We start from the raw sequence: 55556 nt of genomic DNA, 5'->3' as shown, positions 1-55556 counted from the left end.
GCCGTATGGCCGTCGACGGCGCCGTCCTGCTGAAGGCCCTCACCACCTCCCTGCCCGGAGACGCGAGCGTGGCGCTGTTCTGCCACAGCTACGGATCGGTGGTCTGCGGGGTCGCCGCGCACGAGCTGCCGCGCCGGGTGACCGACGTGGTGGTGGCGGGCAGCCCGGGCATGCGCGCGCAGAACGTCGCAGGGCTGCACACCACGGCGCGGGTCTGGGCGACGCGCGACGAGGGCGACTGGATCGCGGACGTACCGCACCTGGAGGTCGGCGGGCTGGGCCACGGCGCCGATCCGGTGTCCCCAGCGTTCGGCGCGCGGCTGCTGTCCTCGGCCCGGGCGAAGAGCCACACCGGCTATTTCGCGCCAGGAACGGACTCGATGGACAACTTCGCGCGGATCGGAACCGGCGCATTCGCTTCCGTTGTCTGCGCGACCGGGGACGATGCCTGTCGGCGTGGAATTTCCGGGACAGAGCAGGACTGACGCGCGTAGAGGCACGGAAAACGGGCCCGGCAACCGGGGGGACGCACGGGGGCGCCGCCCTTTACGATGTGCCGCATGGGTGACGTACTGGCCGGAAACCATGCCGTCTGGGAGTTCGACTCGGACTCGGTGCTCATCCGCTTCGCACGGGGGATCAGAACGCCGCGGCTGCCAAGGCTCTTCCACGCCCTCGGCTCGCGCCGAATCCCTCTCGAAGCGGTGTCCGCCGTGACTGTGACCGTGACCGGCGGCAAACGGGACACGGTGGTTCTGCGTGCCGTCCCGCGGCCGGGCGCCGATCCGCTGATGGAGGCTGCCGCCGGGCAGCTGAAGGAGGCCTGCGACCCGTACCGCCTGGTGCTGCCGGGCGACCGGGCCCCGCTCGCCGCCGCCTTCGCCGACGCGCTGCGCTCCCGCCTCGGGCCGGACGCCGACGAGCCGTCCGAGCGCTTCCTCGTCGACGTGCCGCAGCCGCCGCTGCGCCTGAAGGCGTACGACGCCCGCGTGGGGTTCGACGGCTCGGCGGTCACCTTCCACTGGTCGCGCACGGGCGCCACCACCACCAAGTGGAAGGCGGGCGACCAGCGCTTCCCGCTGGCCGCCCTCACCGGCGTCGAGTGGTGTTCCCCCCAGGGCCCCGGCGGCCACCTGCGGCTGCAGCTTCGGGACAACCCCGGCGACCCGCGCCCGGACCACGACCTCGCGGCGGCCGTCTTCGGCCTGGGCTACGGGGCGGTGCACGAGTCGCTGCCGTTCGCCGCGGCCGTACTGGCCGCCCTGCGCGGCCGTACCCCGGTCGCCGCCGTGCCGCGGGCCCGCTCCGGCGACGACCGCCTGCGGCACCTGAGCGAGCTGCACGCGGCCGGGCTGCTCACGGACGCGGAGTACGCGGCGCTGCGCGACCGCTTCGCCGCCGAGTCCCTCTAGGCGTAGGCCGGCTCAGGCTTCCCGTGCCGCCGAGGTGGCGCTCATGTCCGGGTAGCGGTCGCCGGCGACCTGGTCGGCGATCGGCTCCAGCAGGTCCAGCTCGGCCTGTGTGAGGGTGATCCGGGTGGCCCCGGTGTTCTCGCGCAGCCGGGCCGCCTTGCGGGTGCCCGGGATCGGGACCACGGTCAGCCCGTGGACCTTCGCCCGCTGCTGGACCCAGGCCAGGGCGATCTGCGCCGGGCTCGCCCCGCGCTCGGCCGCGATCTCCCGGACCGGGGCCAGCAGCGCGGCGTTGGCCTTCGCGTTGTCGCCGTTGAACCGCGGCTGGTGGCGCCGGAAGTCGTCCTGCGACAGCTCCGCGGACGCGTCCGCGAAGGACCCGGTCAGGAAGCCCCGGCCGAGCGGGGAGTACGCCGCGACGGCCACCCCGAGCTCCGCCGCCGCGCCCACCGCGCTGCGCTCCACGTCCCGGCTGAACAGCGACCACTCCGACTGGAGCGCCGCGATCGGGTGCACGGCGTGCGCCTCGCGCAGCTCCGCGCCGGTGACCTCGCTGAGGCCGAGGTGGCGGACCTTGCCCTCCTGCACCAGCTCCGCCATGGCCCCGACCGACTCGCCGAACGGCACGGCCGGGTCGCGCCGGTGCATGTAGTACAGGTCGATGACGTCCACGCCGAGCCGGCGCAGGCTGGCCTCCACGGACGCGCGGACGTAGGCGCGGTCGTTGCGGATGCCGCGGTACTGCGGGTCGTCGGTGCGCTCTATCGCGAACTTGGTCGCCAGGGTGATCTCGTCCCGGTGCGCGGCCACGAAGGGCGCCAGGAACTCCTCGTTGCGGCCGCGGCCGTAGACGTCGGCGGTGTCGAAGAGGGTGACCCCGGCGGCCAGCGCCGCGTCCAGGGTCTCCCGGGCCGCCGCCTCGTCGGTGTCCCCGTAGAACTCGCTCATGCCCATGCAGCCGAGGCCCTGGACGCCGACCAGCGGGCCGCCCTTGCCGAGCTCGACCTGTTCGAGGGTGGTGCCGTGCTCCGTCATTGGTGTGCCTTCCCCGGTACCGATTTCATGGCGTACATATCGATCTTGTAGTCCAGTACGGCGAGTGCGTCCGTGAGCTCCGTGATCCGCGAACGCACCTCGCGGCGCGTGCGTTCCAGCAGCTCCCGGCGCTCCTCGACCGTGTGCCCGCCCTCGCGGACCAGTTCGGCGTACCGGACCATGTCCGCCACCGACATCCCCGTGGCCCGCAGCTTGCCCACGAAGGCCAGCCAGTCGAGGTCCTTGTCGGTGAAGCGCCGCTGTCCCGAGTGGGAGCGGTCCACGTGCGGCATCAGGCCGATCCGCTCGTACCAGCGCAGGGTGTGCTGGGTCAGACCGGTCCGGGCCTCGACCTCGCTGATCGTGTACCGCGTCTGCATCAGGCTCTGGCTCATGGCTCCACGCTAAAACCTTGGAGTGCACTCCAAGCAAGTAGGCTCGGCGGCATGGAGAGCGTGGAGGCCCTGAGCGGCATGGAAAGCCTGCGGATCATCGAGACCTGGCCGGTGCCGACCGCCGCGGCGGGCGTCGTACGGGCCGACGGGAGCCTGGCGGGCTCCCACGGGCCCGTCGACCACCGGTTCGCCCTCGCGTCGGTCACCAAGCCGCTCGCCGCGTACGCCGCCCTCGTCGCGTACGAGGAGGGGGCGATCGAGCTGGACGAGCCGGCCGGGCCCGAGGGGTCGACGGTCCGTCACCTGCTCGCGCACACCAGCGGCCTGGCCTTCGACGAGCACCGGGTGTCGGCGCCGCCCGGACAGCGCCGGCTGTACTCGAACGCCGGGTTCGAGGAGCTCGGCGACCACATCGCCAAGGCCACCGGCATCCCCTTCGCGGAGTACCTGCACCAGGCGGTCTTCGAGCCGCTGGGCATGACGCGGACCACTCTGGAGGGCTCGCCCGCCAAGGACGGCGTCTCCACCGTCTGCGACCTGCTGCGCTTCGCCGCCGAACTGCAGGCACCCCGGCTGCTGGACGTCCGTACGGTCGCCGAGGCCACCTCGGTCGTCCACCCCGGGCTCAAGGGCGTCCTGCCGGGCTACGGGCACCAGTCCCCCAACGACTGGGGCCTCGGCCTGGAGATCCGCGACCACAAGTCCCCGCACTGGACGGGCGCCTCCTCCTCACCGCGCGCCTTCGGCCACTTCGGCCAGGCCGGCACCTTCCTGTGGGTGGATCCGGACGCGCGCGCGGCGTGCGTGGCGCTGACGGACCGCGCCTTCGGACCGTGGGCGGTGGAGGCCTGGACCCCGTTCACCGACGCGGTGCTGGCCGAACTCCGCTCCCGCTAGGCGGCCCCTCCCCGGTCAGGCCGGGGAGGGGAACTCCCAGATCAGCAGCTCCCCCGGGGACCCGGCGACGACCTCGAGGTCCCGCTCCGCGGCGATCCGCACCGAGTCCCCGGGGCCCAGCTCCGCCCCGTCCAGGCGCAGGTCCCCGTGCACCACGTGCAGGTACACACGGTCCGCCGCCGGTACGGCGACGCGCTGACCCGCGCCGGGGCGCCGGACGTGCAGTACGGCGCCGGCCGCGGGCACCTCGTAGGACTCGGCGTCGGCGATCTGCCGGACGACCTCGTACGAGGGCTCGCCGCCCGCCGCGAGGGGCGCGAGCCACATCTGCACGAACCGCAGCCGTCCGACGCCGTCGTTGCGCTCCACGTGCCGCGCCCCGGATCCGGCGCTGAGCCGCTGCACGTCGCCGGGCCGTACGACGCTCTTCTCGCCGGTGCTGTCCTGGTGGGTGAGCTCGCCCTCGATCACCCAGGTCACGATCTCGGTGTGGCTGTGCGGGTGCTCGTCGAAGCCGGCGCCCGGCGCGAGGGTCTCCTCGTTGCAGGCCAGGACGGGCCCGAAGCGCAGGTTGTCCGGGTCGTAGGAGGCACCGAAGGAGAAGGCGTGCCGGCTGGTGATCCCGGCGGCCGGGTCCCCGCCCTCGTACCGGTCGGTGCCGGGGCGAACATCAATCATGAAGGCCACCGTAGACCCAGCCGGGGGCCGGGGCGCGGGCCGGACACGGGACCGGATCCCGCGCACCCGTCCCGATAAGGCAGTCTTGTCACGTGCCTCAACCCGAACGTGAGCATTCGCCCGCCACACACGCCGCGCATCCCGCTCCCGCCCATCCGCACACCGCGACGCTGCGCCGACTGGAGAAGTCCTCCGGGCGGCTGGCCGCCAACGCGATCGCGCGCATGGACGAGACCCTGCCGTGGTACCGGGCCATGCCGCCCGAGAACCGGTCCTGGATCGGCCTGGTCGCCCAGGCCGGTATCGCCGCGTTCACGGAGTGGTTCAGGCACCCGGAGACGCCGCAGGCGATCTCCACCGACGTCTTCGGGACGGCTCCGCGCGAGCTGACCCGCGCGATCACCCTGCGGCAGACCGTCGAGATGGTCCGCACCACGATCGAGGTCATGGAGGCCGCGATCGAGGAGGTGGCGGCCCCGGGCGACGAGTCGATCCTGCGCGAGGCGCTGCTGGTGTACGCCCGGGAGATCGCCTTCGCGACCGCCCAGGTGTACGCACAGGCCGCCGAGGCGCGCGGGGCCTGGGACGCCCGGCTGGAGTCCCTGGTCGTCAACGCGGTGCTGTCGGGTGAGGCGGACGAGGGTGCGCTGTCGCGGGCGGCGGCGCTGGGCTGGAACTCCCCGGAGCACGTGTGCGTGGTGCTCGGCACGGCGCCGGAGGGGGACAGCGAGCTGACGGTCGAGGCGATCCGGCGCGCGGCCCGCCATCACAAGCTCCAGGTCCTCACGGGTGTGCTCGGGGACCGTCTGGTGGTCATCGCGGGCGGCAGCGACAACCCGATCCAGGTGGCCAAGTCCCTGATCGGTCCGTTCGCGGCGGGTCCGGTGGTGGCCGGACCGGTGGTGTCCGACCTGCTGAACGCAACGAAGTCGGCGCAGGCCGCGGCGGCCGGGCTGAAAGCCGGCACGGCCTGGCAGGATGCCCCTCGACCCGTACTGGCGGACGATCTCCTGCCGGAGCGGGCCATTGCCTCCGATCCCGCTGCCAGGGATCAGCTGGTGGAGGAGATCTACAGACCACTGGAGGAGGCAGGGTCGGCACTACTGGAGACCCTGAGCGTCTACCTGGAGCAGGCGAGCAGCCTCGAAGGGGCGGCGCGGATGCTGTTCGTGCACCCCAACACGGTGCGCTACCGGCTGCGACGTGTGACCGACGTCACCGGATGGTCTCCTTCTGATGTCCGCTCGGCGTTCACGCTGCGGATCGCCCTGATTCTGGGGCGTCTGGCCGACGGCGATGCCCAGTCCTAGACTTTTGTCGGACATCAACAATTACCCCGACGGTTCTTCGTCCCTGTCCCCACGGGCGGCAGGGACCATCCACAAGAGAGAGTGTGAGGGTGCTCGTACTCGTCGCTCCCGGCCAAGGCGCTCAGACGCCCGGCTTCTTGACTCCCTGGCTCGAACTTCCCGGTGCCGCAGACCGCGTCGCCGCGTGGTCGGACGCCATCGGGCTGGACCTTGCCCACTACGGCACGAAGGCTGACGCCGAGGAGATCCGCGACACGGCCGTGGCCCAGCCCCTGCTGGTCGCCGCGGGTCTGCTGTCCGCCTCCGCGCTCGGTTCGCCGGCCGCGTTCGGCGCCGTAGCGGGCCACAGCGTCGGTGAGATCACCGCCGCCGCCTACGCCGGCGTCCTGTCCGAGGCGGACGCGCTGTCGTTCGTCCGGACCCGCGGTCTGGCCATGGCCGAGGCCGCCGCCGTCACCGAGACCGGCATGGCCGCGGTCCTCGGCGGTGACCGCGACGTGGTCGTCGCACACCTGGAGAAGCTGGGTCTGACGCCCGCCAACATCAACGGCGCGGGTCAGATCGTGGCCGCCGGCACGATGGAGCAGATCGCCGCTCTGGAGGCCGAGAAGCCCGAAGGCTCCATGAAGGTCGTCGCCCTCAAGGTCGCGGGCGCCTTCCACACGCACCACATGGCCCCCGCGGTCGCCACGCTGGCGAAGGCCGCCGAGGCCCTCACCCCGGCGGACCCGTCGCTGAAGTACGTCTCGAACAGGGACGGCCTCGTCGTCACCACGGGCGCCGACGTCGTCGCCCGCCTGGTCGGCCAGGTCGCCAACCCGGTCCGCTGGGACCTGTGCATGGAGACGTTCGGCGAGCTGGGCGTCACGGGGATCATCGAGCTCTGCCCCGGTGGCACCCTGACGGGTCTGGCCAAGCGCGCGCTGAAGGGCGTACCGAGCGTGGGTCTGAAGACCCCGGACGATCTCGACAAGGCCGCGGCGCTCATCGCCGAACAGACGGCCTGAGAGAAGGAGCCCACACAGCATGTCCAAGATCAAGCCGGCCAAGGGCTCCCCTTACGCCCGCATCCTCGGTGTCGGCGGCTACCGCCCGACCCGTGTGGTGCCCAACGAGGTCATCCTCGAGACCATCGACTCGTCCGACGAGTGGATCCGCTCCCGCTCCGGCATCGCGACCCGGCACTGGGCCTCGCCGCAGGAGACCGTCGCCGCGATGTCGGTGGAGGCCTCGGGCAAGGCGCTGGCGGACTCCGGTGTCGCCCCGGAGCAGATCGGTGCCGTGATCGTCTCGACGGTCTCGCACTTCAAGCAGACCCCGGCCGTCGCGACCGAGATCGCGCACCGGATCGGCGCGGGCAAGCCCGCCGCCTTCGACATCTCCGCGGGCTGTGCCGGATTCGGCTACGCCCTGACCCTGGCCAAGGGTCTGGTCGTGGAAGGCTCCGCGGAGTACGTCCTCGTCATCGGCGTGGAGCGGCTGTCGGACCTGACCGACCTGGAGGACCGCGCGACGGCCTTCCTGTTCGGTGACGGTGCCGGAGCCGTGATCGTCGGTCCCTCGGACGAGCCGGCCATCGGCCCCACGGTGTGGGGTTCGGAGGGCGACAAGTCCGAGACGATCAAGCAGACCGTGCCGTGGGACGAGTACCTCGGCAAGGACGGCGGCGAGAAGTTCCCGGCCATCACCCAGGAGGGTCAGGCGGTCTTCCGCTGGGCCGTCTTCGAGATGGCCAAGGTGGCCCAGCAGGCGCTCGACGCCGCCGGGATCACCGCGGACGACCTGGACGTCTTCATTCCGCACCAGGCGAACATGCGGATCATCGACTCGATGGTGAAGACTCTGAAGCTGCCGGAGCACGTCACGGTCGCCCGTGACGTGGAGACCACCGGCAACACCTCGGCCGCCTCGATTCCGCTCGCTATGGAGCGGCTCCTGGCGACCGGAGCGGCGAAGAGCGGCGACACCGCGCTCGTCATCGGCTTCGGGGCGGGACTCGTCTACGCCGCGACGGTCGTTACCCTCCCCTAGGGCCGGGATCCAACATCCCGCCCTGTTCCACCCCAGTTAGCTAGAGAAGGAGCGCCACATGGCCGCCACGCAGGAAGAGATCGTCGAGGGTCTCGCGGAGATCGTCAACGAGATCGCCGGTATCCCGACCGAGGACGTCGCGATCGAGAAGTCCTTCACCGACGACCTGGACGTCGACTCGCTCTCCATGGTCGAGGTCGTCGTCGCCGCCGAAGAGCGCTTCGACGTCAAGATCCCGGACGAGGACGTCAAGAACCTCAAGACGGTCGGCGACGCCGCTGACTACATCCTGAAGCACCAGGCCTGAGCCTGACGAGCGTTTGTCGCCACCTGGCGGTGGCGCCGTGACAATTCAGCACCCCCTGAGACGTGGAGAAAGAATTCCTGTGAGCCCGACCAATCGCACCGTGGTCGTCACCGGTATCGGCGCAACCACTCCGCTGGGTGGCGACAGCGCTTCGACCTGGGAAGGTCTGCTTGCCGGCCGTTCCGGCGTCAAGCCCCTGGAGGGCGAGCGTTTCGCCGAACTCCCGGTACGCATCGCCGCTCGGGCCGCCGTGGACCCGAGTGAAGTCCTGCCCCGGCCGCTGGCCCGCAAGCTGGACCGCTCGGCGCAGTTCGCCGTCATCGCGGCCCGCGAGGCGTGGGCCGACGCCGGCTACACCGGCCCGGCCGGCGAAGAGACGGAGACGGGCGCGTCCATCGCGCCCGAGCGTCTGGGCACCGTGATCGCCTCCGGCATCGGCGGTGTCACCACCCTGCTCGACCAGTACGACGTACTGAAGGACAAGGGCGTGCGCCGGGTCTCCCCGCACACCGTCCCCATGCTCATGCCGAACGGCCCGTCGGCCAACGTCGGCCTGGAGGTCAACGCCCAGGCGGGCGTGCACACTCCGGTCAGCGCGTGCGCGTCCGGCGCCGAGGCCATCGGCTATGCCGTGGAGATGATCCGTACCGGCCGCGCCGACGTGGTCGTCGCGGGCGGTACCGAGGCGGCGATCCACCCGCTGCCGATCGCCGCGTTCGCCAACATGATGGCGATGTCCAAGAACAACGAGAACCCCGAGCAGGCCTCCCGCCCGTACGACAAGGCCCGTGACGGCTTCGTGCTCGGCGAGGGCGCGGGCGTCGTCATCCTGGAGTCCGCCGAGCACGCCGCCGCGCGTGGCGCCCGGGTCTACTGCGAGGTGCTGGGCCAGGGTCTGTCCGCGGACAGCCACCACATCGCGCAGCCGGAGCCGACCGGCCGCGGTGTCGCGGCCGCGGTGCAGAACCTGCTCGACAACACGGGTCTCGACCCGGCCGAGCTGGTCCACCTGAACGCGCACGCCACGTCGACCCCGCAGGGTGACACGGCCGAGCTGAAGGCCCTGCGCAAGGTGCTGGGCGACGACCTCGACCACATCGCGATCTCCGCGACCAAGTCGATGACCGGTCACCTGCTGGGTGGCGCGGGCGGTATCGAGACCGTCGCGACCGTGCTGGCGCTGTACAACCGGCTGGCCCCGCCGACGATCAACGTCGACAACCTCGACGAGGACATCGACGCGGACATCGTCGTCGGCGAGCCGCGCAAGCTGCCGGCCGACGGCCCGATCTCCGCGATCAACAACTCCTTCGGCTTCGGCGGCCACAACGTGACCCTCGCCTTCCGCACTGTCTGAGGGCTGCTCATGTGACGGCTGCGGTGTTCGTCGTGTCGAGCACCGCAACCGTCGCGGTGATGCGCAGAAAGGCCCACCCGGGATCCCGGGTGGGCCTTTCTGCGCGTAGCCGGCGGCTAGACCACCTGGTGGAGCCAGCGGACCGGGGCGCCCTCGCCCGCGTAGCGGAAGGGCTCCAGTTCGTCGTCCCACGGCTTGCCGAGCAGCTTGGCGATCTCCGCCTCCAGGTCGGTCTCGCCGCGCGCGGACCGGGCGAGGGCGGCGCGCAGGCGGTCCTCCGGGATCAGGATGTCGCCGTGCATGCCGGTGACGGCGTGGAAGATGCCGAGCTCCGGGGTGGAGCTGTAGCGCTCGCCCTCGGCGGTCGGGCACGGTTCCGCGGTCACCTCGAAGCGCAGCAGGTGCCAGCCGCGCAGCGCGGAGGCGAGCTTCGAGGCGGTGCCCGCTTCGGCCTGCCAGGAGAACTCGGCTCTCCAGGTGCCGGGGGAGGCGGGCTGTCTGATCCAGTCGAGGTTCACCCGCACCCCGAGCACGCCCGCAACAGCCCATTCCACGTGCGGGCAGAGCGCACGCGGTGCGGAATGCACGTACAGAACTCCACGTGTCGTCACCGGGACCTCCAGTGTGGGACGAGGTCGGGAATAAACTCCAGAAAACGGACAGTATGTGACGTGATGTAATGTAACGGAAATTATTTGACATTGCGCTACGGGACCTGCGGCCGAAACACCACGGGAAAAAGCTACCGTGCGCCAGGGGTCATGGTGTGACGTACGGTCGCTCCAAGGACGGTAAACACCGAGCTTTCACTCAGCAGGACCCCCTGACGACGCGGGGTCGACAAGGAGGAGCCCTTCCCATGCGCACCACCGCTCCGCGCCGCCGCGCGCGCCGGACCCTCGCGGGCGCGGGCGCGGCGGTCGTACTGCTGGCCGGGGCGGCCACCGGGTGCGGCCCGGGCGGGTCGGACGGCGAGCAGGGCGGCGAGCGCGGGGCGAAGGGCGCACCGCGCTGGAACACGGCGCCCGCCTCGATCGCGGCCGTGGGCGACTCCATCACACGTGGTTTCGATGCCTGTTCGGTGCTGGCCGACTGCCCGGAGGTCTCCTGGGCCACCGGGAACGACCCCGCGGTCCGCTCCCTCGCCGCCCGGCTGCTCGGGGACGCCGAGGCACCCGCCCGCAGCTGGAACTACGCGGTGACCGGCTCACGGATGGCGGACCTCCCGGCCCAGCTGGCCGGGGCCGCCGCGCACAAGCCCGACCTGGTCACGGTGATGGTGGGCTCGAACGACGCCTGCCGGCCCACGGCTTCGTCGATGACGTCGGTGGCGGAGTTCCGGTCCGGATTCGAGCGGGCCCTCGCGGACCTGCGGACCGCCTCCCCCGCCTCCCAGGTGTACGTCTCCAGCGTGCCGGACCTCCAGCGGCTGTGGGAACAGGGCAAGGATCTCCCGATGGTCCGGCAGGTCTGGAAGCTGGGGATCTGCCAGTCGATGCTCGCCGATCCGCTGTCGCTGGCCACGGGGGCGACGGCCCGGCGCGAGCAGGTGCGGGCGCGGGTGGTGGAGTACAACGAGGTGCTGCGCGAGGTCTGTGCGAAGGATCCGCTGTGCCGCTACGACGGCGGCGCGGTGTTCCAGTACCCGTTCGCGGCGGATCAGTTGAGCCGGTGGGACTGGTTCCATCCGGGCAAGGACGGGCAGGCGCGGCTCGCGGAACTGGCGCACCGCCAGGTGACGGCGGCCGAACCGCCGCGTTGACGCCGGGTGCGGAGAGGGTCCGGGGACGGGTGTCAGGGCCCGCCCCCGGACCGGCTTTTCAGGGGTGATTTCCGGCCATACGGTGTGTCACGCGATGTCGAGCGTCGCGGTCAGCCGGGTGTCACCGTGCGAGTGGCTCGCGCGGACCTCGTAGGTGCCGCCGATCCGCCGCCAGCCGCGGGCCTCCTCGTCCCAGATCTCGAAGGCCCGGGCGGGCAGGGCGATCTCGGTCTCGACGCTCTCGCCGGGGCCCGCCGCCACGCCGGCGAAGGCGGCCAGCCAGCTCGCGGGGCGCTCGACGGGGTCGGCGACGGGGGCCAGGTAGACCTGGACGACCTCGCGGCCGGGCCGGGTGCCGGTGTTGGTGAGGCGGACCCGGACCGTGTCGGAGGTGACCTCCACGGACTCGTACGTCCAGTCGGTGTAGCCGAGGCCGTGCCCGAAGGGGTAGGCGGGGGTCACGGCGTGCTTCTCGTACGCGCGGTAGCCGATGAAGAGCCCCTCGCCGTACTCCAGGCGCCCCTCGGTGGGGACGACCTCGGTCACGGGCGCGTCCGCGAACCGCGCGGGCCAGGTGGTGGGCAGCCGCCCGCCCGGCTCCGCGTCGCCGAGGAGTACGTCGGCCAGCGCGGCCCCGCCCTCCTGTCCGGGGAACCAGGTGAGCAGGACGGCGGCCACGTCCTCGCGCCACGGGAGCTCCACCGGGGAGCCCGCGTTCACGACGACCACCGTGTTGGGGTTGACGGCGGCGACGGCGCGCACCAGGTCGTCCTGGCGACCAGGGAGGGTGAGGTCCCGCCGGTCGAAGCCCTCGGACTCCACCCGCTCGGTGGTGGCGACGACCACGACGGCGGTGTCGGCCTCGCGGGCGGCGGCCACGGCCTCGGCGATCAGCTCGTCGGCGTCGCGCTGCGGGCCGAGGTGCAGCAGCGAGAACATGACCGCCCTGAGCGGCAGCGCGCTCACGTCGGGGACCTGGTAGGTCAGTGACACCTCGACGGGTTCGCCCCCGGTGAGGGTGACGCGGGCGCGCTCGCTGGGGGCGCCGAAGAAGGCCTCGAAGGGGTCGGCCTCGTTGCCCATCTCCTGGACGCCGCTCCACAGGGTCTCGCCGCCCACGGCGAGGGCGAAGGCGCCGAGTCCGCGGGTGCCGAAGGCGTGCTCGCCGCTCTCGCGCGGCAGGAACGTACCGCGGACCTCGATGCTCGCCATCGTCTCGTACGTGACCCCCGCGGGCAGGTCGTCGCCGATCCACTGGACCTGGCCGGAGGGCAGGCCGCCCTCGCCGAGGACGGCCCCGGAGGCGTCCCGGCAGACGGCGTGGAGCTCGAACCCCTGACCGGCGGGGGTGGGTTCGTCGGAGGGGTCGGCGCCGACGCTGAAGGTGACGGCTCCCTCGGGCAGGGCGGCGGTGAGGCCGTCGAGCGGGGAGACGACGCGCTCGGGGAAGACGGTGGCGCTGCCCCCGCCGAGGACGCGGGCGTCGCGGGCGGCGGCGCCCGCGAGGGCGACGGTGCCGCCGGCGGCGATGTCGAGCGGCAGCGCCCCCTCGTTCCGGACGAGGACGAAGCCGCGGGCGGCGAGCTCGCGGGCCAGCGCATGGCCGTCGACCGGGGCCGGGAGGCTCTCCACGGCGGCGGGGGCGCCCTCAAGGACGCCGACGCGGGCGGCGAGGCGCAGGACGTTGCGCACGGCCTCGTCCACGGCGGCCTCGGGGACCTCGCCGGCGCGGACGGCCTCGGCGAGGGCGGGTCCGTAGACGGTGGTGGGGCCGGGCATGGCCACGTCCATGCCGCCCAGGATGTCGCCGGTGGTGGAGCGGGCGGCCATCCAGTCGGAGACGTTGCAGCCGTCGAAGCCCCATTCGGCGCGCAGGACCTCGTTCACCAGGTACTGGTGCTCGGTCATGGTCGTGCCGTTGACCTGGTTGTAGGCGGTCATGATGCCCCAGGGGTGGGCATTGGCGACGATGGCCTCGAAGGGTGCGAGGTAGAGCTCGCGCAGCGGGCGGGGGGCGATGACGCTGTCGACGGTGAACCGGTCGGTCTCGGCGTCGTTGCCGACGAAGTGCTTGACGGTGGTGCCGACCCCGCCGTCCTGGACGCCGTTCACGTAGCCGCCGCCGATGGCGCCGGTGAGGTACGGGTCCTCGGAGTAGCACTCGAAGTGCCGGCCGCCGAGCGGGGAGCGGTGCAGGTTGACGGTGGGCGCGAGCAGGACGTGGACGCCCTTGCGGCGGGCCTCCTGGGCGAGGAGCCGGCCGGCGCGGCGGGCGAGCGCGGGGTCCCAGGCGGCGGCGAGCGCGGTCGGGGAGGGCAGGGCGATGGAGGGGTCGTCGGCGGTCCAGCGCACGCCGCGGACCCCGATGGGGCCGTCGGACATGACCAGGGCCTCCAGCCCGATCGAGGGGACGGCGGGCAGGGACCACATGTCGCGGCCGGCCAGGAGCCGGGCCTTCGTGTCGAGATCCAGTTTGCCCAGCGCCGCCTCGACGGCGTCGTTGCGCGTCTGGTCGCGGACCTGATCGGCATCGGTCACGGCCGTGCCTCCTCGTTGAGTGCGGTGCGGTGCGGTGCGGTGCCCCCATCGTGGACCTGTTGCCTGTTGAACGGTAGGGTTCGTGATCTGTTCGTGATATTCGAATGCCGTACGGTCCTGTGAGCAGGGCCCGAACGGGAAGGGGTGCCGGGAGATGGTCAGGGCGAGGAGCGAGGAGCGCCGCGGGGAGATCGTCCGCGCCGCCGTCGAGGTGATCGCGGAGCGCGGCTACCGGGGCGCGTCCCTGGCCACCGTCGCCGAACGCGTGGGCCTGACCCAGCAGGGGCTGCTGCACCACTTCCCCACCAAGGAGGCCCTGCTGGTCGCGGTGCTGGAGGAACGCGACCGCTGGGACACGGGCGGCGGCTCGCGCTCCGCGGCCGGCACCTGGCGCCTGGACCTGCTGGCCTCGCTGGTCGAGTACAACGCCATGCGCCCGGGCATCGTGCAGACCTTCTCGGCGCTGCTGGGCGAGAGCGTCACCGACGGGCACCCGGCCCGGGAGTTCTTCACCGAGCGCTACGCCCAGGTCCGCGCGGAGATGGCGGCGGTGCTGCGCGCCGAGTTCGGCGACCGCCTCCCCTCGGGCCTCACCCCGGAGCAGGCGGCCCCGCTGCTGACGGCGGTCATGGACGGCCTCCAGTACCAGTGGCTGCTGGCCCCCGAGTCGGTGGACATGCCCGCCGCCTTCCGCTCGTTCCTGACGCTGCTGCGGGGGCCGGAGAAGACCGCCTAGCGGCGGATGCCGGACAGGTCCCGGGCGGCGAGTTCCGGGCGGGACGTCAGTACGGCGTGGACCGACTCCAGGATCGGCAGCGGCGCGTGGGCGGTGGCCAGGGCCACGTCCTTCGCGGCCAGGGCCACCGGGAAGTTCGACGTGCCGGCGTACGCACGGGCCACCGCGCCCGCCAGCGGCCCGCGGGCCAGTTGGCCGCGGGCCAGTTGGCCGCGGACCAGTTGGCCGCGGACCAGTTCCTCCGGCAGGCCCATGGCCTCGCCCAGCCTCAGGGCCTCGGCCACCAGAGCCACCCCGCCGACCGCCGCGTTGATCAGGACCAGCTTCAGTGCGGCGCCCGAACCGAGCGGCCCGCAGCCGGTGACCTCACCCAAGGCGTTGAGGACCTCCCCCACCCGGGCCGGCAGCGGGTCACCACCGGCCGGCACCCACAACTCCCCCGTGGCGGCCCGGTCCACACTGCCCATCACGGGCGCGTCGGTCAGCGTCACCCCCGCCGGCAGCCGCCCCGCGAGCTCCCCTACCGCCTCCGGCCCGACCGTCGACGTGTCGATCCAGTGGACGCCGGGCAGCAGGGCGGGCAGCACGCCCTCCGCGACGGCCCGCAGGGCAGCCGGATCGGCCAGCATCGTGACGACGAGGTCCGCATCGCGCACGGCCCCGCCGGGCGTGCCGGCGACCACCGCACCGGCCGCCTCCAGCGTCCCCCTGCACCCGGACGACACCCCGCGCCGCCGGGTCTACGCCGCCACCCCGCGCGGGACCGCCCCCTCCCCCGCCGCCCTGGCCTTCCTGGCCCTGCTGGAGGAGGTCGCGGCCGGGCTGGCATCCTGACCGGGTGAAGATCGCCGCAGCGCAGCTGACCTGTATCCCCGCCGATGTCCGCGCCAACGTCGCGCAGGCCGCCGCCCTCGCCGCCACGGCCCGCGAACAGGGCGCCGCACTGGTCGTGTTCCCCGAGCTCGCGCTCACCGGGTACGAGCTCGCCGCGCTGACCGCCGACCCGGGCCTGTGGACGGCCGCCGACGACCCCCGGCTGGATCCGCTGCGCTCCGCCGGGATCGCCACCGCGGTGAACGTCGCCCTGCCCACCGGCGGCCCGCGACCCGCCCTCGCGACGCTGGTCCACGACGCGGACGGCGCGCACGTGACGACGTACGCGAAGCAGCACCTGTACCGGCACGAGCAGGAGGTCTTCCAGCCCGGCGCGGCCGACGGACGCTTCGAACTCGGCGGGATCCGCTTCTCCCTGGGCGTCTGCTTCGACAACCACTTCCCCGAACTGCCCGGCCGGGGCGCCGCCGACGGCTGCCGGGTCCACCTGGCGAGCTCCCTGTACGGGACGGGCGACGGGATCCACGAGCGCGCCACCGTGTATCCCGGGATCGCGCGGGAGCACGGCCTGTACGTGGTCCTCGCCAACCACGTCGGCCCGGCGGGCCCGTGGACCGGCTGCGGCCGCGCGGCCGTGTGGGCGCCGGGCGGCGCCCTGCTGGCCGAGGCGGACGACCGTACGGCCTCGGTGGTGACGGCCTCGGTCGCGGGCGCCCCGGTGTGATGGGGTGGGCGCCATGAGCGACTTCGAGACGATCACGGTTCCGGAACGCCTCCACGGATATCCGGGGGTGGCCTTCGGCGGCTACGTGGCCGGCCTCCTGGCCGCCCGGGCCGCCGCGAAGGACGTACGGGTGGACTTCCGGCGGCCCGTGCCGACCGGGGCCCCGGTCCGGCTCTCGGCGACCGCGGACGGCGGCTGCGAGCTGACGGACGGCGAGCTGCTGCTGGCCGCGGCGACCCCGGCCGAGGGGCCGCGTACGGACGCCCCCGAAGCCCCCTCCTGGGACCGGGCCGTAGCGGCGGCCGAGGCCTTCCGGGCGGACCCGCCGGACGGTCAGGCCGACTGCTTCGGCTGCGGCCTCGACCGGACGCCCGCCACCGGGCTGCGCCTGCACTGCGGCACGGTGCCGGGCCGCGGGCTGGTCGCCACCGCCTGGACCCCCGCGCCCGAACTGGGCGGCGCGGACGGGCTGCTGCCGCCCGAGCTGGTGTGGGGCGCGCTGGACTGCCCCGGGAACGCGGCCGGGCGGCTGCTCGACGGCCGCCGGGCGGGCGCGGTCACCGCCGCGCTCGGCGCCCGGCTGCTGCGCCCGGTGCCGGTGGGCGAGGGGCTCGTCTCGTACGCCTGGATGCTGTCGGCGGCGGGCCGCAAGTACACCGTGGGCACGGCCCTGGCCACGGCCGACGGTGAACTGTGCGCCGTCGCCGAGGCGCTGTGGGTGGAGCCGCGCGCCTGAGGTCCGCCCGCCGGTTGTGACGGGGTCGGGTGTGTGCCGGGGCGTCCCCGCAGGGCGCCGTACGCACTGCCGCCGCACTCTCCGACCCCTGGCCCCGTTCGGCGCCCGAGGAGACGCCCCGGCGCGCGCCCGGCCCGCCGCACCCGGCCCGGTCCGCGCGGATCGCCTGGCCCTGCGGCTGCGGTCTACGCCGAGTCGGGCAGCAGGTGCCTGCTGCCCCACGCCCCCAGGGGTTCCAGGGCCCACGGGGGCCATCCTGCTGCTGAAGCGGTAGGCGGCCCGGGGCGGGCCGGTGGTTACGAGTACGCGGGCGGCGGCGGTCCGAAGCCCGCGGGGGTGGTTTCGGCGGCCGGAGCCTCGTCGGTCCGCATGAGGTCGCGCGCCATCAGCGTGGCCCCCGCCACCGCTCCCGGCATCAGGAACACCGCGACCAGCGGCACCAGGAACGCGAGCACCAGCGGCACTCCGAAGCCCAGCACCAGCAGCCGCCGCGACCGCATCAGCTCCAGCCGGTCCGGCAGCTCCACCTTGCGGCGCTGGAGGGCCACGGCGGTGAGCTCCTGGGTCAGGAAGTATCCGGAGACGCAGAAGCCGAGCACCGGGATCACGGTCTGCCCGATCACCGGGACGAAGCCGAGGACGAAGAGCCCGATCCCGTAGAGGAGCACCCGCCCGAGCACCTTGACGCTGTCCCGGGCGGAGACCCACAGCTCCAGCCAGAGCGGGAGCCCGGACTCGGGGACCTCGCCGCCCTGGCTGCGGTCGACCTGCTCCGAGAGGGACTCGTAGAACGGCTGGCCGATCAGCAGGGTCACGGCCGTGAAGGTGATCACCGCGAGGAAGAGCCCCAGGCTGAAGAGCAGGGCGGTCAGGAAGCCGCGGAAGAGCGGGAGCCACGGCGAGGACCAGTCGTCGGCGAAGGGGGTGGCCCAGGCGGTCAGGTCGTCGGCTCCGTAGCCGAGGCCGACCAGGGCCCCGGCGTAGAGGACGAACGCCACGAGCCCGGGCAGCAGCCCGAAGCCCAGCCACCGGCCGTGCCCGAACACCCATCGCTGACCGGCCAGCAGATACCGGAAGCCCCCCGCAAGATCACGCATGGGGCCAGTTTACGGCGAAGGCCGCACCCCGGACGGGGTGCGGCCTTCGCTGTGCGAGCGCCGGATCAGACGGCGAGCTCGACGGTGATGTTGCCGCGGGTCGCCTTGGAGTACGGGCAGACCTCGTGGGCCTTCTCGATGAGGTCCTTGGCGGTGGCGGCGTCCACGTTCGGGATCACGGCGGAGATCTTGACGATCAGACCGAAGCCGTCGTCGTTCTTGCCGATGCCGACCTCGGCGGTGACCGTGGAGCCGGAGATGTCGGCGTTCACGTTCTTCGCGACGACGCCCAGGGCGCCCTGGAAGCAGGCGCTGTAGCCGGCGGCGAACAGCTGCTCCGGGTTGGTACCGGCGCCGCTGCCACCGAGCTCCTTCGGCGGGTTCACGACGACGTCGAGCTGACCGTCGCTGGTGGCGACGCGGCCGTCGCGGCCGTTCTGCGCGGTGGCGACAGCGGTGTACGCGACGTCGGACTGCTGGATGGACATAAAGGAAAATCCTCCTGGTAATCGCCGCGACTCGCGCCCACGGTCACGACGGTGTGCAGTGAGCCTAACCGGTGAAAGAAACGATCATCTTTCCGGTGTTCTCGCCGCGCAGCATGCCGAGGAAGGCGGAGGTCGCGTTCTCGACGCCCTCGACGACCGTCTCGTCGTAGCGCAGCTCGCCGGAACGCAGCCATCCGGCCACGTCCGAGACGAACTGCTGCTGCAGTCCGTTGTGGTCGTTGACGAGGATGCCCTGGAGGCGCAGGCGCTTGCCGATGACCTGCATGAGGTTGCGCGGACCGGGGGCGGCCTCGGTGTCGTTGTAGCCGGCGATCGCGCCGCACAGGGTGGCCCGGCCGTGGACCTTCATCGAGGAGATCGCGGCCTCCAGGTGGTCACCGCCGACGTTGTCGAAGTAGACGTCGATGCCCTCGGGGGCCGAGACCGGCAGCTGCTCGGCGACGGGGCCGTTCTTGTAGTTGAAGGCGGCGTCGAAGCCGTACTTCTCCGTGAGCAGCGTCACCTTGTCGTCCGAGCCGGCGGAGCCGATCACCCGGGAGGCGCCCTTGATCTTGGCGAACTGGCCGACGAGGCTGCCGACGGCACCGGCGGCGCCGGAGACGAACACCGAGTCGCCCTCCTTGAAGGAGGCGACCTCGAAGAGTCCGGCGTAGGCGGTCAGGCCCGGCATGCCGAGGACGCCGAGGTAGGCGGAGAGCGGGGCGAGCGCGGCGTCCACCTTGGTGGCGTACGCCGCGTCGAGGTCCGCGTACTCGCGCCAGCCCAGGTGGTGCAGGACGTGGTCGCCGACGGCGAAGCCCTCGGCGGCGGAGGCGACGACCTCGCCGACCGCGCCGCCCTGCATCGGCTCGTCCAGCTGGAACGGCGGAATGTAGGACTTCGCGTCGTTCATCCGGCCGCGCATGTAGGGGTCCACGGACATGTGCAGGTTGCGTACGAGGATCCGGCCGGCGGCGGGCTCGGCGGACACGGGCACCTCGCGCAGGGCGAAGTCCTCGGCGACCGGCCAGCCCTGCGGGCGACGGACGAGGTGCCACTCGCGGCTGACGGCGGGGATCTGGGACATGCGACGCTCCTGGTCCGAAGGAAATTGCTTCACTAGGTGAAACAACCATGCGCCTAGATATTTCATGTTGTCAAGTAAATGGGTACGCTGGTTCCATGCCCAGTCGTCGAGTGGACCCAGTGACCGTCGAAGTCGTCGAGCTCATCGGCGACGTCGTGGCCCGCTATCACATGGAGTACGAGCACGCGGCCGCCAGCCACCAGCTCACCGGAGCCCAGGCCAGGGTGCTGAACATGCTCTCCCTGGAGCCCCTGCCGATGCGGCGCATCGCGCTGAAGCTGCGCTGCGAGCCCTCGAACGTGACCGGCATCATCGACCGCCTGGAGACCCGCGGCCTGGTAGAACGCCGCCCGGACCCGGCCGACCGCCGGGTGAAGCTGGCCGCCCCCACCGAGGAGGGCACCCTGACCGCGGAGCGGCTGCGCGAGTCGCTGGACTTCGCCCGCGAACCGCTGGCGGGCCTGTCCGTGGAGGAACGCACGGCCCTGCGGGACCTGCTCAGGCGGATGCTGGCCTGAGGCCGGTACCCCCTAGAACCAGCCGCAGAACAGCCAGCAGGTCTTCGTCGGCGAGGGACTGGGCGACGGGGACTGCGTGGGCGGCGGCGGGGCCTGCGTGCTCGCGGTGGCGCTCTGCGACGGCCTGCCCGACGCGGTTCCCTGTACGGACGTCCCCGGGCCGGGGGTACGGGACGCCGGCCCCGACGTGGCGGGGGCGGGGGCGGACCCCGTCGGACCCGGCTCCGCGACGCCCCCGGAAGGCGCCCCGGCCCCGGCCGTCTTCGTACCCGCGGCGGGGGCCTTCGCCGTGGCCTTCCCGGGCCCGGTAGGTGCACCCGCCGTCGGCGCGTCCGGCAGCGGGGCGGGCTGCTGCGGGCCGTCGTCGGTCAGCACCACGTTCGCGGCCCGGTCGGTGCGCTCCCCGTCGGTGGCCATGCGGGCCACCGCCATCGAGCCGCCGACCGCGATCAGCAGGCCGAGCGAGAGGGTCAGCACGGTCCGGCGGCGGCGCCGGTGCGTGACCCGGCGGCGCGCACCGGCGCGCCGCTCGTTCGGGGCGGACAGCACGACGAGCGAGTCGGCGAACACGTCGGCCAGGGCGGTCGGCGGGCCTGCCGGCGGCGCTCCGGCGGCGGGCGCGACGAGCGACGCGGCGGCGGGCGCGGCCGGTATCAGGTACTCGGCGGGGGTTCCGCATCCGGCGCACGCCAGTGCGCCGTTGAGGTGCCTCCGGCAGGCGTGGCAATAGTTCATGGCGCCCGCAGGCTACGTGGTCTGCGGCAACATCCAGATCCCGAGAACGTAAGGATCCTGTGTGGAATCGTCACCTCCATGACATCTTTCGGGCCCACCACATTCCAGTTGGTGCTATTGCGGCGGATGGCCGATTTCCAGCCGGAGCTCGCCGACGAGGCCCGCCGCCGGCTGGGCGCCTCGCTCGCGGACCAGCGGGAGGCGAACAAGCACTGGCAGGCGATGGTCCGCTCACCCCGCTCCCGCGGAGCCCTCGCCCGGTACCGCTCGGTGCTCGGCCCGCCCGGGTCCACCGAGCGGCGCACGATCGGCGATCTCGAGTGCGAGGCCCTGCTGTGGGCGCTGCCGCTCTGGCCGGACCTGCGCTTCGAGGTGCTGGCCGCGCCGGACGGGGCCGTGTGGAACGAGTGGCTGGTCCGGGCCCCGGGCGCGCGGGGGCCCGTACTGGAGTCGCCGGACGATCTGCGGCCCTGGTCGGCGACGGTGGACGAGGTGGCACGGGCCTTCGCCCCGGTCCGGCCGATGGAGGGCACCGCGCCGACCCGCTGGCGCCTGGCCTTCGCCGCGCGGGGTCGGCCCTGCGTGGCCGAGTTCACGTACGGCCTGCTCCAGCGGTTCTCCCTCGGCGAGGGGGACAGCCCTTAGGAGGCGAGGAAGGCGCGGACGCCGGCCGAGGTTCCGTCGTCGCCGAGCAGGTCGTTGTGCTTCAGGCAGCCGACCGGCGTGTTGACGGCTCCGGTCAGCGGGACGCTGTCGTCCGGGTTGACGGTCTCGTCGCAGTTGGACCAGAAGGTCGCGTACTTCACCGCGCCCGGGGTCTCGTCCCCGCTGTTCAGGTTCTTCACCACGTACGAGCCGGGGGTCATGTCCCGGCAGGCCTGGTCCCACAGGGCGCAGGCCCAGGCGGTGGAGGTGCCGCGGTTGGGTCCGGCGAGCGAGACCCAGTGGCCGACGGTGGCCGAGCCGCCGCCGAACTTCACGTACCAGCGGCTCACCAGCGAGCCGAAGGAGTGCGCGACGACGTCGACCCGTGCGGCGCCGGTTTCCCGGCGGACCTGGTCGACGTAGGCGCCGAGCCGGCCGGCGAGGACCTCGTTGACGGACAGGTGGGTGTCGTAGCCGAAGGAGAAGAGCTCCGCGTCGGTGTACCCGGTGGCCCGCAGGTCCGCTCGCAGGGATCCCCAGACACCCGGGTCGGCGTTGTAGCCGTGGACGAAGACGACCGGGTTACGGGAGGCGGCCCGGTCGGCCGCCCGGGCCGGGGAGGCCGCCGGCAGCGCGAGACAGAGGGTCAGGAGAGCCAGGAGTGCCGGAAGCGCCACACGTGGCAGCAGTCTCTGTCGGGCCGTCAGCATCGAGTCCCCTTTACCTTGTTACGCGTGAGTAGCGCGTGCGGTGCGGGCATGGTGCTGCCTGTCGGTACAGAAATCCACCCCCATGCAGCCGCGACGCACCCCCCGGCCGGAGCAGCCCAACGGGCCATGAGACCGAATTGCCCGCGATGATATGAAAAGTGACCGACATTTCCGTCGGTCCTCTTGCGTCAGCGCTCTCGGGAGGATCTGCCGTGACCGTCAGTCTTGAGCAGTTGCGCCGCTGCCACGTCGCCGTCGACCTGGGGGCGGCAAGGACCCGCGTGTACGTCAAGGGAGCCGGCCTCGTGGTCGACGAGCCCAGCGTCGCCGCGGTCAACACGCGCACCGGCGCCCTCATCGCCGTCGGCACCTTCGCCGAACGGATGACCGGCCGCACGCCCGACTACATCCGGGTCGTGCGCCCCGTCTCCGGCGGCACCGTCGTCGACATCGAGATGGCCCAGCGGATGCTGCGTCACCTCCTCGGCGAGAAGCTGCGGCGCGCCCTGCGCCGCAAGCCGCGACTGCGGGCCGCCGCCTGCACCCCGCACGACGCGGACCCGCTCGCCCAGCGGGCCACCGTGGAGACCCTCGTCGGCCTCGGCGCCCGGCGCGTCGAACTGGTCGACACCCTGATCGCCGCGGCCGTCGGCTGCGGACTCCCCGTGGAGCAGCCGACCGCGACGATGATCATGGTGTGCGGGGCCGCGGCCACCCAGGTGGCCGTCCTCTCCCTCGGCTCGATCGTCACCGCCCAGCGGATCCCGGTCGGCGGCGAGGCCATCGACCACGCGGTCGTCCAGCACCTGCGCCACGCCCACGAGCTGATGCTGCCCAGCCAGGCGGTCCGGCCGCTCCAGCTGGCCCTCCACGGCAACGGCCTCACCGTCGGCGGCCCGGCCTCCACCCTGATCCACGGCCGCGACGTGGCCACCGGACTCGCCCGTTCCGTGCAGGTGGACACCGCCGCCGTGCGGGACGCCATCTACACCCCGCTGACCGCCGTCCTCGACGGCATCGGCAAGGTGCTGCGGGACTGCCCGCCGGACCTGGTCGCCGATCTGACGGACCGGGGGATCATGATGGTGGGCGGCAGCGCCCTGCTGCCGGGCCTGGACCAGATGCTGCGGGACGCCACCGGAATGCCCGTCGCCATCGCGGAACGGCCGGACGTGTGCGCCGTACTCGGTCTCGGCGCGATGCTCGAAGGGAAGATCGCCCCCATGGTTCTCAACCCGCTGGCCGAATGACGAAAGCCGGGCAGGAGCCCGATGCGAGGCCCGAGCGGTCCCGGGAACCCGACGAGGAGGGCGCAAGCCTTCCGGTGCTGCTGGAAGCCGTCCTCAACGTCGGGTCCGAGCTGGAGCTGCACGCCACCCTCCAGCACATCGTGGACTCGGCGACCGAGCTGTGCGGGGCCCGGTACGGAGCGCTCGGGGTCGTCGACCCCGAGCGCGTCCTGCTGACCCAGCTGTTCACGGCCGGGCTCACCGAGGAGGAGCGGGAGGCGATCCCGCACCTGCCGGACGCGCGCAACGGCGTACTCGGAGCCCTGGTCGACGACCCGCGCCCGCTGCTGCTGGACGACGTCACCCGGGACCCGCGGGCGGCCGGCTTCCCGCCGGGCCACCCGCCCATGCACAGCCTCCTGGGCGTCCCGATCCGGGTGCACACGGAGGTCTTCGGCAATCTCTACCTCACCGAGAAGCGGGGCGGCGGCCCCTTCACGGAGGAGGACCTCGCCCTGCTGCGCGTCCTGGCCTCGCAGGCGGGGATAGCGATCGGCAACGCCCGGCTCTACGAGACCGCGCGCCGCCGGGAGCGCTGGATCGACGGCGCCGCCGCCGTGACCACGACCCTGCTCGCCGGACGCCCGGCGGCGGACGCCCTGATGTGCGTGGCCGAACGGGCCCGGTTGCTGGCGGACGCCGCGGCCGGGGTGGTGCTCCAGCCGACCCCCGAGGGCGGCATGGAGATCGTGGCCGCCTCCACGCACGGGGACGCCGGGGACCTGCTGGGGACGGCGATCGCCCCCGGTTCGCCGGTGCTGGAACAGCTCCTCGGCGGTGAGCCCGTCTTCATCGAGGACTCGGCGACCGATCCCCGGATGACCACGCACGTCCGGGAGCGGTTCGGGCCGAGCATGATGCTTCCGCTGCAGAGCGGCGGCCAGCTGATCGGCACGCTGGCCCTGCCCCGCGCCCGGGGCGGCCCCCCGTACGACGCGGTGGACCGGCTGCTCGCCTCGCAGTTCGCCTCGCAGGCCGCGCTGGCCCTCGTCCTGGCGGACGCCCAGCACGACCGGGAGCAGCTGGCGGTGTACGAGGACCGCGACCGGATCGCGCGGGACCTGCACGACCTGGTGGTCCAGCGGCTCTTCGCCACCGAGATGATGCTGGAGAGCACCCGGCGGCGGGCTGCGAACGCCCCGTCCGCGGACACGGTGGGCGACGAGCTCAGCCGGGCCGTGGACGAGCTGGACTCCACCATCCAGGAGGTCCGGACGGCCATCTTCGCCCTCCAGCAGCCGCCGACCGACGCCCCGACGACCTTCCGGGGGCGGGTGCTGCGCGAGACGGGCGGTGCGGCGGCCGTGCTCGGCTTCCAGCCGTCGGTGCACTTCGCGGGCGCGGTGGACGCCCTGCTGCCGGAGCCGGTGGCGGGCGACCTGCTCGCGGCCCTGCGCGGCGCCCTGGCGGCGGCGCACCGGCGCTGCGAGACCACCTCCATCGACGTGCAGGTGGACGCGACCCCGTCCCGGGTCCGCCTGACGGTGGCGGACGACGGCCGTACGGAGCGGGGCGCGCGGGGCACGACGGTGACATGGGAGTCGGCGCTGTAGCCCGCGTACCTACTGGCCCGGGCGGGTGGCCGCGCGCAGTGCGATGCGGGTGTTGGACTGGGCCACCCCCGCCTCCCGTTTCATCCGGCGGAGCAGCCCGTCGAGGGCGGCGGGGTCGGCGGCCCGGGCGCGTACGAGGTAGTCGTGCTCGCCCGTCACGTGGACGACCTCGGTGATCCCGGAGAGCTTGGCGACCTGCCGCTCGAACTCCTCGTTGGTGGTGTCCTGGCGCAGGGTGACGTCGATGAAGACGACGAGGCCGCCGCCGGTGTCGGCGGCCGGGTCCACGAGCGTGGTGAACCCGCGGATCACGCCTTCGCGGCGCATCCGTCGTACCCGGTCGGCGGTGGCGTTGGCGCTGAGGCCGACGCGGACCCCCAGGTCGCGGTACGAGATCCGCGCATCCTGCTGCAGGATGCCGAGGATTTCCCTGTCGAGGCGGTCCATGCCGCGATTCTCGCAGCCGGAGCCGTTATACGCGCTCCTCGCCCGTGGTCCGGGGCCGACCCTCGCCCCATGAGCGAACTGATGACACCGGCGTGGGCGGGCGCGGCCGCGGGCCTGGGCGTGGCGATGCCGATGGGTGCGATGAGCGTGCTGCTGCTCCAGGAGGCGATGCGCGAGCGCCGGACCGCCGTGGCCGCGGCCGCGGGGATCGCGACGGTCGACCTCGGCTACGCGGCCCTGGCCACGGCCGTGGGGCCCTGGGTGGCCGACCGGGTCTCCCCGGTCGAGGCCTGGGTCCGGCTGGCCTCGGCGGTGATCCTGCTGGCCATCGCGGCCCACGGCCTCTCCAGGGCCTCCCCCGCCCTGCCGTCGGCCCCGGCCCCGGGCCCGGCATCCGCACCACCCTCGGCCCCGCGCGCGGCCCCGGCGTCCGTCCCGCCCCCGGCCCGGCCCTCGGCCCCGGCATCCGTCCCGCCGTCGGCCCCACCCTCAGCCTCACCCTCGGCCCCGCGCGCGGCCCCGGTGTCCGCCCCGTCCCCGGCCCGGCCGGCCAGGGCCTTCGGCCGGTACGTGGGCCTCACCGCCCTGAACCCCACCACCGCCCTCTACTTCGCCGCCCTCACCACCGCCCAGGGCGCCACCCTGCGCACCGGCCCGGCCGGAGCCGCCTTCCTCCTCGGCGTCGGCGCCGCCTCCCTCCTCTGGCAGCAGTCCCTCGTGGCGCTCGGCGCCCTCGCCGGCGCCCGCATCCCGGACGGCGCCCGCGTCTGGACCTTCCGCCTCGGCTACGGCCTGGTCGCCGCCTACGCCCTCAAGATCGCCTTTCCCCTGCCGGCCCTCGGGTGACGGCCCGGGGACCGGTCAGGGGCGACTCGGGGTGGCCTCGGGGTGATGCCGGATACGGGTCGGCCCACCGGCCGAAATGATCAGTGCATGACCACTCAGCCGATGAGCCACGGCCGTGCGACCCTCACCCGGGCCGCCTTCGTCGCCGCCCCCCTGTGCATGCTGGCCTACGGCACCATCCGGCTCAGCGACCCCGACCACGGCCCGGGCCCCGCCTGGACCGCAGGCCACATCGCCCTGCTGGCCGGGGTGCTGCAGTTCGCCCTGATCCTCCCGGCCCTGCACCGGCTGACCGGGCCCGCCCGCGGGGCGGGCCGCATCGGCGCCGGCGTCGCCACCCTGCTCGGCCTGGCCGGCGCCCTGGCGGTCAGCACCCAGGCCGCCATCGACCTCGCCGTCGGCTTCCGCGCTGCCGACCGCCCGGAGATGGCACGGCTCTTCGAGGAGATCCAGAGCCACCCCGGGGTGCTCCCCGCCGTCTACACCGTCGGCCCGGTGCTCTTCTACGTCGGCCTCCTCTGGCTCCTGGTCCACCTCGCCGTCCAGCGCCGCGTCAGCCCCTGGCGTCCCGTGATGGTGCTGCTGGGCACGGCCACCACCGCCGTCAGCCTCGACCTGCTGCCGCTCGGCGCCCTCTTCTTCACCGCGGCCCTCCTCCCCCGGTCCCTCCCCCTGCCGCCCGGCACCGCCCGGCCCGATCGACAGGACACCGCCTAGGGTGACCCCGTGACGACGACCCGCCTCTCGGCCCGCGCGGCCATCGCCTCCGTGACCGACCCCGGCAGCTTCACCGAACTCCCCGCCCCCCTGCGGGAATCCGCCGCCGACGGCCCTCTGGAGTGGGCCGGGTACGCGGACTCCCGCGCCCGCGCCGCCGAGCGCACCGGCGAGCAGGAGTCCGTGGTCATCGGCACCGCCCGGATCGGCGGCCGCGAAGCCGCCCTCATCTCCTTCGAGTTCGGCTTCCTCGGCGGCTCGCTGGGCCAGCGCACCGGGGACCGGCTCGAAGCCGCGTACGCCCACGCCCGCGAGCACCGCCTCCCCCTCGTCTCGCTCATCGCCACCGGCGGCTCCCGGATGCAGGAGGGCATGCTCGCGCTCACCCAGCTCCAGCGCGTGGCCCGCCAGTGCGTCCTGACCCGGGCCGCGGGGCTCCCCCAGCTCGCCGTGCTGCGCGATCCGACCACGGGCGGCGGCTGGGCCACCCTCGGGGCCGGAGCCGATGTCGTCCTCGCGCTCCCCGGAGCCCAGGTCGGCTTCGCCGGGTCCCGGGTGCGACCGGCGGACGCGGACCCGGCGGCCTACTCCGCCGAGGGCCAGTACGCCGCCGGTCACGTGGACGCCGTGGTGCCCGCCGCCGATCTGCCGGGCGCCCTCGCCGACTGGCTCCGCGTACTGGCCGCGCCCCGCCCGGCCGGGCCGGTCGAACCGCCGGCCGCGCTGGGCCGCGTAGCCGGTGGAGAGCCGCCGCGGACCGGCTGGGACGCCGTCGTCCAGGCCCGTCACCCCGACCGGCCGCACGCCGCCGCGTACCTGGACGCGTACTTCGAGCTCCGCCTGCCCCTCTCGGGGGACCGGTCGGGCGGCACCGACCCCGGCATGCTGTGCGGATTCGGGCTGCGCGAGGGCCGCGCCGTCGCCTACGCCGCCCAGTGCGGCACCGCCACCCGCCCGGCGGGCTACCGTACGGCCACCCGCGTCGTCCGCCTCGCGGACCGGCTCGGCATCCCCGTGCTCACCCTGGTGGACACCCCCGGCGCGGCCAACGACGCCGCCGCCGAACACGCGGGCGCGGGCGCGGCCATCGCGGACGCCTTCGCGGCGCTGGCCGCGGCCACCGTCCCCGTCACCACCCTGCTGATCGGCGAGGGCGGCTCGGGCGGCGCCCTCGCGCTGGCCGAGCCGGGAAACACCTGGGTCACCCCGGACAGCTACTTCTCGGTGATCGCCCCGGAGCTGGCGGCGGCCATCCTCAAGCGCCCCACGTCGGCCGCCCCCGCCACGGCGGACCAACTCCGCATCCGGCCCCAGGACCTGGTCGCCCTGGGGGTCGCCCGCGGCATCGTCGGCCCCCAGCAGGCCTGACCCGAAAGACGGCCGCACCCGCGAACCGGCCGACTTCCCTTCACGACCGTCCGGACCGGGCGTACCGCGCCGGGCTGATCCCGACGTGCCGCCCGAAGTGCCGCGTCAGGTGCGCCTGGTCGTAGAACCCCGCCGCCACCGCCGCCTCGGCCGGCCGCACCCCCGCCAGCAGCAACCGCCGCGCCACCGCCACCCGCCGCGCGGTCAGGTACGCGTGCGGCGGCATCCCGTAGGCCGCCTTGAAGCTCCGGATCAGGTGCGTGGGGTGCGGGTACCCGAGCTCGGCCGCGGCCTCCTCCAGGGTGATCCCCTCGGCCACCCGCGCGTCGAGCAGCTCGCGCAGCCGTACGGCGACCTGCGCACCCGGCGCGGCCCCCGACCCTGCGGCCCCGCGCCCCGCCAGCCACCGGTGCAGCCGCTCCCCGACGAAGGCCAGCCGCGACTGGGCCTCCAAGGACTCCCGCCCGGCGAGCGCCAGGTGCAGCCCGTGCACCCGCTCGCGGAGTGCGGGATCGGCCAGCAGCGGGGTGTCGACGGCGGCTCCGGCCAGCCGCTCCGGCAGCACCGAGGTGTCCAGGTAGAGCACCCGCTTGCGGAAGCCCAGCTCGGTCACGGTCCGCCCGTCGTGGACCACCCCGGGCGGCAGCAGGATCACCGAATCCGACACCCCGACGCCGTGCCGTTCCTTGTCGAGGGCGAAGTCCACCCGTCCGCCGTCGAGGATCATCAGCGCCCAGGTGTCGTGCACATGGGCGGGGTACGCGTGCTCGGTGAAGCGGGCGTGGAAGACCTCGGCGATGCCGGGCACCGACGGCTGCCAGGCGTGGACGGTGCTGCGCGGACGTATCGCGGCCATGTCAGAAACGTACAAGACCGCCCGCGGGCGGGCCGTCAGGCTGTCCGCATGACGACACGCAAGGTCAACATCGCCGAGAAGCTGGCCGGTTTCACCGAGCAGTGGGCCCCGCGGCGCATCGCCCGCGTCAACGACTACGAGGTCAAACTCGCCCGGCTCCAGGGCGAATTCGTGTGGCACACCCACGAGGACACGGACGAGCTCTTCCTGGTGGTCGGCGGCACCCTGACGATCCGCCTGCGCGACGGGGACGTGGTCCTCGGCCCCGGCGAGATCCACGTCGTCCCGCGCGGGGTCGAGCACTGCCCGGTGGCGGAGGAGGAGGCGCAGATCCTGCTGTTCGAGCCGGCCGGCACCCCCAACACCGGCTCCGAGGGCGGCGACCGCACCCGGGAGCCGGTGGACGCCTGAGCATCCGGGGCGTCAGGCCTGCGGGGACCGCGCGTCGTAGCGGGCGAAGTCCCGCCACCGCAGCGCGAGCAGACCCAGCACCAGCACACAGGCCAGTCCCCCGCCGGTGACGGCCGTGGTCGGGGAGGTCAGGTCGGCGGCGGTCCCGGCGAGGAAGTCCCCGAGCCGGGGCCCGCCCGCGACGACCACGATGAAGACTCCCTGGAGGCGGCCGCGCATGTCGTCGGGGGTGGCGGCCTGGAGCATGGTCGTACGGAACACCATCGAGGCGGTGTCCGCGTACCCGGCCAGGGCCAGGAAGAACATGCCGAGCCACAGGTTCCGGGTGAACCCGAACACCGCGATGGCCAGCCCCCAGCCGGCGACGGCGAAGAGGATGGCCAGCCCGTGCCGGCGGATCCGGCCCTGCCATCCGGAGAACAGCCCGCCCAGCAGCGCCCCGGCAGCGGTCGCGGCCACCAGCAGGCCGACCGTCCCGGCCCCGCCGCCGAACCAGAGCCCGGCGACGGCCGGGAACAGCGCCCGGGGCTGGGCCAGCACCATGGCGGCCATGTCGGAGAAGAAGGTCATCCTGATGTTCGGCCGGGTGCCGAGGAAGCGCAGCCCGTCGACGACGGAGGCCCGGCCCCGCGTGCCCTCGGCCCGCTCGGGCTTCATCGACGGCAGCCGCCACATCGCGTAGAGACCGGCGGTGAAGGTCACGGCGTCGACCAGGTACGCCGACTGGTACCCCCCGAGGCTGACGATCAGTCCGCCCAGGGCGGGGCCGACCATCGTGCCGAAGGTCATGGTGACGGAGTTCAGGGCGTTGGCGGCGGGCAGCAGCTCGGTCGGCAGCAGCCTCGGGACCATGGCGGAGCGCGCCGGTCCGGTGAGCGCCCCGCACACCGCCTGAAGCGCGACGACGGCGTACAGGAACCAGACGCGGTGGTAGCCGAGCAGCGCGGCCGCGGCGAGCGCGACCGACAGCGCGGCGGCGCCCAGCGAGCTGTAGAGGCCGAGCTTGCGCCGGTCCACGGTGTCGGCGATCGCGCCGCCGTAGAGGCCGAACACGACGAGCGGGACGAGCGAGAAGAGCCCGACGAGTCCGACCGAGAAGCTCGACCCGGTGATGTCGTAGACCTGCAGCGAGATCGCCAGGGCGGTCATCGACTGGCCGACCCAGGAGATGGTTCCGCCGAACCACAGCCGCCGGTAGTCCAGGGAAGTGCGCAGCGGGGTGAGGTCGGCGAATATTCGCCGCCGGGGGCGGGGTGGCGCGGTCGTACGGGTCACAGCGGATGATAACCACCGGCCGTCCGAGGCCCCCGGAAATTCCCGCGGCTTCACACACCGGCAACAGTCGCCCCACCCGGCTCCGGGCTTTCGGCCCCACCGGCTTATTGCCGGTAACTCGCCACTATCACCGGACATTTGACTGAATCGGCGTGCGCCCCTCACCTCGTGTTCGGCTCATGATGAAAAGACTCGTATGTCCAGGGAGGCGTAGTGATCGAACCTGGCAACAGCACCACGAGCACCGGCACGACGCAGAACACGGTGCGCACCACCGTCCCCCTCACCGTCGGCGTCGAGGAGGAATTCCTGCTCGTCGACGCCCGCAGCTTCCGGGTGGTCCCCGCCGCCCAGCTGGTCCTGGCGACGGCCGGCGGGCTGCCCGGCGAGGTGCACCCGGAGGGCACCCGCTACCAGGTGGAGATCTCCACCCCGGTAGCCCACTCGGCGGCCTCGCTGCGCGCCGAGCTCGCCGCGCTGCGGCGCACCGTCGGCCGGGCCGCCCGCGCCCACGGCTGCCGGCTGCTGGCCGCCCCCTCGCCGGTCGTCGCCGTGGAGGGGCCGCTGCACCTGACCGACGACGAGCCGCGCCAGCGCGAGCAGCACCGCCGCTTCGGCGCGCTCACCGACACACTGGTCAGCTGCGGCCGCCACGTGCACATCGGCACGCTCGACGTGGACACGGCGGTGGCCGTGTCCAACCGGATCAGACCCTGGCTGCCCACGCTGATCGCGCTGGCCGCCAACTCGCCGTTCTGGGGCGGCCGTGACACCGGCCACGCCAGCTGGCGGGCGATGGCCTGGTCCGGCTGGCCCTCGGCGGGCCTGCCCCCGCACTTCACGTCCACGGCCCACTTCCGGCGCTCGGTGCAGACCCTGCTCGGCTCCGGGGCGGCCCTCGACACCAAGATGGTCTATTGGGACCTGCGCCCCTCCGGACACTGGCCCACGCTCGAGCTCCGGGCGCCCGACATGTCCCCGGACATCGACTCGGCCGTCCTCCAGGCCGAACTGGCCCGTGCGCTGGTCGCCACGGCGCTGCGCGAGATCGCGGAGCGGCGCCCCGAACCGGCCGTACGGGACGACGTACTGCGCCTCGCGCGCTGGCGGGCGGCCCACGACGGCCTGGAGGGCTTCGGCCTCGACCCGTACTCGGGGGCGGAACTCCCCGCGGCGGACCTGGCGGAGGCCCTGCTGGACCTGGTCGCCCCGGAACTGGCCGCGGCCGGCGACCTCGACCACGCGGCGAAGACCCTGGCGCGCCTCCTGCGCGACGGCTCGGGGGCCCATCGCCAGCGCGTGGTGTTCGCCCGCCGCCAGGACCTGACGGACGTACTGCGCTTCCTCACGGACGAGACGGAGGACTTCTGAGCCCACGCCCGGCCCCGGTCCCCGCCCTCTCGCGCTCCCTGAGCCGAGGGGCGGGGCCACGGGTGACGGTCCGCAGGTCAGGGCTGCGCGGCGCCCCGAGGCGTGACGGCGCCGTCACTCTCCCCAGGGCGTGATCCCCCAGCGGACGGTGTGCTGCTCGCCGGGGCCGAGGCGGACGAGCCCGGTGCCGCTGCGGAAGGCGTCCGGGGGGCAGGTCATCGGCTCGATGGCGAGTGCGCGCCGGCGCTCCCCCGGCGAGAGCGTGTCGCCGGTGTAGAGCTGTACGTAGCCGGCGCCCTCGCCGAGCCACACGTCCGTACCGGACGCACCCGACGGGTGGGCCAGGCGCACCACGGCCCGGCCGTCCGCGTCCCGTTCGAGGTCACCGAAGGGGGTGTCCAGCCGGAGGGCGCCGATCGCCCGTGGCGTGCGCAGGTCGTACTCGGTCCCGGCGACCGGCTCGGCGGCCACCGGCAGACCGCGCTCGTCGGTGCGCAGCCAGGTCCGTGCGGGGACGGTCAGCACCGCCTCGTCGACGACCGCGGTGCCCGCCGTGACGTAGGGATGCTGGCCGAAGCCGTAGGGTGCGGCGCTCGCGTCGAGATTGCGCGCGGTGACGGTGACGTCGAGTCCGCTCTCGCCGAGGGCGTACTCGGCGCGGACGTGGAGGTGGAACGGGTAGCCCGGTTGCGGCCACAGCGGAACCTCCAGGACGGCGCGGCTCTCGCTGGTCTCCACGACCCGCCACGCGACCCACCGGAGCAGCCCGTGGATGGCGTTGCCGTCGGCCGGCTCGGTGAGCGGCAGCTGCAGGTCCTGCCCGGCCCAGGGGTACCGGCCGTCGCGGATCCGGTTGGGCCACGGCACCAGGAGCTGGCCGCGGCCGCCGGTGATCGGGTCCTGTTCGGCGAATCCGTCGATCACGGTGCGTTCGCCGATCGTGTAGGACCGAAGGGCCGCGCCCAGCTCGACGACGACGGCGCGGTGCCGGCCGTGGCAGAGGGTCAGTTGCCGTCCGGTGCGGCTGTGCTGCACGCGTGGCCTCCTCGGTCCGCCTGCCGGTGTCCCCGGACGCCGGTGCAGTGGTGGCCTGCGACGCCGGCCCTCCCGTCGGGAGCGTGCGGCCCCGCATCGGCCCGGTCAAGCGCAACACGTTCCGGCCGGTGAAATCGCCGGGCAGGTTCGCCTGCCGGGGCCACGGGCGGCAGCGGGCTGCGGCCGTCGACCGCTTCGGCGCGCCGGGGCCACCCGAGGGGCCGATAGTGGAAGGGAAGCGGGGGTCTTTCGCGACTTCGGAGCAGCCATGGACCGCTACCCTCCCATCGCCGAGCACGGCCTGGTGGGCGACTTGCAGACTGCCGCGCTCGTCTCGTCGCAGGGTGTCGTGGACTGGTTCGCCGCTCCCCGGTTCGACTCGCCCAGCGTCTTCGCCGCCCTGCTCGACCATGACGGCGGTGGGTACATGCGGCTGGGCCCCGAGCACCCCGACACGACCTGCAAGCAGCTCTACTACCCCGACACCGCCGTTCTGGTGACCCGGTTCATGTCACCGGACGGGGTGGGCGAGGTGGTCGACTTCATGCCTCCGGACCGGACCCGCACCGCCACCGACCGTCACACCCTGATGCGCGTCGTGCGCGCCGTACGGGGGACCGTCGACTTCACGTTCGAGTGCCGGCCGCGCTTCGACTACGGACGGGCCGAGCACCGGCTGGAGCTCGGCGCGAACACCGGCCTGTTCCGGTCCCCGGGGATGGACGCGCACCTGCAGACCTCCTTCCCGCTGGAGCGCGAAGGCCAGGACGTGCGCGGCAGGGTGACGCTGAGCGCCGGCGAGTCGGGCGGCGCCGTGTTCACCGTCTGCGCGCCCGGCGGTGAGGCACCCGCACCCCTCACGGTCGACGGACTCACCGCGCAGCTCGCCGACACCGGCGAATTCTGGCAGGCCTGGTTGCGCCGGTCCCGCTACCGGGGCCGCTGGCCCGAGCTGGTGCACCGTTCGGTCATCACCCTCAAGCTCCTCACCTACGCCCCCACCGGCGCCCTCGTCGCGGCGGCCACCATGGGCCTGCCCGAGCAGGTCGGCGGAGAACGCAACTGGGACTACCGGTTCACGTGGGTGCGCGACAGCGCACTGTCCGTGCGCGCCATGCTGGACCTCGGCTTCGTCGAGGAGGCCACCGCCTTCCTCCACTGGCTGGTCGACAGGCTGCAGGAACGCGAGGGCAAGGAGGAGGAGCCGCTCCAGACGATGTACCGGGTCGACGGCAACCCCGACCTGCCCGAGGAGACGCTCGAACACTTCGAGGGCTACCGCGGCTCCTACCCCGTCCGCATCGGCAACGGCGCCGCCGACCAGCTCCAGCTGGACATCTACGGTGAGGCCCTCTACGCGTTGTCCCAGGGCCGCGAGATCGCGCAGCAGGCCACCTACCGGGGATGGAAGTCGCTGGCCAGGATGCTGGACTGGTTCGCCGAGGCCTGGGACCGGCCGGACGAGGGCATCTGGGAGACCCGCGGCGGCCGCCAGGACTTCACCTACAGCCGGGTGATGTCCTGGGCCGCCTTCGACCACGGGCTGAGCCTGGCCGAGCACTTCCGCAGGCCCGCCGACGTGGAGAAGTGGCGCGGCGCGCGCGACGCCATCCTGGAACAGGTCATGGAGCGCGGCTGGAGCGAGCAGGAGGGCGCGTTCGTCCAGCACTACGGCAGCGACGTCCTGGACGCTTCGCTGCTGCTCATGCCGAGGGTCCAGTTCCTCTCCCCCCGGGACCCGGCCTGGCTCGCCACCCTGGACGCGATGGACCGCAAGCTCGTCTCCGACAGCCTCGTCTACCGCTACGACCCGGCGGCTTCGCCGGACGGGCTGCGCGGCTCGGAGGGCACCTTCAGTCTGTGCACCTTCCTCTACGTCGACGCGCTGGCCCGGGCGGGGCGACTGCCCCAGGCCCGCTACACCTTCGAGAAGATGCAGACCTACGCCAACCACGTCGGGCTCTTCGCCGAGGAGATCGGGCCGAGCGGTGAGCAACTGGGCAACTTCCCCCAGGCGTTCACCCACCTCTCGCTCATCATGGCGGCCTCCACCCTCGACGAAGCGCTCGACGCGGAGAACGGGCGCTGACCCGTGGGCGCGCATGCCCGTCCGGCACGACCGCCACGGCTGACCGAGGACGAGTTCGGCGTGCTGTACCGGCACCTGCGTGCGGGCGCCGCCTGGGCCGCGGGTGGCCGGGGCGCTCTGACCGCGCTCACTCCCGCCAGGGTGCTGGCCGCGACCCGCGAGGTGCGGACCGGACGGACGGTCACGCTCGCCGCTCCGGTGGAAACCCTGCCGGGCCCGGACAATCCGGAGCCCGCGAAGCACCGGATGAGCGGGCAGCTGCGGGAAGACGGCTCCGGCGGCCTCCACTTCGCGCGGGACAGCTTCGCGATGAACGTGCACGGCGACGCCGACAGCCACCTCGACGCCCTCTGCCACGTGATCTACGACGGCACCCTCCACGGCGGCTTGGCCGCGAGCAGCGTCACGACCGACGGAGCCACGGCGCTCTCCGTCGAGGCGGCTCACGACGGGATCGTCGGCCGCGGCGTGCTGTTGGACATCCCGCGGCTGCGCGGCGTGCCCTGGCTCGAACCGGGCGATCACGTGACCGCCGCCGACCTCACCGCGGCCGAGACCGCCGAGCACCTGCGCGTGGGCGAAGGCGACCTCCTCTTCGTCCGCGTCGGCCATCGCCGGCGCCGCACCGAACTCGGGCCGTGGCACGCGGCACTCGATCGCGCCGGGCTCCACCCGTCCGCGCTGGAGTTCCTCGCGGACCGGCGGGTCGCCGTGCTCGGCGGAGACGGGAACAACGACACCGCCCCGAGTTCCACCGAGGGCGTCGACTTCCCCGTTCACGTGCTGGCGATCCACGCCATGGGCCTCCACCTGCTGGACTACCTGCAGTTCGAGGACCTGGCACCGGTCTGCGAGGCGGAGGGGCGCTGGTCGTTCCTCTGCGTGATCGCCCCGCTCAGGCTGCCGGACGCCACCGGCTCACCGGTCAACCCGATCGCCGTCCTGTGAACGCGGGCCGCGCACCGCGGCGGGACGCCGTCGGGTCGCCGCCGCCCGACCCACCCGATAGCTTGGGAAATGTACCGAACATCCCGATTGCACGAGTGTCCGTACGGGACGGCCCAGCCCGGAGCCCCCGGACGGGCGCTTCGGCCAGGACAGCCGACGACGCCTAGAACGGGACCCTCTCATGGCCGACGATCAGCACTACGACGTCATCATCATCGGTACGGGAGCGGGCGGCGGTACGCTCGCCCACCGGCTGGCCCCCACCGGCAAGCGGGTCCTGATCCTGGAACGCGGCGGCTACCTGCCCCGGGAGCGGGACAACTGGGACTCCACCGCCGTCTTCGTCAAGGGCAAGTACCGCGCCCCCGAGTTCTGGTACGACAAACACGGCAAGCAGTTCCCCCCGGAGGTCAACTACTACGTCGGGGGCAACACCAAGTTCTACGGCGCCGCGCTCTTCCGGCTCCGGCCCGAGGACTTCGGCGAACTGCGCCACCACGACGGCGTCTCTCCGGCGTGGCCGATCCGCTACGAGGACCTGGAGCCGTACTACACCCAGGCCGAACACCTCTACCTGGTGCACGGGCGGCACGGGGAGGACCCCACCGCAGGGCCGGCCAGCGCGCAGTACGCCTACCCGCCGGTCGAGCACGAGGCGCGCATCCAGCAGCTCAGCGACGATCTGGAGAAGGCCGGCCTGCACCCGTTCCACCTGCCGATCGGCGTGAACCTCACCCAGGACGAGAACGGCCGGGCCACCCACGGGAGCGTCTGCATCCGCTGCGACCGGGTCGACGGCTTCCCCTGCCTGGTGGGCGCGAAGTCCGACGCACAGGTGATCTGCGTCGACCCGGCACTGGCCTACGACAACGTCACGATGGTGACCGGAGCCGATGTGCGGCGTCTGGAGACCGATCCGACCGGACGCACCGTCACCAGGGTGGTGGCCGAGCTCGGGAACGGCGCGACCGAGGAGTTCGGCGCCGACATCGTGGTGGTCGCGGCCGGGGCGGTCAACTCCGCCGTCCTGTTGCTGCGTTCGGCCAACGACAGGCACCCGGGCGGGCTGGCCAACAGCTCGGACGTGGTGGGACGCCACTACATGCGCCACAACAACCTGGCGCTGATGGCGGTGTCGAAGGAACCGAACCCGACCACGTTCCAGAAGACCCTGGCGCTGAACGACTGGTACCTGGGCGCGGACGACTGGGAGTTTCCGCTCGGCGGGATCCAGATGCTCGGCAAGTCGGACGCCGACCAGATCCATGGCGAGGCACCGCGCTGGGCCGGGGCCGTCATGCCCGACATGCCCTTCGAGGTGCTGGCGCACCATGCCGTCGACTTCTGGCTGTGCGGAGAGGACCTTCCGCTGCCCGAGAGCCGAGTCACCCTCGACCGGGACGACGCCATCCACCTGGCTCTCGACGAGAAGAACAACATCGCCGGGTTGCAGCGCCTCCAGCACAGGCTGCGGGGGATGCTCGGGCACCTGGGCATGCACGAGCACCATCTGCTGGATCACAGCATCTACCTGCACAAGGGCATGCCCATCGGCGCCACCGCTCACCAGGCCGGCACCGTGCGGTTCGGCGACGACCCGCGCAGTTCGGCCCTCGACGTCAACTGCAAGGCCCACGACCTCGACAACCTCTACGTCGTGGACACCAGCTTCTTCCCCAGCATCGGCGCGGTGAACCCGTCACTGACCGCCATCGCCAACGCCCTGCGGGTGGGCGACCACATCGCCGCCCGCCTGAGCTGACGGGGGCTCCGTCGCCCTCGTGAACCGGCCGCGCGCCGCTACATGTTGTCCCCGGGGGCACTGGCGGACCGGGTGTCGGCATCGGTGAGCGGCTCGAGTTCGCCCAGGGTGTCCAGCCGGTAGAGCAGGACGAGCGCCGGGCCCACCAGCACGATCGCGATGGCCGTGACGATGGCCAGCCAGTGCAGCGTCTGAGGGGCGCCGGCCCCCTCGGCCACCGTCAGCGAGGTGGGCAGCAGGTAGGGCTTCTGTGCGAAACCCCAGGCGCCGACGGTCAGGGCGACGCTCGCCACCGAGGTGTGGCGGGTCCAGCCGTAGGACCGGCGCAGCAGAAGCCCCGCGGTCGCCAGACCGCAGATCGCGGCCAGGACGACCAGCAGCAGGCCCCAGCCCCCCGTGAGCCCCTCCCAGACGTACCGGGCGTCGCCGTGGGTGACCGGCAGACCGACGAGGGCGAGGACGACGACGGCGCAGAAGGCCAGCAGCGCCCGCAGCCGGAAGTGGTCCACCAGGTCGTCGGCTCCAAAGCGCCGGGCGTCGGAGCAGAGGAACACCGCACCGAGGAACGCGGTGGCCGCGATGGCCATCAGACCCACGAGGACGGAGGTCGCATTGGCCCAGGCGTCCGCGGAGGCGGGCGTCCCCACCGCGACCCGGCCGGAGGCCACTCCCCCGAGCGCCGCCCCCAGGAAGAACGGCGTGAGCAGCGACGAGACGGCGAACATCGCCCCGTAGATCCGCCGTTGCGCCAGTCGCCGGGTCGGCTTGCGCAGGGCGAATCCGGCGCCACGGAACACGAGGCCGATCGCCGCCAGGGCCAGCGGCAGCCACAGCGCGCCGAACACGGCCTGGAACATGGTCGGGAAACCCGTCCACATCACGATGAAGACGAAGATCAGCCAGACGTTGTTGACCTCCCAGACCGGCGCCATGGCATGGTCGATCAGCCAGCGCGGACGCTTGCCCCTTTCCGCGCCACCTGCCGTGAGGTCCCAGAACCCCGCGCCGTAGTCGGTGCCTCCGGCGCAGACGTAGGCGGCGATCGCGAGCACCATGACCCAGGCGACGAGGGTGGCCGTCATGACGCACCGCCAGAAGCGCCGTCGGACCCGCCACCGGGTCTGGTTCCCGCGCCTGTCGGCTCGGGTTCGCTTCTGGGCCCGTAGGGGGTGTCCGTCTCGGGGGGCAGTTCGGCGGGCGCGGCGGTCGCGCCCTCGTCCGCGATGCGCCAACGGGTCCGCATCTTCAGGATGACCGTGAGGAACGCCCCGAACACACCGACGTACACGACGATCATGATGCCGAGCATCGCCCACAGCGATCCTGCGCGGGTGCCGGTCACCGCGTCCGAGACCTTCATCTGGTTGTAGACGATCCAGGGCTGGCGGCCCACCTCCGTGGTGATCCAGCCGCACTCCACGGTGACCAGGCACGCGGCTCCCGCGAGGGCGGCACACCGGAAGAACCAGCGGCTGTGGGGCAGGTCCCGGTGCCGCAGCCAGCACCATCCGTACCAGAGGGCGAGCACGACCAGCAGACTGCCGATGGTCACCATGATGTCGAACGCCCAGTGGGCGATGGTGGCCTGGACCACCGTGGGACGGTCGCCGGCCGGCACCGACGTCAGCCCGGTCACCTGGGTGCTGGGTTTGAAACCGGCGAGGATGGAGTCCAGCTGAGGGATCCTGAGCCCGCCGGAGATCGTTCCGTCGCTGTTCAGCCGTCCGAACATGTACTCCGGCACATGGGTATCGGTCTTCCAGACGATCTCAATGGCGGCGAACTTGACCGGCTGCTTCTGGAAGACGGCCCGTGCGGCGGAGTCTCCGATCATGAACTGAACCGGTGTCAGGATCGCCGCGACGGTGAACGGCAGCGTGAAGCCCAGCCGGTGGTACCGGTCACGGCGCCCCCGGAGCCAGCCGACCGCGTACACCCCGGCGACCACGTAGCCGGCGGTCAGGAACATGGCCACCACGAAGTGCCAGTACTCCGGGCCGAACATCGGCGTGAAGATCGCCTGCCGTACGTCGATGTCGACCGGGTCGCCCTGGGCGTCGAGACGGAACCCCTGCGGCGTGTTCATCCAGGAATTGGCGGCGATGATGCCGAAGGCGCCCATCAGCGCGGCCAGCGGGAGCGGCACGGCGAGCCAGAAGTGCGTCCAGGGCTTGAGCCGCCGCCAGCCGTAGAGGTAGATCGCGATCAGGACCGCTTCGAGGAAGAACGCCCAGGCCTCGATACCGAACCCGAGACCGAAGACGTCGCCCCACCGGCCCATCATGCCGGGCCACAGCAGGCCGAGTTCGAAGGACAGTACGGTACCGGTGACGACGCCGATGGCGAACTGGACGGCCATCACCGCCGACCAGCGCCGAGCGAGCTTCAGTGCGACCTCGTCCTTGCGGCGCAACCCCCGGTGGTGCATCAGCAACGTGATGAACGGCAGTGCCACGCCGAAGGGGACCAGCAGGATGTGCGAGGCCAGGGTGAAGGCCATCAGCTCTCGCGCCGGCAGGAGCTGGGCCGGGGTGCTGTTCGCCAGAAGGGCGGCGGTGCTGAGCATGTGCGCCTCGATGGTCTGCCCTGCGGGGTGGCGGGGCTACGGAGGGACAGGATGCGGAGGGGCGCCCGCGGGTCGGGCCCGCCCTCAGGGCGGCGGAGGCGACGCGTCGGTATCGGTGCCGGTCATGGTGAAGGCGCGCTCTCGACGCGAGCCGGAGGCGAAGGCGACGGACCAGCTGAGCACCGCTCCCAGTCTGCTGCGGAAGCCGGTGAGAAAGGCGAGGTGGATGAAGAGCCAGGCCAGCCAGCCGGTGAAGCCCGACAGGTGCAACGGGCCGGCCTTGACGACGGCCCGGCCACGGGCGATGTAGGCGGCGCTGCCGAGGTCCACGTACTTGAAGGGCTTCGGCTCCTTCGTCCGGCCTTCGACGGCGTGACGCACCCTGCGGCCCGCGTACGCACCCGACTGCATGGCGACCTCGGCCAGTCCCGGCAGCCCGTTCAGCCCCATCACGTCGCCCGTGACGCGGATCTCCGGATGACCGGGGACGGTGAGGTCGGGTTCGACGAGGATGCGTCCGGCCCGGTCCTGTTCGGCGCCGGTCGCCCGGGCCAGCGCGGCCGCGATCGGAGGCGCCTCGACGCCCGCCGTCCACAGCACGGTGCGTGCGTCGAACCGGGTCGTCCCGCCGTCGTGGTCTTGTACCGTCAGGCCGTCCGCGTCGATGTCGGTGACCCTCGTGCCCAGGTGGAGCTCCACTCCGAGATCCTTGAGGGTTCGGGCCGCACGGTGGGCCAGTCGAGGTCCGAACGCCCCCAGCACCGCGTCGGACCCCTCGAAGAGCAGCACCCGGGCCGTGGTGGAGTCGATCTTCCGATACTCCCGGTCGAGCGTGTGCCCGGCGATCTCCCGGATCTGTCCCGCGAGTTCGACACCGGTCGGTCCGGCGCCGACGAGCGCGAAGGAGAGCCATTGCTGCCGTTCCCGGTCGTCCGCGGCCGTTTCGGCCATCTCGAACGCCCGGTAGATCCGTCGGCGGATGTCGAGCGCGTCGTCCAGGGTCTTCATGCCCGGGGCGTGCGCGGCGAACTCGTCGTGCCCGAAGTAGGACTGACGCATGCCCACAGCGACGATCAGATCGTCGTACGGCAGCACGACAGATCCGCCCTCGGGTCGCCGGGCGTGGACCAGCCGGGCCCCGGCGTCCACGTCGGTGGCTTCGGCGAGCACGCAGCGCACGTTGTGGTGGCGCCGCAGGACCCCGCGGAGCGGTTGCGCGATCTGCCCCTCGGACAGGATCCCCGAGGCGCACTGGTAGAGCAGCGGCTGGAAGAGGTGATGGGCACGGCGGTCGACCACGGTCACCGCGACCGGTGACTTCCGTAGGGCCCGGGCGGCGAACAGCCCCGCGAACCCCCCGCCGAGGATCACCACCCGGCGGGGCGTGATGTGATCCTGCACCGGAGATCAGCCTCCGGTGGCGAAGCCGGGGAAGAGCGTCATTCCGCCGTCGACGTAGAGGGTGGTGCCGACGACGTAGTCGAGCAGGTCGGACGCCACGGCGACGACGGCGTTGGCGATGTCGTCCGGGTCGCCCACGCGGCGGTACGGGATCAGGCGCAGGAGGTCGGCCTCGGCCTCGGGGGTGGACCAGGCGTCGCGGTTGATCGGCGTGCGGATGGCGCCGGGTGCGACCGCGTTGACCCTGATCTTCCGGGGGGCGAGTTCCTGGGCGAGGGTCTGCATCATCATGCCCACACCGCCCTTGGAGGAGGCGTAGTTCACGTGGCCCGCCCACGGGATGATCTGATGGACCGAGCTCATGCAGATGATCTTTCCCGCCGAACGGGAGACCTCCTCCACGACGCCCCGCCGGATGAACTCCTTGGCGGCCTCCCTCGCGCACAGGAACTGGCCGGTCAGGTTGACGTCGATGACCTTCTGCCACTGGGTGAGCGTCATCTCCGTGACGGCTGCGTCCCGCTGGAGGCCCGCGTTGGCCACCATGATGTCGATCGTGCCGAACTCCTCGACCATCCGCGCGACCATGGCGGTCACCTGGTCCTCGTCGGACACGTCGGCCTCGTGGGCATAGGCGCGGACACCGAAGCCCTCGATCTGCTTCACGACGTCGTCCGCCTCGCGCGCACCGGCGACGTAGTTCACCACGACGTCCGCTCCGGCCCGGCCCAGGGCCACTGCGGTCGCCAGGCCGATGCCCGAGTTGGCACCGGTCACCAGCGCCTTCTGGCCCTTGAGGAGCTTCGCGGACACCACCCCGCGGCGCTCGTCGACGTTTCCTGCCACCACGTTCTCTCCTTCTGTCTTTCGACGGACGGACTGAGGGACCGGACGACGCGCAGGAGGGAGGCTGGACGTCGGGCCGGCCCGCCAGGACAGACACAGGAGCCGTCGCGCACCCGGCCCCCAGACGAAACCACCCTGCGTCGCGGGTGGGACAGACCGGCGCGCAACGCAGCCGCACTTCGGCCGGGCGCGTCACACGGTCGGGCTACGGGTCACGCCTACCGTGGGCGGGCAGACGGCGGTTCGGGCGCGGACGAACGCCCCCGGGCAGGCCGGCAGGCCCTGCTCGGAATGCGCCTCGGCGGGTGGTCGGCGGCGCTGCTTCCTGCCCCGGGCGGCGACGTCTCTCCCCTGTTCACGGGCTCCTCGGGGTACCGACGGGCTGGAAGCGGGGAGCGTGGGTACGGTGGTGTGTGCGGGGGGAATGCGACCAGAAGGCTCATACGGAGAATCAGCGGTTCCTCCGTTACAGGTAGGGCCGTCGTCGCCCGCGTGCCGGGGCGCCACCGTCCCTGTCGACGATGTGAGCGGATGGGCTGGTCTCGACATTGTTTTGTCGCCGGCGGGCGGAAAACTGCCGGCGGCCCACCTCCCTGTGGAGGGACGAATGACGAACACCGAGGGTTTTGCAAGCTCATCCGTAACGACCCAGTCGTGGGAACCCTATTTCGAGGACGGCCGGGAGACCGGGGAGATCCACTGGCTCGTCCAGGCGGAAGAGGGCCAGCTGTCGGGGCTGTGGAGGATCGGCCCCGTGGAGGGTGCGGAGTTCCCCTACAAGCCGGCGGCCACCGACACGTTCCACGTGATCGAGGGTGAGGCCGAGCTGGAGACCCCTGACGGCGAGAAGATCGAGGTCGTCGCCGGGGGCATCTATTCCTTCCCGGCCGGATTCACGGCCACCTGGAGAACCCGCTCGCCGTTCATGAAGTTCTTCGTCGTGGGCTGAGGACGGGCACTGTACGCAGCGTGACAGTGACGTCGGCGTACGCACGGGAGATCAATCGAGAAGTCGTGAATTCCGGACAGAGCGTGCCGCGCGACCAGCTGCGGCCCATTCCCGGATAGTGGCTCGCGAGTCAGGCCGGACGACGGCAAGGGAGCAGATCGTGGCGACGTCAGATTCTGAAGTGGATGTCGTGATCGTGGGCGGTGGTTTCGCCGGTGTGACGGCCGCGCGTGAATTGTCGGCGCGCGGGCGCCGGGCGGTCCTGGTCGAGGCGCGTGACCGCCTGGGCGGCCGGACCTACACGAAGGACCACGACGGGCACCCGATGGAGTTCGGCGGCACGTGGGTCCACCCCCTGCAGCCGCACGTGTGGTCCGAGGTCGACCGCTACGCGGTCGAGACCGAGACGTTCCCGGTGCTGGAGGGGCTGCGGCAGGCCGTCTTCTCCGAGGGCCGCGTCGTGGACCTGTCCGACGACGATCTCGAACGGGCCCTGGAAGCGTTCGGCGAGTTCTGCGCCCCGGGCATGACCCTGTTCCCGGAGCCGTTCCTGGAAACGGTGAGTTCGGACCCGGATGGCCTGGGCGGGCGGTCGCTCCGTGAGCAGCTCGACGCCTTCAAGGCCGAGCCGGCGCTGCGTGACTGGGTGGAGGGGATGTGCTGCCTGGTCGCGTTCGGCCCCCTCGATCGGTCCGGTGCGACCGAGATCTTCCGCTGCTACGCCTTGGCCGGGTACAGCGCTGAGCAGGCCATGGCCGCGCTGTCGGCAACGAAGCTGGTGAAGGGAACACGGGAGCTCATCAACTCGATCGCCGGGCAGGCCACCCTGGCCGACATCCGTCTCAACTCACCCGTGCGGCGTGTCGTCCAGAGCGACGGGGGAGTACAGGTCGAGCTGGAGAGCGGCGAGACCGTCACCGCTCCGACCGCTCTGATCGCGCTGCCGATGAACGTGTTGAACAGTGTGGAGTTCGAGCCTGGTCTGTCCGAGATCAAGCGGACCGCATCGGCCGACCGTCACGCGGGTGCCGGCATGAAGTGCTTCGTCCGGGTGAAGGGCGACGTCGGCAACGTGAGCATCGTGGCCCCCGAGGCCCAGGCGGTCAACTTTGTGGTGACCTATGCCCACGGCCCGGAAGGCACGTGGTTGATCGTGTTCTCCGCCAACCCGGACAAGCTGCAGATGAGCCGGTTCGACGACGTGCAGGGCATGCAGACTGCGCTGCAACCGCTCCTGCCGGGTGTCGAGGTGGAGAGCATCGTCGGCTGGGACTGGTCCAACGACCCGCTCGCGCTGGGCACGTGGTGCATCTACCGGCCGGGGCAGCTGGCGAAGGTGCTGCCGGACCTGCGCACCACCGAAGGGCGGCTGTTCTTCGCGGGCGCCGACTCGTCGAGCACGTGGCGCGGTTTCATCGACGGGGCGATCGAGAGCGGCTACCGCTCCGCCCGCGACATCGACAACTACCTGACCTGATACGGGACCGCGGCCCAGAGCCGAAGACGGGGTCACCGGGCGGCGGGTGGGGCATTGTCCCCACCGGCCGCCGGCCGGTCCCGCTGCCGTCTGCCTTCCTGGACCGCGTTCAGCAGGAGTCGGGCCGCCACGCCGACCAGCAGGAAGTTGACCGTCATCTGCCCCGTGGTGAGGAGCCGGGCGGCTTGGCTGCGCGCGGTGACGTCTCCGAACCCGACCGTGCTGAACACGGTCATGGAGAAGTACAGCGCATCGGTCCGCGAGAGCTCTTCGCTGAAACTGCCCGCCGCGCTGCGCTCCATGAGCCCATAGGCCGTTGCGAACAGCAGCACGACGAGTGGGACGGTCACCGCCAATGCCTCCATGGCGCGCAGCCCGGGCCACGGGGAAAGTGTGATCCTGCGGATCTGCCAGGCCAGCAGCAGGGCCAGCGCCGCGATACCGCCGGCCAGCGCAAGGACGGGGCCGGTGGTGAAGGCCGAACCCAGCGGCAGCAGGTAGTAGCCGGTGACGAGGACCCCGGCCGTCACCAGGGCACGCAGTGAGGCGAACAACGCCTGTCTGCGGCCCCTACCCGTCCTGTTCAAGGGTTCCGTCCCCCATCACACCCGATGTCCTGCCCACTCCGCTGCGCCTGCTCCGCCGCCAGCCTCTCGGGTGATCCGGGTGCCGCGCAGCAGGCGCACCACGGGGTCACCGGCATGGCGGCGCCGGTGCGTCTCGTACGGGCCGGGCCGAGCAGAGGGTGCGCCGAGTGCCGGCGGGCCGGGCGCTGCACGGCGCCGGGCCTTCCAGCGGCGGAGACCGCCGACCAGGCGGATCATCGAGACAGGGGGAGCGGCCGCCCGGGTGGCGGTATCCGGACGGCGGCGCAGGGGGCGCCGTCGGCGCCGCACCGGCGGAGGCGGCGGCCCCGGAAGGGCATCGCGGCCATGGGCCAGGAAGAGGGATTTCCATGACGGAGCCGAGTCCTCAACCCGTGGACGACCACAGCGGTCAGCCGCATGAGGCGGACCGGCTGCGTGACATCCTCCGCTCTCCCGGCTACGTCAAAATCCTCGTCTACTCAGCCCTGATCGGCGTTCCGGTGTCGCTGATCGCGTTCTGGTTCCTCGTCGGGCTCCACGAACTGCAACACACCCTCTGGGCGGACCTTCCGCACCATCTGGGCTGGGACACGGCCCCGTGGTGGTGGCCCCTGCCCCTGCTGCTGATCGCCGGAGTGCTCGTCGGCCTGATCGCCACCCGCCTCACCGGCGGGGGCGGCCACATACCCGCAGGCGGCCTGCACGCCGGAGCGACCTCGCCGGCCACACTGCCGGGCGTGGTGCTCGCTGCGGCCGCGAGCCTGCCTCTGGGCGCGGTTCTGGGACCGGAGGCACCGCTGATCGCCCTGGGCGGCGGCCTGGCCCTGCTCTTCCGGCGCCTCACACGGATCCCGGGCACCCCTCAGACCACCGCGCTGCTGGGCGCGGCCGGTGCGGCAGCCGCCATCGCGGCGATCTTCGGCAACCCGCTGATCGCCGCCGTCCTCCTCATCGAGGTGTCGGGGATAGGCGGCCCGCAGCTCTTCGCGGTCATGCTCCCCGCCCTGCTCTCCAGCGGAATCGGGGACCTGATCTTCACCGGCTTCGGGCACTGGACCGGCCTGGAGACCGGCAGCCTCAACGTCACGCTGCCCGCGCCCCTCCCCCGCCTGGACCCGGCGGACGTGCTCTGGACGATCCTCATCGCCCTCGCCGTCGCCGTGCTCCTGCACCCGGTCATGGCGGCGGGCCGACGGGTAGCGGCGTTCGTCTCCGGCGGGGTGCTGCCCCGCACCGTCCTGTGCGCGCTGGGCGCTGCGGCCTGCGCCGCCCTCTACGCCTTGATCACCGGCCGCACGCCCGCGGACGTGGCCCTGTCCGGCCAGGCCGCTCTCGGCGAGCTGGCCGCCGACCCGCAGGCCTGGGCCGTCGGTGCGCTGATCGCCGTCCTGGTCCTCAAGAGCGTCGCCTACGCCCTCTGCCTGGGCAGCCTGCGCGGCGGCGCCATCTTCCCCGCCGTCTTCCTCGGAGCGGCGGCCGGGGTGCTCCTGGCTCCCCTGCCCGGCCTGGGCGCCGTACCGGCCATGGCGGCGGGGATGGCCGCGTCCACCGCCGCCGTCATGAGGCTGCCGGTCAGCAGCGTGGTCCTGGTGGTGCTGCTGCTGGGCAGCTCCGCCATGATTCCCATCGCCATCCTCGCGGCCGTGATCTCCTTCGCCACGACCGAACTGCTCCCGACCGGGACCAGACTGCCGGCCGCTCCGCACACCAAGGAGCAGGCCGCGGACGCCGGCGGCCCCCAAGCAGCCGGGGCACCCTGACGACAGCTGATGTGCTTCGGATCCGGCACGCCGATCGCCGCGCCGGCTCGCGAGCTGGTCCCCCCGGCCCCCACCCCACGGCCGTCCACCAGCCCGTCACACCGGTCCGGCTACAGAGCCCTCCCCACTTGGAGCCCTCAACAACTTCACTCCGACGGTCCCGAAGCTGACGAGCAGGGCCAGGGCTGAGATGACCAGGAGGACGGGATACTGCAGCGAGCCCGCCACGCCCACCATGCCCAAGGGCATGAGCGCAGCGAGCCATCCGGGAGCGACGCCTGCTCGGTGGAGTCCGACGGCGAGCACGATGAGGCCGACGGGGAGCAGTGTGAAGACGAGCAGGACCGGGATCAGGATCGCGTTGGTGTGCAGGGCTTCATTGATGAACGCCTTCATGGCCACGGGGTCCAGCCCGGTGTCGTCCTTCCCTGCCACCCAGGTCATGTACTCGATGCCGTCCAGTGCCCCGTAGCCGACGAGCCCGTGAGGGACCGCGCCGCTCTCGATGCCGTGCGGCGGGTGAAAGAACGCCGCCCCGAGCATGAGGAGCGGGGCTCCGATCATCAGCACACCGAACCCGATGCGTTCTGCGTGGGCGTAGCTACGGTTGATGCCTGCCGGATGAACGGGGTTGCCGGCCACGCCTGGGCCTCCTTCTGATGGATCCCAAGACGCCCCCTTGGCAGGTCACGAGAGGCAACGACCGACTCGCGCGCGCCGCCGGCCCCGGGCTACCGGCTCGCGCCGGCCTACACACGGGGATCGTCCGCGGTTCAGCTCCGATGGGCGCCGGATGCCGGCTTCGGGGCCCGCGCCACCCGCAGGAACAGTTCGCGAGAGCAGGCGGTTTCCGGCCGTTTTCCTGCTCGGGCCGTATTCGCCTGGGCGGGCACACCCGGGCAGGCGCCCAAGAAGCCGGGCGAAAGCCCCTTGAAAGGGGAGGGAGTTCGTCCCCTGGCTCGTCCGCTGGGCACCAGAACAGGTCCCCGTGAGACGCCAAGTCCGGATGCAGAACGGTCCGGGATCACGGACAGGCAGGTCAGAACGTTCCTGCATGTTCGCGCGTGGTGGGGCGGGTGGGACTCGAACCCACGGCCGACGGATTATGAGTCCGCTGCTCTAACCGGCTGAGCTACCGCCCCTTCACGGCGTGGCGCGTACACGTGTGCGCGCCGTCTGCCGCAGCATAGCCGCTCATACGATCTCCTGCCTCGCATGCCTCGCATGATCGGCTTCGCCTGTTCAGAGAGACCGCGCCGAGGGCTGTCCGGTTCCCGGACGGGGCGAAAAAAAGAAAAGAAGAGGACCCCGTGGGGCCCTCTTCTTCCTCCTTGCTCCCCCGGCTGGACTCGAACCAGCAACCCTCCGGTTAACAGCCGAATGCTCTGCCAATTGAGCTACAGGGGACCGCGCTCCCCCGACTGGACTCGAACCAGTAACCTGCCGGTTAACAGCCGGCTGCTCTGCCAATTGAGCTACAGGGGATTGCTGCGGTGCATCGAACAGCCCACCTCCGGCCTTGCCGGGGGGCGACTGCCCGTTGCGAGTCATAGATTAGCGCAAGCAGGGGGGTGCTCCGCCAATCGGTATCGACAGCAGGCCGGGCACCACACGACGAAGGGTGGCAGGCATGCGTTACAAGGTCACGTTCGTGGTCGGACTGGCTCTCGGGTACGTGCTCGGAACACGGGCCGGACGCGAGCGCTACGAGCAGCTGCGGAAGTCCGCGCAGCAGATCGCGCAGAACCCCGCGGTGCGCAACGCCGCCGAGACCGCGGGCCACAGCGGCCGCGAGTTCGCCGGGAAGGCCTACACCGCGGTGAGCCGGAAGGTCGGCGACGCCGTGCCCGACTCGCTCGCCGGGCGGGTACGGGGACTGCGCGACCGCCTCGGCGGCGGCGCCGGCGAGGACGACTGGGGCACCAGCAACACCTGAGCCCCACAGGTCGGCGCGTCGGGGCCCACGGGATCCATGAGGTTCCGGGGGCTCCGGAGCGCTCGAGACCGGCCCCGCGTGCGGCAGAATCCTCCACATGGGGATAGTCGCCGGGCTGGACAGCTCTTCCGCGTTCACACGCATCGTCGTCTGTGACACCGAGACCGGCGCCGTGCTGCGCCAGGGGTACGCACCCCATCCACAGCCCACGGGTGAACCGGACGGCGCGAATCCCCACGAGACCGATCCGCAGGCCTGGCTGCTCTCGCTCGGCGAGGCCGCCGGCGGCGGGCTCCTCGAGGGGGTCCAGGCCATAGGGGTCTCCGCGCAGCAGCACGGTCTGCTGCCGCTTGACCCGCAGGGCGGACTGGTGCGTCCCGCCCTCGTCGGCAACGACAAGCGCGGCCAGGTCGCGGCCGCCGACCTCGTCGACGCCTTCGGCGGCCGGCAGCCCTGGGTCGAGGCCGTGGGCTCCGTCCCGCACGCCGCTCAGCCGGTCGCGAAGCTGGCCTGGCTCGCCCGCACCGAGCCCGAGGCGGCCCGCCGGATCGCCGTGCTGATGTCCCCGCACGACTGGCTGGTCTGGCAGCTGCTGGGCCGCCCGGCCCGGCGGACCACCGACCGCGGCGGCGCCTCCGGTACCGGGTACTGGTCGGCGGCCTCCGGAACCTGGCGCCCCGACCTGGTCGAGCTGGCGCTCGGGCACCGGGCCCTGCTGCCCGAGGTGCTCGGTCCGGCCGACGCCGCCGGGACCACCCCCGAGGGACTGCTGATATCCGCCGGCACCGGCGAGACGATGGCCGCCGCGCTCGGGCTGGGGCTGGGCCCCGGCGACGCGGTGGTCTCGCTCGGTGCCTCCGGTTCGGTGATGGCGGTGCACCACGAGGCCGTGTCGGAGCCGGGCGGGCTGGTCACCTCCCTGGCCGACGCCTCCGGCATGCACCTGCCCGTGGTGAACACCTCCAATGCCGTACGGGCCCTGCGCGGCACCGCCGAGCTGCTCGGCACCGATCTGGAGGGGCTGTCCGCCCTCGCGCTGAAGTCGACGCCGGGCGCGCACGGCCTCGTACTCCTTCCGTACCTGGAGGGTGAGCGGACCCCGAACCTGCCGCACGCCGCCGGGACCCTGTCCGGGCTGCGCCGGGACTCGATGAAGCCGGAGCACCTGGCCCGGGCCGCCTTCGAGGGCATGCTGTGCGGGCTGGTGGACGCGCTGGACGTGCTGCGCTCGCGCGGGGTCGAGATCCGCCGGGTGTTCCTGCTGGGCGCGGCGGCCGAGCTGCCCGCCGTACAGGCCGCGGCACCGGGACTGTTCGGCACGCAGGTCGTCGTACCGGCGCCGGCCGACTACGCGGCGCTGGGCGCGGCCCGCCAGGCGGCCTGGGCGCTCGGGGTGGCACAGGGCACCCTCGCCCCGCACACCCCGCCGGTCTGGCCGGCCGCCGCGGCGCAGGTCTTCGAGCCGGGCGAGGAGTTCCCGGCGTGGCAGGCGGTGCGCCAGCAGTACATCGCGACGCGGGAGCAGATCCACCCCGGGGCGTTCTAGGGGCCCGGCCTGATCGGCACGACCATAGGACCCCCTATACGGATGGGTCCGGGGTCGGGCCGAGGCTGGTCCTTTGACCGGCCTTTGCGAAATCGGGTGGGGATCGGGGGCCGTTTGGCCGAAGATGGGTTGAACCCCTCGATCATGCCGACCGGAGCCTGCGCGTGCTCATACGACTTCTGCGGACCCACCTGGGTCCGTACCGTAAACCGATCGCGGTGCTGGTCCTGCTGCAACTGCTGCAGACCAGCGCGAGCCTCTACCTTCCCACCCTCAACGCCGACATCATCGACGACGGTGTCGTCAACGGTGACACCGGCTACATCCTGCGCTTCGGCGCGCTGATGCTCGGTGTCTCCCTCGTCCAGCTCGTCTGCAACGTCGGGGCCGTCTACTACGGTGCCCGCACGGCCGCGGCCTTCGGCCGGGACGTGCGCGCCGCCGTCTTCGACCGCGTGCAGAGCTTCTCGGCGCGGGAGCTCGGCCAGTTCGGCGCCCCGTCGCTGATCACCCGTACGACGAACGACGTCCAGCAGGTCCAGATGCTGGTGCTGATGACCTTCACCCTGATGGTCTCGGCCCCGATCATGTGCGTCGGCGGTATCGCCATGGCGCTCTCGCTCGACGTGAAGCTGTCGGGCGTGCTGCTCGCCGTGGTGCCCGTGCTCGGGATCTCGGTCGGCGCCATCGTCTTCAGGACGCGGCCGCTGTTCCGCCAGATGCAGACGCGTCTGGACACCGTGAACCGGGTCCTGCGCGAGCAGATCACCGGCAACCGGGTGATCCGCGCCTTCGTCCGCGACGACTACGAGAAGGACCGCTTCCGCGAGGCCAACGCCGACCTGACCGGTGTCTCGATGGCCGCCGGCAAGCTCCTGGCGTACATGTTCCCCGTGGTCATCGTGGTCGTGAACATCTCCAGCGTCGCCGTCATCTGGTTCGGCGCGATGCGCGTCGACAGCGGCGGCATGGAGATCGGCCAGCTGACGGCCTTCCTCGCCTACCTGATGCAGATCGTCATGGCCGTGATGATGGCCACCTTCATGTTCATGATGGTGCCGCGCGCCGAGGTCTGCGGCGAGCGCATCCAGGAGGTCCTGGACACCGAGTCCAGCGTCGTTCCGCCGATCGACCCGGTGCGCGAACTCGTCCGCCGTGGGCGCCTGGAGCTGCGCGGCGCCGACTTCCGCTACCCGGGCGCCGAGGCCCCGGTGCTGCGCGGGGTGGACCTGGTGGCCCGCCCCGGCGAGACGACGGCGGTGATCGGCTCCACCGGAAGCGGCAAGTCCACGTTGCTGGGCCTGGTCCCGCGGCTGTTCGACGCGACCGGCGGCGAGGTCCTCGTCGACGGGGAGGACGTCCGCGCGCTCGACCCGGACCTGCTGGCCAAGACGGTCGGCATGGTGCCGCAGAAGCCGTACCTGTTCTCCGGAACGATCGCCTCCAACCTGCGCTACGGGCGCCCGGACGCGAGCGACGAAGAGCTCTGGCAGGCACTCGAGGTGGCCCAGGCCAAGGAGTTCGTCTCCGCGCTGGAGGGGGGCCTCCAGGCCCCCGTCAGCCAGGGCGGAACCAATGTCTCCGGCGGCCAGCGCCAGCGTCTGGCCATCGCCCGCACCCTCGTGCAGCGCCCGGAGATCTACCTCTTCGACGACTCCTTCTCGGCCCTGGACTACGCGACGGACGCGGCGCTGCGCGCGGCGCTCGCCCGTGAGACCGAGGACGCGACCGTGGTCATCGTTGCCCAGCGGGTCTCCACGATCCGGGACGCCGACCGGATCATCGTCCTGGACGAGGGCCAGGTCGTGGGCGAGGGACGCCACCACGAGCTGATGGCCGGCAACGAGACCTACCGGGAGATCGTGCTCTCCCAGCTGACGGAGGCGGAGGCCGCATGAGCGGGCCCGGAGGACGGATGATGATGGGGCCGGCCCAGCGGTCCATGGACTTCAAGGGCTCGGGAAGGCGGCTGCTGCGTCAGCTCGCGTACGACCGGGCCAAGATCTGGGGCATGGTCGTCGCCGTCGTCGGCAGTGTCGGCTGCGCGGTGGTGGGCCCGAAGATCCTCGGTGAGGCCACCGACCTGGTGTTCGCGGGGATCGTCGGCCGCGAGATGCCGGCCGGGACCACCAAGCAGCAGGCGCTGGACGGGCTGCGCGCCCGGGGCCAGGACGGTATGGCGGACATGCTCGCCGGTACCGACTTCACCCCGGGGCAGGGCATCGACTTCGGCGCCGTCGGCGTCGTGGCGCTCTGGGCGCTGCTGGTCTTCACCCTGGCCGGCCTGCTGATGCTGGTCGCCACCCGGCTGTCGAACCACGTCATGAACGGCACCGTCTACCGGATGCGCGAGGAGCTGCAGGCGAAGCTGTCGCGGCTGCCGCTGTCGTACTTCGACCAGCAGAAGCGCGGCGAGGTGCTGAGCCGGGCCACGAACGACATCGACAACATCGGCCAGACGATCCAGCAGACGATGGGACAGCTGCTGAACTCGCTGCTGACCATCGTCGGCGTGCTCGTGATGATGTTCTGGATCTCGCCGCTGCTGGCGCTGGTCGCGCTGGCGACCGTACCGCTGTCGATCTTCGTCGCGGCGAAGATCGGCAAGAAGTCGCAGCCGCAGTTCGTGGCGCAGTGGAAGACGACCGGCGCGCTCAACGCCCACGTCGAGGAGATGTACTCGGGGCACAACCTGGTCAAGGTCTTCGGGCGGCAGAAGGAGTCCGCGGCCCTCTTCGCCGAGCAGAACGAGGCGCTGTACCGGGCCTCCTTCAAGGCGCAGCTGGTCAGCGGCATCATGCAGCCGGTGATGTTCTTCATCTCGAACATCAACTACGTGCTGATAGCCGTCGTCGGCGGGCTCCGGGTCGCCTCCGGCACCCTGTCGATCGGTGACGTGCAGGCCTTCATCCAGTACTCGCGGCAGTTCTCGATGCCGCTGACGCAGGTCGCCTCGATGGCGAACCTCGTGCAGTCGGGTGTGGCCTCGGCGGAGCGGGTCTACGAGCTGCTGGACGCGCCGGAGCAGGAGTCGGACGCCGAGGTTCCGGAGCGTCCGGAGGAGCTGCGCGGTCAGGTCACCTTCGACAAGGTGGCCTTCCGCTACGAGCCGGACAAGCCGCTGATCGACAACCTCTCGCTCACGGTCGAGCCGGGCCACACGGTCGCCATCGTCGGCCCGACCGGCGCCGGCAAGACCACGCTGGTCAACCTGCTGATGCGGTTCTACGAGGTCACCGGCGGGGAGATCGCCCTCGACGGGGTGGACATCGCGAAGATGACCCGCGAGGAACTGCGCGCCGGCATCGGCATGGTGCTCCAGGACACCTGGCTGTTCGGCGGCACCATCGCGGAGAACATCGCCTACGGTGCCTCGCGCGAGGTCACGCGCGCCGAGATCGAGGAGGCGGCGCGGGCCGCCCACGCCGACCGCTTCATCCGCACCCTGCCGGACGGCTACGACACCGTGCTGGACGACGAGGGCGCGGGCGTCAGCGCGGGCGAGAAGCAGCTGATCACCATCGCCCGGGCGTTCCTGTCGGACCCGGTGATCCTGGTGCTCGACGAGGCGACGAGCTCGGTGGACACCCGTACCGAGGTGCTGATCCAGAAGGCGATGGCGCGGCTCGCGCACGGCCGTACGTCCTTCGTGATCGCGCACCGGCTGTCCACGATCCGCGACGCGGACGTGATCCTGGTGATGGAGAGCGGCTCGATCGTGGAGCAGGGCACCCACGAGGAGCTGCTGTCCTCGGGCGGCGCGTACGCGCGGCTGTACGAGGCGCAGTTCGCGCAGGCGGTGGCCGAGGTCGACTAGGCCGTCCCTTCGGTACGCCGCAAGGCGGAGGGGCGCTCGGGTACGGGGACGTACTCGGGTGCCCCGACGGCCCGGGGGTACACGGCTCCCCCTGGGGGGTGTCTTCAAGACACCCCCTAGCATGACGTCATGGCATGGGACGTGGTGATTCGCCCGGCCCGGGTGGAGGACGAACGCGAGATCCTGGAGCTGCTTCGCTCGGCATGGTCCACCGTGAGCGAACCCGGCCCGAAACGCCCGGCCGACGCAGCCGTCTTCGACGAGCGGCACCCCGTGGAGGGCTTCATCGTCGCGGAACGCGGGCGAAGGATCGTCGGATACATCGCCCAGGCCCCGGCCAGCCCCCTCGAATCCAATCGGCACGTCCGACACGTCCAGGGACTGGCGGTCCTCGATTCCGCCCGCGGCAGCGGTATCGGGCGGGCCCTCGTCGAGGCTTCCTGCGCCGCCGCCCGGGCCGGCGGTGCCCGCCGCATGACCTTGCGCGTTCTCGGCCACAACCGGCCGGCGCAGCAGCTCTACCGGCGTTGCGGGTTCGCCGTGGTCGGTGTCCTGCCCGAGGAGTTCTTCCTGGACGGGGCCTATGTCGACGACGTCTGGATGAGCCGGTGCCTGTCCGACTCTGGTGAGCCTGCGCACCCGTAGCCGTGGCAACGGAGCGGGGGCGCCTGG

The 55556-nt window shown here is 72.3% G+C and carries 54 protein-coding genes and 3 tRNA genes (1 of these 57 cut by a window edge); 33 read left to right on the top strand and 24 right to left on the bottom strand.

The annotated features are described in order from the left end of the window. Positions 1-485, top strand: the 3' portion of a protein-coding gene (locus tag ACGFZK_RS18595) for an alpha/beta hydrolase (protein ID WP_393850075.1). 667 nt of this gene lie to the left of the window's left edge; only the last 485 of its 1152 coding nucleotides appear in the window; its start codon lies beyond the left edge, outside the window; it ends in the stop codon at positions 483-485. A gap of 66 nt (positions 486-551) precedes the next feature. Continuing rightward, positions 552-1412, top strand: coding sequence for a DUF4429 domain-containing protein (locus tag ACGFZK_RS18590; protein ID WP_393849941.1), 861 nt, complete (start codon positions 552-554; stop codon positions 1410-1412). A 12-nt stretch (positions 1413-1424) separates the two neighbouring features. Here ACGFZK_RS18590 and ACGFZK_RS18585 read toward each other — a convergent pair whose 3' ends face one another. After that, positions 1425-2447, bottom strand: coding sequence for an aldo/keto reductase (locus tag ACGFZK_RS18585; protein ID WP_393849940.1), 1023 nt, complete (start codon positions 2445-2447; stop codon positions 1425-1427). Further along, complete coding sequence (locus ACGFZK_RS18580; RefSeq protein WP_393849939.1) at positions 2444-2842, bottom strand: MerR family transcriptional regulator; 399 nt, start codon at positions 2840-2842, stop codon at positions 2444-2446. Before ACGFZK_RS18580 ends, ACGFZK_RS18585 begins: the two co-directional genes overlap by 4 nt. A 78-nt stretch (positions 2843-2920) precedes the next feature. Here ACGFZK_RS18580 and ACGFZK_RS18575 point away from each other — a divergent pair, with 78 nt between their 5' ends. Next, positions 2921-3739, top strand: a complete 819-nt coding sequence (locus ACGFZK_RS18575; protein ID WP_393850074.1) for a serine hydrolase domain-containing protein — start codon at positions 2921-2923, stop codon at positions 3737-3739. Positions 3740-3754: 15 nt separating this feature from the next. Here the strand turns inward: ACGFZK_RS18575 and ACGFZK_RS18570 are convergent, their stop codons facing one another. Further along, the gene (locus tag ACGFZK_RS18570; RefSeq protein ID WP_393849938.1) at positions 3755-4417 is read right to left on the bottom strand and encodes a pirin family protein; all 663 of its coding nucleotides are present in this window, start codon (positions 4415-4417) and stop codon (positions 3755-3757) included. Positions 4418-4509: 92 nt separating this feature from the next. Here ACGFZK_RS18570 and ACGFZK_RS18565 point away from each other — a divergent pair, with 92 nt between their 5' ends. The 5 genes from ACGFZK_RS18565 to ACGFZK_RS18545 all read left to right on the top strand — a co-directional run bounded on the left by ACGFZK_RS18565 (position 4510) and on the right by ACGFZK_RS18545 (position 9422). Further along, a complete protein-coding gene (locus ACGFZK_RS18565; RefSeq protein WP_393849937.1) occupies positions 4510-5727 on the top strand; it encodes a PucR family transcriptional regulator in 1218 nt (405 codons plus the stop codon). 89 nt (positions 5728-5816) lie between these two features. After that, complete coding sequence (locus tag ACGFZK_RS18560) at positions 5817-6734, top strand: ACP S-malonyltransferase (RefSeq protein ID WP_393849936.1); 918 nt, start codon at positions 5817-5819, stop codon at positions 6732-6734. Positions 6735-6753: 19 nt separating this feature from the next. After that, positions 6754-7758, top strand: a complete 1005-nt coding sequence (locus tag ACGFZK_RS18555) for a ketoacyl-ACP synthase III (RefSeq protein WP_393849935.1) — start codon at positions 6754-6756, stop codon at positions 7756-7758. Between the two features lie 58 nt (positions 7759-7816). Continuing rightward, entirely contained in the window at positions 7817-8065 is a 249-nt protein-coding gene (locus ACGFZK_RS18550; protein WP_030009997.1) for an acyl carrier protein, read from the top strand. Positions 8066-8144: 79 nt separating this feature from the next. Next, positions 8145-9422, top strand: a complete 1278-nt coding sequence (locus tag ACGFZK_RS18545) for a beta-ketoacyl-[acyl-carrier-protein] synthase family protein (protein ID WP_393849934.1) — start codon at positions 8145-8147, stop codon at positions 9420-9422. Between the two features lie 116 nt (positions 9423-9538). On the opposite strand, the gene ACGFZK_RS18540 is transcribed toward ACGFZK_RS18545, so the two are convergent. Then, positions 9539-10033, bottom strand: coding sequence for a DUF3145 domain-containing protein (locus ACGFZK_RS18540; protein ID WP_030160508.1), 495 nt, complete (start codon positions 10031-10033; stop codon positions 9539-9541). Between the two features lie 248 nt (positions 10034-10281). Between ACGFZK_RS18540 and ACGFZK_RS18535 the strand changes: the two genes are divergently transcribed. Then, positions 10282-11184, top strand: a complete 903-nt coding sequence (locus ACGFZK_RS18535; protein ID WP_393849933.1) for an SGNH/GDSL hydrolase family protein — start codon at positions 10282-10284, stop codon at positions 11182-11184. Between the two features lie 87 nt (positions 11185-11271). Here ACGFZK_RS18535 and ACGFZK_RS18530 read toward each other — a convergent pair whose 3' ends face one another. Further along, complete coding sequence (locus ACGFZK_RS18530; RefSeq protein WP_393849932.1) at positions 11272-13722, bottom strand: beta-glucosidase; 2451 nt, start codon at positions 13720-13722, stop codon at positions 11272-11274. A gap of 154 nt (positions 13723-13876) precedes the next feature. Between ACGFZK_RS18530 and ACGFZK_RS18525 the strand changes: the two genes are divergently transcribed. Further along, positions 13877-14458 carry a TetR/AcrR family transcriptional regulator gene (locus tag ACGFZK_RS18525; RefSeq protein ID WP_393849931.1) on the top strand — a complete coding sequence of 194 codons (582 nt, stop codon included), beginning with the start codon at positions 13877-13879 and terminating at the stop codon, positions 14456-14458. Here ACGFZK_RS18525 and ACGFZK_RS18520 read toward each other — a convergent pair. Beyond that, positions 14455-15114, bottom strand: a complete 660-nt coding sequence (locus ACGFZK_RS18520; protein WP_393849930.1) for an NAD(P)-binding domain-containing protein — start codon at positions 15112-15114, stop codon at positions 14455-14457. The genes ACGFZK_RS18525 and ACGFZK_RS18520 overlap by 4 nt on opposite strands. A 13-nt stretch (positions 15115-15127) precedes the next feature. On the opposite strand from ACGFZK_RS18520, the gene ACGFZK_RS18515 reads away from it, so the two are divergent. The 3 genes from ACGFZK_RS18515 to ACGFZK_RS18505 are packed head-to-tail and all read left to right on the top strand — an operon-like array spanning position 15128 to position 16752. Next, positions 15128-15292 (top strand): hypothetical protein, encoded by a 165-nt coding sequence (locus tag ACGFZK_RS18515; protein ID WP_393849929.1) that lies wholly within the window; start codon positions 15128-15130, stop codon positions 15290-15292. A 4-nt stretch (positions 15293-15296) separates the two neighbouring features. Next, positions 15297-16016 (top strand): carbon-nitrogen hydrolase family protein, encoded by a 720-nt coding sequence (locus tag ACGFZK_RS18510; RefSeq protein WP_393849928.1) that lies wholly within the window; start codon positions 15297-15299, stop codon positions 16014-16016. 13 nt (positions 16017-16029) lie between these two features. Further along, positions 16030-16752: a PaaI family thioesterase gene (locus ACGFZK_RS18505; protein ID WP_393849927.1), complete on the top strand. Its 723-nt coding sequence runs from the start codon at positions 16030-16032 to the stop codon at positions 16750-16752. A 296-nt stretch (positions 16753-17048) separates the two neighbouring features. On the opposite strand, the gene ACGFZK_RS18500 is transcribed toward ACGFZK_RS18505, so the two are convergent. From ACGFZK_RS18500 to ACGFZK_RS18490, 3 genes are all read right to left on the bottom strand, one after another. After that, positions 17049-17849, bottom strand: coding sequence for an EI24 domain-containing protein (locus tag ACGFZK_RS18500; protein WP_393849926.1), 801 nt, complete (start codon positions 17847-17849; stop codon positions 17049-17051). A 65-nt stretch (positions 17850-17914) separates the two neighbouring features. Then, a complete protein-coding gene (locus ACGFZK_RS18495) occupies positions 17915-18337 on the bottom strand; it encodes an organic hydroperoxide resistance protein (protein WP_393849925.1) in 423 nt (140 codons plus the stop codon). 64 nt (positions 18338-18401) lie between these two features. Further along, the gene (locus ACGFZK_RS18490; protein ID WP_393849924.1) at positions 18402-19424 is read right to left on the bottom strand and encodes an NADP-dependent oxidoreductase; all 1023 of its coding nucleotides are present in this window, start codon (positions 19422-19424) and stop codon (positions 18402-18404) included. Between the two features lie 95 nt (positions 19425-19519). Here ACGFZK_RS18490 and ACGFZK_RS18485 point away from each other — a divergent pair, with 95 nt between their 5' ends. Next, positions 19520-19942, top strand: coding sequence for a MarR family winged helix-turn-helix transcriptional regulator (locus ACGFZK_RS18485; protein ID WP_393849923.1), 423 nt, complete (start codon positions 19520-19522; stop codon positions 19940-19942). 12 nt (positions 19943-19954) lie between these two features. Here the strand turns inward: ACGFZK_RS18485 and ACGFZK_RS18480 are convergent, their stop codons facing one another. Next, positions 19955-20677 (bottom strand): hypothetical protein, encoded by a 723-nt coding sequence (locus tag ACGFZK_RS18480; RefSeq protein WP_393849922.1) that lies wholly within the window; start codon positions 20675-20677, stop codon positions 19955-19957. Positions 20678-20755: 78 nt separating this feature from the next. On the opposite strand from ACGFZK_RS18480, the gene ACGFZK_RS18475 reads away from it, so the two are divergent. Further along, positions 20756-21322, top strand: a complete 567-nt coding sequence (locus ACGFZK_RS18475) for a hypothetical protein (protein ID WP_393849921.1) — start codon at positions 20756-20758, stop codon at positions 21320-21322. Here the strand turns inward: ACGFZK_RS18475 and ACGFZK_RS18470 are convergent. Beyond that, positions 21319-21999: an esterase/lipase family protein gene (locus ACGFZK_RS18470; RefSeq protein ID WP_393849920.1), complete on the bottom strand. Its 681-nt coding sequence runs from the start codon at positions 21997-21999 to the stop codon at positions 21319-21321. The two genes, ACGFZK_RS18475 and ACGFZK_RS18470, sit on opposite strands and share 4 nt — an antisense overlap. Before the next feature lie 245 nt (positions 22000-22244). On the opposite strand from ACGFZK_RS18470, the gene ACGFZK_RS18465 reads away from it, so the two are divergent. Both ACGFZK_RS18465 and ACGFZK_RS18460 read left to right on the top strand, forming a co-directional pair. Continuing rightward, positions 22245-23282 carry a rod shape-determining protein gene (locus tag ACGFZK_RS18465; protein WP_393849919.1) on the top strand — a complete coding sequence of 346 codons (1038 nt, stop codon included), beginning with the start codon at positions 22245-22247 and terminating at the stop codon, positions 23280-23282. Further along, positions 23279-24874 carry a GAF domain-containing protein gene (locus ACGFZK_RS18460; RefSeq protein ID WP_393849918.1) on the top strand — a complete coding sequence of 532 codons (1596 nt, stop codon included), beginning with the start codon at positions 23279-23281 and terminating at the stop codon, positions 24872-24874. Before ACGFZK_RS18465 ends, ACGFZK_RS18460 begins: the two co-directional genes overlap by 4 nt. Before the next feature lie 9 nt (positions 24875-24883). Here ACGFZK_RS18460 and ACGFZK_RS18455 read toward each other — a convergent pair whose 3' ends face one another. Further along, on the bottom strand, positions 24884-25321 hold the full coding sequence (locus tag ACGFZK_RS18455; protein WP_393849917.1) for an Lrp/AsnC family transcriptional regulator: 438 nt from the start codon (positions 25319-25321) through the stop codon (positions 24884-24886). A 69-nt stretch (positions 25322-25390) separates the two neighbouring features. On the opposite strand from ACGFZK_RS18455, the gene ACGFZK_RS18450 reads away from it, so the two are divergent. The 3 genes from ACGFZK_RS18450 (at position 25391) to ACGFZK_RS18440 (ending at position 28252) form a co-directional block, all read left to right on the top strand. Beyond that, positions 25391-26167 carry a LysE family transporter gene (locus ACGFZK_RS18450; protein ID WP_393849916.1) on the top strand — a complete coding sequence of 259 codons (777 nt, stop codon included), beginning with the start codon at positions 25391-25393 and terminating at the stop codon, positions 26165-26167. 87 nt (positions 26168-26254) lie between these two features. Then, complete coding sequence (locus ACGFZK_RS18445; protein ID WP_393849915.1) at positions 26255-26884, top strand: hypothetical protein; 630 nt, start codon at positions 26255-26257, stop codon at positions 26882-26884. 9 nt (positions 26885-26893) lie between these two features. Next, entirely contained in the window at positions 26894-28252 is a 1359-nt protein-coding gene (locus ACGFZK_RS18440; RefSeq protein ID WP_393849914.1) for a carboxyl transferase domain-containing protein, read from the top strand. Positions 28253-28292: 40 nt separating this feature from the next. On the opposite strand, the gene ACGFZK_RS18435 is transcribed toward ACGFZK_RS18440, so the two are convergent. After that, positions 28293-29108, bottom strand: coding sequence for an AraC family transcriptional regulator (locus ACGFZK_RS18435; protein ID WP_393849913.1), 816 nt, complete (start codon positions 29106-29108; stop codon positions 28293-28295). Positions 29109-29156: 48 nt separating this feature from the next. Between ACGFZK_RS18435 and ACGFZK_RS18430 the strand changes: the two genes are divergently transcribed. After that, on the top strand, positions 29157-29519 hold the full coding sequence (locus ACGFZK_RS18430; protein WP_393849912.1) for a cupin domain-containing protein: 363 nt from the start codon (positions 29157-29159) through the stop codon (positions 29517-29519). A 12-nt stretch (positions 29520-29531) separates the two neighbouring features. Here the strand turns inward: ACGFZK_RS18430 and ACGFZK_RS18425 are convergent, their stop codons facing one another. Then, positions 29532-30794 (bottom strand): MFS transporter, encoded by a 1263-nt coding sequence (locus tag ACGFZK_RS18425; protein WP_393849911.1) that lies wholly within the window; start codon positions 30792-30794, stop codon positions 29532-29534. Positions 30795-31007: 213 nt separating this feature from the next. Between ACGFZK_RS18425 and ACGFZK_RS18420 the strand changes: the two genes are divergently transcribed. Continuing rightward, positions 31008-32165 carry a glutamate--cysteine ligase gene (locus ACGFZK_RS18420; RefSeq protein ID WP_393849910.1) on the top strand — a complete coding sequence of 386 codons (1158 nt, stop codon included), beginning with the start codon at positions 31008-31010 and terminating at the stop codon, positions 32163-32165. Positions 32166-32279: 114 nt separating this feature from the next. Here the strand turns inward: ACGFZK_RS18420 and ACGFZK_RS18415 are convergent, their stop codons facing one another. Continuing rightward, positions 32280-33200: an aldose 1-epimerase family protein gene (locus tag ACGFZK_RS18415; RefSeq protein ID WP_393849909.1), complete on the bottom strand. Its 921-nt coding sequence runs from the start codon at positions 33198-33200 to the stop codon at positions 32280-32282. 268 nt (positions 33201-33468) lie between these two features. Here ACGFZK_RS18415 and ACGFZK_RS18410 point away from each other — a divergent pair, with 268 nt between their 5' ends. From ACGFZK_RS18410 to ACGFZK_RS18400, 3 genes are all read left to right on the top strand, one after another. Continuing rightward, a complete protein-coding gene (locus tag ACGFZK_RS18410) occupies positions 33469-35289 on the top strand; it encodes a glycoside hydrolase family 15 protein (protein ID WP_393849908.1) in 1821 nt (606 codons plus the stop codon). Positions 35290-35292: 3 nt separating this feature from the next. Beyond that, positions 35293-36237, top strand: coding sequence for a cyclase family protein (locus ACGFZK_RS18405; protein ID WP_393849907.1), 945 nt, complete (start codon positions 35293-35295; stop codon positions 36235-36237). 181 nt (positions 36238-36418) lie between these two features. Then, complete coding sequence (locus tag ACGFZK_RS18400) at positions 36419-37999, top strand: GMC oxidoreductase (RefSeq protein ID WP_393849906.1); 1581 nt, start codon at positions 36419-36421, stop codon at positions 37997-37999. A 38-nt stretch (positions 38000-38037) separates the two neighbouring features. Here ACGFZK_RS18400 and ACGFZK_RS18395 read toward each other — a convergent pair whose 3' ends face one another. The 4 genes from ACGFZK_RS18395 to ACGFZK_RS18380 all read right to left on the bottom strand — a co-directional run bounded on the left by ACGFZK_RS18395 (position 38038) and on the right by ACGFZK_RS18380 (position 42812). Beyond that, positions 38038-39081: a cytochrome d ubiquinol oxidase subunit II gene (locus ACGFZK_RS18395; RefSeq protein ID WP_393849905.1), complete on the bottom strand. Its 1044-nt coding sequence runs from the start codon at positions 39079-39081 to the stop codon at positions 38038-38040. Then, positions 39078-40565, bottom strand: coding sequence for a cytochrome ubiquinol oxidase subunit I (locus ACGFZK_RS18390; RefSeq protein WP_393849904.1), 1488 nt, complete (start codon positions 40563-40565; stop codon positions 39078-39080). Before ACGFZK_RS18390 ends, ACGFZK_RS18395 begins: the two co-directional genes overlap by 4 nt. A gap of 84 nt (positions 40566-40649) precedes the next feature. Further along, a complete protein-coding gene (locus tag ACGFZK_RS18385; RefSeq protein ID WP_393849903.1) occupies positions 40650-41966 on the bottom strand; it encodes an NAD(P)/FAD-dependent oxidoreductase in 1317 nt (438 codons plus the stop codon). A gap of 6 nt (positions 41967-41972) precedes the next feature. Beyond that, positions 41973-42812, bottom strand: a complete 840-nt coding sequence (locus tag ACGFZK_RS18380) for an SDR family oxidoreductase (protein WP_393850073.1) — start codon at positions 42810-42812, stop codon at positions 41973-41975. A gap of 607 nt (positions 42813-43419) precedes the next feature. Here ACGFZK_RS18380 and ACGFZK_RS18375 point away from each other — a divergent pair. Continuing rightward, positions 43420-43761, top strand: coding sequence for a cupin domain-containing protein (locus ACGFZK_RS18375; RefSeq protein ID WP_393849902.1), 342 nt, complete (start codon positions 43420-43422; stop codon positions 43759-43761). A 118-nt stretch (positions 43762-43879) separates the two neighbouring features. Then, positions 43880-45238, top strand: coding sequence for a flavin monoamine oxidase family protein (locus ACGFZK_RS18370; protein WP_393849901.1), 1359 nt, complete (start codon positions 43880-43882; stop codon positions 45236-45238). Positions 45239-45270: 32 nt separating this feature from the next. Here the strand turns inward: ACGFZK_RS18370 and ACGFZK_RS18365 are convergent, their stop codons facing one another. Continuing rightward, entirely contained in the window at positions 45271-45825 is a 555-nt protein-coding gene (locus ACGFZK_RS18365; RefSeq protein ID WP_393849900.1) for a potassium channel family protein, read from the bottom strand. A 368-nt stretch (positions 45826-46193) separates the two neighbouring features. On the opposite strand from ACGFZK_RS18365, the gene ACGFZK_RS18360 reads away from it, so the two are divergent. Continuing rightward, the gene (locus ACGFZK_RS18360) at positions 46194-47585 is read left to right on the top strand and encodes a chloride channel protein (RefSeq protein WP_393849899.1); all 1392 of its coding nucleotides are present in this window, start codon (positions 46194-46196) and stop codon (positions 47583-47585) included. Positions 47586-47681: 96 nt separating this feature from the next. On the opposite strand, the gene ACGFZK_RS18355 is transcribed toward ACGFZK_RS18360, so the two are convergent. From ACGFZK_RS18355 to ACGFZK_RS18340, 4 genes are all read right to left on the bottom strand, one after another. Then, positions 47682-48227: a hypothetical protein gene (locus ACGFZK_RS18355; protein WP_393849898.1), complete on the bottom strand. Its 546-nt coding sequence runs from the start codon at positions 48225-48227 to the stop codon at positions 47682-47684. A gap of 423 nt (positions 48228-48650) precedes the next feature. Then, positions 48651-48727 (bottom strand) — tRNA-Ile (locus tag ACGFZK_RS18350). A 192-nt stretch (positions 48728-48919) separates the two neighbouring features. Beyond that, positions 48920-48992, bottom strand: a tRNA-Asn gene (locus ACGFZK_RS18345). A 5-nt stretch (positions 48993-48997) separates the two neighbouring features. Next, a tRNA-Asn gene (locus tag ACGFZK_RS18340) sits at positions 48998-49070 on the bottom strand. 145 nt (positions 49071-49215) lie between these two features. Between ACGFZK_RS18340 and ACGFZK_RS18335 the strand changes: the two genes are divergently transcribed. From ACGFZK_RS18335 to ACGFZK_RS18315, 5 genes are all read left to right on the top strand, one after another. Then, a complete protein-coding gene (locus ACGFZK_RS18335) occupies positions 49216-49521 on the top strand; it encodes a YtxH domain-containing protein (protein ID WP_393849897.1) in 306 nt (101 codons plus the stop codon). Between the two features lie 97 nt (positions 49522-49618). Next, the gene (locus ACGFZK_RS18330) at positions 49619-51067 is read left to right on the top strand and encodes an FGGY family carbohydrate kinase (RefSeq protein WP_393849896.1); all 1449 of its coding nucleotides are present in this window, start codon (positions 49619-49621) and stop codon (positions 51065-51067) included. Positions 51068-51231: 164 nt separating this feature from the next. After that, entirely contained in the window at positions 51232-52965 is a 1734-nt protein-coding gene (locus tag ACGFZK_RS18325) for an ABC transporter ATP-binding protein (protein ID WP_393849895.1), read from the top strand. Next, positions 52962-54884: an ABC transporter ATP-binding protein gene (locus tag ACGFZK_RS18320; RefSeq protein ID WP_393849894.1), complete on the top strand. Its 1923-nt coding sequence runs from the start codon at positions 52962-52964 to the stop codon at positions 54882-54884. Before ACGFZK_RS18325 ends, ACGFZK_RS18320 begins: the two co-directional genes overlap by 4 nt. A gap of 129 nt (positions 54885-55013) precedes the next feature. Further along, positions 55014-55529: a GNAT family N-acetyltransferase gene (locus ACGFZK_RS18315; RefSeq protein ID WP_393849893.1), complete on the top strand. Its 516-nt coding sequence runs from the start codon at positions 55014-55016 to the stop codon at positions 55527-55529. Positions 55530-55556 lie beyond the last annotated feature (27 nt).

Source organism: Streptomyces sp. NPDC048257, assembly GCF_043201855.1.
Lineage (GTDB): Bacteria > Actinomycetota > Actinomycetes > Streptomycetales > Streptomycetaceae > Streptomyces.
Note: the sequence above shows the minus strand (reverse complement) of the source record. Positions and strands in the feature narration are given on the sequence as shown.

What these genes read in the sequence shown, in the direction of transcription:
- ACGFZK_RS18450 (WP_393849916.1), top strand. Translation starts at nt 25,391, where the DNA reads ATGAGCGAACTGATGACACCGGCGTGGGCGGGCGCGGCCGCGGGCCTG.
- ACGFZK_RS18575 (WP_393850074.1), top strand. Translation starts at nt 2,921, where the DNA reads ATGGAAAGCCTGCGGATCATCGAGACCTGGCCGGTGCCGACCGCCGCG.
- ACGFZK_RS18435 (WP_393849913.1), bottom strand. Translation starts at nt 29,108, where the DNA reads ATGGCCGCGATACGTCCGCGCAGCACCGTCCACGCCTGGCAGCCGTCG.
- ACGFZK_RS18445 (WP_393849915.1), top strand. Translation starts at nt 26,255, where the DNA reads ATGACCACTCAGCCGATGAGCCACGGCCGTGCGACCCTCACCCGGGCC.
- ACGFZK_RS18360 (WP_393849899.1), top strand. Translation starts at nt 46,194, where the DNA reads ATGACGGAGCCGAGTCCTCAACCCGTGGACGACCACAGCGGTCAGCCG.
- ACGFZK_RS18550 (WP_030009997.1), top strand. Translation starts at nt 7,817, where the DNA reads ATGGCCGCCACGCAGGAAGAGATCGTCGAGGGTCTCGCGGAGATCGTC.
- ACGFZK_RS18535 (WP_393849933.1), top strand. Translation starts at nt 10,282, where the DNA reads ATGCGCACCACCGCTCCGCGCCGCCGCGCGCGCCGGACCCTCGCGGGC.
- ACGFZK_RS18460 (WP_393849918.1), top strand. Translation starts at nt 23,279, where the DNA reads ATGACGAAAGCCGGGCAGGAGCCCGATGCGAGGCCCGAGCGGTCCCGG.
- ACGFZK_RS18490 (WP_393849924.1), bottom strand. Translation starts at nt 19,424, where the DNA reads ATGTCCCAGATCCCCGCCGTCAGCCGCGAGTGGCACCTCGTCCGTCGC.
- ACGFZK_RS18585 (WP_393849940.1), bottom strand. Translation starts at nt 2,447, where the DNA reads ATGACGGAGCACGGCACCACCCTCGAACAGGTCGAGCTCGGCAAGGGC.
- ACGFZK_RS18320 (WP_393849894.1), top strand. Translation starts at nt 52,962, where the DNA reads ATGAGCGGGCCCGGAGGACGGATGATGATGGGGCCGGCCCAGCGGTCC.
- ACGFZK_RS18505 (WP_393849927.1), top strand. Translation starts at nt 16,030, where the DNA reads ATGAGCGACTTCGAGACGATCACGGTTCCGGAACGCCTCCACGGATAT.
- ACGFZK_RS18525 (WP_393849931.1), top strand. Translation starts at nt 13,877, where the DNA reads ATGGTCAGGGCGAGGAGCGAGGAGCGCCGCGGGGAGATCGTCCGCGCC.
- ACGFZK_RS18495 (WP_393849925.1), bottom strand. Translation starts at nt 18,337, where the DNA reads ATGTCCATCCAGCAGTCCGACGTCGCGTACACCGCTGTCGCCACCGCG.
- ACGFZK_RS18410 (WP_393849908.1), top strand. Translation starts at nt 33,469, where the DNA reads ATGGACCGCTACCCTCCCATCGCCGAGCACGGCCTGGTGGGCGACTTG.
- ACGFZK_RS18455 (WP_393849917.1), bottom strand. Translation starts at nt 25,321, where the DNA reads ATGGACCGCCTCGACAGGGAAATCCTCGGCATCCTGCAGCAGGATGCG.
- ACGFZK_RS18555 (WP_393849935.1), top strand. Translation starts at nt 6,754, where the DNA reads ATGTCCAAGATCAAGCCGGCCAAGGGCTCCCCTTACGCCCGCATCCTC.
- ACGFZK_RS18375 (WP_393849902.1), top strand. Translation starts at nt 43,420, where the DNA reads ATGACGAACACCGAGGGTTTTGCAAGCTCATCCGTAACGACCCAGTCG.
- ACGFZK_RS18590 (WP_393849941.1), top strand. Translation starts at nt 552, where the DNA reads ATGTGCCGCATGGGTGACGTACTGGCCGGAAACCATGCCGTCTGGGAG.
- ACGFZK_RS18390 (WP_393849904.1), bottom strand. Translation starts at nt 40,565, where the DNA reads ATGCTCAGCACCGCCGCCCTTCTGGCGAACAGCACCCCGGCCCAGCTC.
- ACGFZK_RS18400 (WP_393849906.1), top strand. Translation starts at nt 36,419, where the DNA reads ATGGCCGACGATCAGCACTACGACGTCATCATCATCGGTACGGGAGCG.
- ACGFZK_RS18335 (WP_393849897.1), top strand. Translation starts at nt 49,216, where the DNA reads ATGCGTTACAAGGTCACGTTCGTGGTCGGACTGGCTCTCGGGTACGTG.
- ACGFZK_RS18500 (WP_393849926.1), bottom strand. Translation starts at nt 17,849, where the DNA reads ATGCGTGATCTTGCGGGGGGCTTCCGGTATCTGCTGGCCGGTCAGCGA.
- ACGFZK_RS18580 (WP_393849939.1), bottom strand. Translation starts at nt 2,842, where the DNA reads ATGAGCCAGAGCCTGATGCAGACGCGGTACACGATCAGCGAGGTCGAG.
- ACGFZK_RS18315 (WP_393849893.1), top strand. Translation starts at nt 55,014, where the DNA reads ATGGCATGGGACGTGGTGATTCGCCCGGCCCGGGTGGAGGACGAACGC.
- ACGFZK_RS18395 (WP_393849905.1), bottom strand. Translation starts at nt 39,081, where the DNA reads ATGACGGCCACCCTCGTCGCCTGGGTCATGGTGCTCGCGATCGCCGCC.
- ACGFZK_RS18475 (WP_393849921.1), top strand. Translation starts at nt 20,756, where the DNA reads ATGACATCTTTCGGGCCCACCACATTCCAGTTGGTGCTATTGCGGCGG.
- ACGFZK_RS18485 (WP_393849923.1), top strand. Translation starts at nt 19,520, where the DNA reads ATGCCCAGTCGTCGAGTGGACCCAGTGACCGTCGAAGTCGTCGAGCTC.
- ACGFZK_RS18570 (WP_393849938.1), bottom strand. Translation starts at nt 4,417, where the DNA reads ATGATTGATGTTCGCCCCGGCACCGACCGGTACGAGGGCGGGGACCCG.
- ACGFZK_RS18430 (WP_393849912.1), top strand. Translation starts at nt 29,157, where the DNA reads ATGACGACACGCAAGGTCAACATCGCCGAGAAGCTGGCCGGTTTCACC.
- ACGFZK_RS18480 (WP_393849922.1), bottom strand. Translation starts at nt 20,677, where the DNA reads ATGAACTATTGCCACGCCTGCCGGAGGCACCTCAACGGCGCACTGGCG.
- ACGFZK_RS18330 (WP_393849896.1), top strand. Translation starts at nt 49,619, where the DNA reads ATGGGGATAGTCGCCGGGCTGGACAGCTCTTCCGCGTTCACACGCATC.